General features: G+C 67.8%; 52 protein-coding genes (2 of these 52 running past the window's edge). 19 read left to right on the plus strand and 33 right to left on the minus strand.

The features are described from left to right. Positions 1 to 1,756: the 5' portion of a type VI secretion system baseplate subunit TssF gene (tssF, locus tag M2282_RS07260; RefSeq protein ID WP_280808097.1), read on the minus strand. 125 nt of this gene lie to the left of the window's left edge; the window shows 1,756 of its 1,881 coding nt (coding positions 1–1,756); the start codon lies at positions 1,754 to 1,756; its stop codon lies beyond the left edge, outside the window. 44 nt (positions 1,757 to 1,800) lie between these two features. Next, entirely contained in the window at positions 1,801 to 2,388 is a 588-nt protein-coding gene (gene tssE / locus M2282_RS07265; protein ID WP_280808098.1) for a type VI secretion system baseplate subunit TssE, read from the minus strand. A 458-nt stretch (positions 2,389 to 2,846) separates the two neighbouring features. On the opposite strand from tssE, the gene M2282_RS07270 reads away from it, so the two are divergent. From M2282_RS07270 to M2282_RS07280, 3 genes are all read left to right on the plus strand, one after another. Next, positions 2,847 to 4,241 (plus strand): DUF2868 domain-containing protein, encoded by a 1,395-nt coding sequence (locus M2282_RS07270; protein ID WP_280808099.1) that lies wholly within the window; start codon positions 2,847 to 2,849, stop codon positions 4,239 to 4,241. Continuing rightward, positions 4,238 to 5,647 carry a GTPase/DUF3482 domain-containing protein gene (locus M2282_RS07275; protein WP_280808100.1) on the plus strand — a complete coding sequence of 470 codons (1,410 nt, stop codon included), beginning with the start codon at positions 4,238 to 4,240 and terminating at the stop codon, positions 5,645 to 5,647. The genes M2282_RS07270 and M2282_RS07275 overlap by 4 nt, the downstream gene beginning before the upstream one ends. Positions 5,648 to 5,753: 106 nt before the next feature. Next, positions 5,754 to 6,110: a hypothetical protein gene (locus tag M2282_RS07280; RefSeq protein ID WP_280808101.1), complete on the plus strand. Its 357-nt coding sequence runs from the start codon at positions 5,754 to 5,756 to the stop codon at positions 6,108 to 6,110. 15 nt (positions 6,111 to 6,125) lie between these two features. Here M2282_RS07280 and M2282_RS07285 read toward each other — a convergent pair whose 3' ends face one another. Next, positions 6,126 to 7,127 carry a sialic acid TRAP transporter substrate-binding protein SiaP gene (locus M2282_RS07285; RefSeq protein WP_280808102.1) on the minus strand — a complete coding sequence of 334 codons (1,002 nt, stop codon included), beginning with the start codon at positions 7,125 to 7,127 and terminating at the stop codon, positions 6,126 to 6,128. Positions 7,128 to 7,319: 192 nt separating this feature from the next. On the opposite strand from M2282_RS07285, the gene M2282_RS07290 reads away from it, so the two are divergent. Then, on the plus strand, positions 7,320 to 9,074 hold the full coding sequence (locus tag M2282_RS07290) for an IlvD/Edd family dehydratase (protein ID WP_280808103.1): 1,755 nt from the start codon (positions 7,320 to 7,322) through the stop codon (positions 9,072 to 9,074). Positions 9,075 to 9,089: 15 nt separating this feature from the next. Here M2282_RS07290 and M2282_RS07295 read toward each other — a convergent pair whose 3' ends face one another. Then, positions 9,090 to 9,686 carry a DJ-1/PfpI family protein gene (locus M2282_RS07295; protein ID WP_280808104.1) on the minus strand — a complete coding sequence of 199 codons (597 nt, stop codon included), beginning with the start codon at positions 9,684 to 9,686 and terminating at the stop codon, positions 9,090 to 9,092. Positions 9,687 to 9,749: 63 nt separating this feature from the next. Here M2282_RS07295 and M2282_RS07300 point away from each other — a divergent pair, with 63 nt between their 5' ends. Then, positions 9,750 to 11,084, plus strand: coding sequence for a PLP-dependent aminotransferase family protein (locus M2282_RS07300; protein ID WP_280808105.1), 1,335 nt, complete (start codon positions 9,750 to 9,752; stop codon positions 11,082 to 11,084). Between the two features lie 179 nt (positions 11,085 to 11,263). After that, positions 11,264 to 11,887, plus strand: a complete 624-nt coding sequence (trhA, locus tag M2282_RS07305) for a PAQR family membrane homeostasis protein TrhA (protein ID WP_280808106.1) — start codon at positions 11,264 to 11,266, stop codon at positions 11,885 to 11,887. Positions 11,888 to 11,908: 21 nt separating this feature from the next. Here the strand turns inward: trhA and M2282_RS07310 are convergent, their stop codons facing one another. The 5 genes from M2282_RS07310 to bla all read right to left on the minus strand — a co-directional run bounded on the left by M2282_RS07310 (position 11,909) and on the right by bla (position 17,879). Then, on the minus strand, positions 11,909 to 12,898 hold the full coding sequence (locus M2282_RS07310; RefSeq protein WP_280808107.1) for a Bug family tripartite tricarboxylate transporter substrate binding protein: 990 nt from the start codon (positions 12,896 to 12,898) through the stop codon (positions 11,909 to 11,911). 35 nt (positions 12,899 to 12,933) lie between these two features. Next, entirely contained in the window at positions 12,934 to 14,175 is a 1,242-nt protein-coding gene (locus M2282_RS07315; RefSeq protein ID WP_280808108.1) for an acyl-CoA dehydrogenase family protein, read from the minus strand. 25 nt (positions 14,176 to 14,200) lie between these two features. Further along, positions 14,201 to 15,772: an AMP-binding protein gene (locus M2282_RS07320; protein ID WP_280808109.1), complete on the minus strand. Its 1,572-nt coding sequence runs from the start codon at positions 15,770 to 15,772 to the stop codon at positions 14,201 to 14,203. A gap of 136 nt (positions 15,773 to 15,908) precedes the next feature. Next, positions 15,909 to 16,916 (minus strand): LysR family transcriptional regulator, encoded by a 1,008-nt coding sequence (locus M2282_RS07325; RefSeq protein WP_280808110.1) that lies wholly within the window; start codon positions 16,914 to 16,916, stop codon positions 15,909 to 15,911. A gap of 75 nt (positions 16,917 to 16,991) precedes the next feature. Next, positions 16,992 to 17,879, minus strand: a complete 888-nt coding sequence (gene bla, locus M2282_RS07330; RefSeq protein ID WP_280808111.1) for a class A beta-lactamase — start codon at positions 17,877 to 17,879, stop codon at positions 16,992 to 16,994. Positions 17,880 to 18,031: 152 nt separating this feature from the next. Between bla and M2282_RS07335 the strand changes: the two genes are divergently transcribed. From M2282_RS07335 to M2282_RS07360, 6 genes are all read left to right on the plus strand, one after another. Next, positions 18,032 to 18,775, plus strand: coding sequence for a glutamine amidotransferase (locus M2282_RS07335; protein WP_280808112.1), 744 nt, complete (start codon positions 18,032 to 18,034; stop codon positions 18,773 to 18,775). Positions 18,776 to 18,884: 109 nt separating this feature from the next. Next, positions 18,885 to 19,523: a CDP-alcohol phosphatidyltransferase family protein gene (locus M2282_RS07340; protein ID WP_280808113.1), complete on the plus strand. Its 639-nt coding sequence runs from the start codon at positions 18,885 to 18,887 to the stop codon at positions 19,521 to 19,523. A gap of 29 nt (positions 19,524 to 19,552) precedes the next feature. After that, complete coding sequence (locus M2282_RS07345) at positions 19,553 to 20,134, plus strand: glutathione S-transferase family protein (protein ID WP_280808114.1); 582 nt, start codon at positions 19,553 to 19,555, stop codon at positions 20,132 to 20,134. 15 nt (positions 20,135 to 20,149) lie between these two features. Continuing rightward, positions 20,150 to 20,794, plus strand: coding sequence for a histidine phosphatase family protein (locus M2282_RS07350; RefSeq protein WP_280808115.1), 645 nt, complete (start codon positions 20,150 to 20,152; stop codon positions 20,792 to 20,794). 45 nt (positions 20,795 to 20,839) lie between these two features. Further along, on the plus strand, positions 20,840 to 21,802 hold the full coding sequence (locus M2282_RS07355; protein ID WP_280808116.1) for a DnaJ C-terminal domain-containing protein: 963 nt from the start codon (positions 20,840 to 20,842) through the stop codon (positions 21,800 to 21,802). A 2-nt stretch (positions 21,803 to 21,804) separates the two neighbouring features. Continuing rightward, positions 21,805 to 22,122, plus strand: coding sequence for a chaperone modulator CbpM (locus tag M2282_RS07360; protein ID WP_280808117.1), 318 nt, complete (start codon positions 21,805 to 21,807; stop codon positions 22,120 to 22,122). 24 nt (positions 22,123 to 22,146) lie between these two features. Here M2282_RS07360 and M2282_RS07365 read toward each other — a convergent pair whose 3' ends face one another. Together M2282_RS07365 and M2282_RS07370 are read right to left on the minus strand one after the other, a co-directional pair. Next, a complete protein-coding gene (locus tag M2282_RS07365; protein WP_280808118.1) occupies positions 22,147 to 23,883 on the minus strand; it encodes a dipeptidase in 1,737 nt (578 codons plus the stop codon). A gap of 138 nt (positions 23,884 to 24,021) precedes the next feature. Then, positions 24,022 to 25,761, minus strand: coding sequence for a dipeptidase (locus M2282_RS07370; protein ID WP_280808119.1), 1,740 nt, complete (start codon positions 25,759 to 25,761; stop codon positions 24,022 to 24,024). Positions 25,762 to 25,821: 60 nt separating this feature from the next. On the opposite strand from M2282_RS07370, the gene M2282_RS07375 reads away from it, so the two are divergent. Beyond that, positions 25,822 to 26,403 carry a DNA-3-methyladenine glycosylase I gene (locus tag M2282_RS07375; RefSeq protein ID WP_280808120.1) on the plus strand — a complete coding sequence of 194 codons (582 nt, stop codon included), beginning with the start codon at positions 25,822 to 25,824 and terminating at the stop codon, positions 26,401 to 26,403. 86 nt (positions 26,404 to 26,489) lie between these two features. On the opposite strand, the gene M2282_RS07380 is transcribed toward M2282_RS07375, so the two are convergent. The 5 genes from M2282_RS07380 to M2282_RS07400 form a co-directional block, all read right to left on the minus strand. Further along, entirely contained in the window at positions 26,490 to 26,837 is a 348-nt protein-coding gene (locus tag M2282_RS07380; protein ID WP_280808121.1) for an alpha/beta hydrolase, read from the minus strand. Positions 26,838 to 27,001: 164 nt separating this feature from the next. Then, positions 27,002 to 27,880, minus strand: a complete 879-nt coding sequence (locus M2282_RS07385; protein ID WP_280808122.1) for an isocitrate lyase/PEP mutase family protein — start codon at positions 27,878 to 27,880, stop codon at positions 27,002 to 27,004. A 4-nt stretch (positions 27,881 to 27,884) separates the two neighbouring features. Continuing rightward, positions 27,885 to 29,345, minus strand: a complete 1,461-nt coding sequence (locus M2282_RS07390) for a bifunctional 2-methylcitrate dehydratase/aconitate hydratase (RefSeq protein WP_280808123.1) — start codon at positions 29,343 to 29,345, stop codon at positions 27,885 to 27,887. Positions 29,346 to 29,390: 45 nt separating this feature from the next. Further along, positions 29,391 to 30,557, minus strand: a complete 1,167-nt coding sequence (prpC, locus tag M2282_RS07395; RefSeq protein ID WP_280808124.1) for a bifunctional 2-methylcitrate synthase/citrate synthase — start codon at positions 30,555 to 30,557, stop codon at positions 29,391 to 29,393. Next, complete coding sequence (locus tag M2282_RS07400) at positions 30,554 to 30,970, minus strand: acyl-CoA thioesterase (RefSeq protein WP_280808125.1); 417 nt, start codon at positions 30,968 to 30,970, stop codon at positions 30,554 to 30,556. The genes prpC and M2282_RS07400 overlap by 4 nt, the downstream gene beginning before the upstream one ends. Before the next feature lie 113 nt (positions 30,971 to 31,083). On the opposite strand from M2282_RS07400, the gene M2282_RS07405 reads away from it, so the two are divergent. Next, positions 31,084 to 32,595, plus strand: coding sequence for a short-chain fatty acyl-CoA regulator family protein (locus M2282_RS07405; RefSeq protein WP_280808126.1), 1,512 nt, complete (start codon positions 31,084 to 31,086; stop codon positions 32,593 to 32,595). On the opposite strand, the gene M2282_RS07410 is transcribed toward M2282_RS07405, so the two are convergent. Together M2282_RS07410 and metE are read right to left on the minus strand one after the other, a co-directional pair. Beyond that, positions 32,537 to 33,400, minus strand: coding sequence for a hypothetical protein (locus M2282_RS07410; protein ID WP_280808127.1), 864 nt, complete (start codon positions 33,398 to 33,400; stop codon positions 32,537 to 32,539). The genes M2282_RS07405 and M2282_RS07410 overlap by 59 nt on opposite strands. Positions 33,401 to 33,446: 46 nt before the next feature. Then, the gene (gene metE, locus M2282_RS07415; RefSeq protein ID WP_280808128.1) at positions 33,447 to 35,789 is read right to left on the minus strand and encodes a 5-methyltetrahydropteroyltriglutamate--homocysteine S-methyltransferase; all 2,343 of its coding nucleotides are present in this window, start codon (positions 35,787 to 35,789) and stop codon (positions 33,447 to 33,449) included. 102 nt (positions 35,790 to 35,891) lie between these two features. Between metE and M2282_RS07420 the strand changes: the two genes are divergently transcribed. Next, positions 35,892 to 36,818 (plus strand): LysR family transcriptional regulator, encoded by a 927-nt coding sequence (locus tag M2282_RS07420; protein WP_280808129.1) that lies wholly within the window; start codon positions 35,892 to 35,894, stop codon positions 36,816 to 36,818. A gap of 170 nt (positions 36,819 to 36,988) precedes the next feature. Here the strand turns inward: M2282_RS07420 and M2282_RS07425 are convergent, their stop codons facing one another. Genes M2282_RS07425 through gcvA form a run of 3 tightly spaced genes read right to left on the minus strand, consistent with a single transcriptional unit; the run spans position 36,989 to position 39,411 of the window. Beyond that, positions 36,989 to 37,732, minus strand: a complete 744-nt coding sequence (locus M2282_RS07425) for a hypothetical protein (RefSeq protein ID WP_280808130.1) — start codon at positions 37,730 to 37,732, stop codon at positions 36,989 to 36,991. Between the two features lie 5 nt (positions 37,733 to 37,737). After that, entirely contained in the window at positions 37,738 to 38,406 is a 669-nt protein-coding gene (locus M2282_RS07430; protein WP_280808131.1) for a DUF1345 domain-containing protein, read from the minus strand. 24 nt (positions 38,407 to 38,430) lie between these two features. Continuing rightward, positions 38,431 to 39,411: a transcriptional regulator GcvA gene (gene gcvA / locus M2282_RS07435; RefSeq protein WP_280808132.1), complete on the minus strand. Its 981-nt coding sequence runs from the start codon at positions 39,409 to 39,411 to the stop codon at positions 38,431 to 38,433. A gap of 96 nt (positions 39,412 to 39,507) precedes the next feature. Between gcvA and M2282_RS07440 the strand changes: the two genes are divergently transcribed. Both M2282_RS07440 and M2282_RS07445 read left to right on the plus strand, forming a co-directional pair. Continuing rightward, on the plus strand, positions 39,508 to 40,815 hold the full coding sequence (locus M2282_RS07440; RefSeq protein WP_280808133.1) for an MFS transporter: 1,308 nt from the start codon (positions 39,508 to 39,510) through the stop codon (positions 40,813 to 40,815). After that, positions 40,812 to 40,970, plus strand: coding sequence for a hypothetical protein (locus M2282_RS07445; RefSeq protein WP_280808134.1), 159 nt, complete (start codon positions 40,812 to 40,814; stop codon positions 40,968 to 40,970). Before M2282_RS07440 ends, M2282_RS07445 begins: the two co-directional genes overlap by 4 nt. A 19-nt stretch (positions 40,971 to 40,989) precedes the next feature. On the opposite strand, the gene M2282_RS07450 is transcribed toward M2282_RS07445, so the two are convergent. Genes M2282_RS07450 through M2282_RS07485 form a run of 8 tightly spaced genes read right to left on the minus strand, consistent with a single transcriptional unit; the run spans position 40,990 to position 48,585 of the window. Then, on the minus strand, positions 40,990 to 42,246 hold the full coding sequence (locus M2282_RS07450) for a hypothetical protein (protein ID WP_280808135.1): 1,257 nt from the start codon (positions 42,244 to 42,246) through the stop codon (positions 40,990 to 40,992). Positions 42,247 to 42,280: 34 nt separating this feature from the next. Further along, the gene (locus tag M2282_RS07455) at positions 42,281 to 42,505 is read right to left on the minus strand and encodes an acetyl-CoA carboxylase biotin carboxyl carrier protein subunit (protein ID WP_198784491.1); all 225 of its coding nucleotides are present in this window, start codon (positions 42,503 to 42,505) and stop codon (positions 42,281 to 42,283) included. Beyond that, positions 42,498 to 43,319 (minus strand): LamB/YcsF family protein, encoded by an 822-nt coding sequence (locus M2282_RS07460; RefSeq protein WP_280808136.1) that lies wholly within the window; start codon positions 43,317 to 43,319, stop codon positions 42,498 to 42,500. Before M2282_RS07460 ends, M2282_RS07455 begins: the two co-directional genes overlap by 8 nt. After that, positions 43,316 to 44,323: a biotin-dependent carboxyltransferase family protein gene (locus tag M2282_RS07465; RefSeq protein ID WP_280808137.1), complete on the minus strand. Its 1,008-nt coding sequence runs from the start codon at positions 44,321 to 44,323 to the stop codon at positions 43,316 to 43,318. Before M2282_RS07465 ends, M2282_RS07460 begins: the two co-directional genes overlap by 4 nt. Continuing rightward, on the minus strand, positions 44,320 to 45,036 hold the full coding sequence (gene pxpB, locus M2282_RS07470; protein ID WP_280808138.1) for a 5-oxoprolinase subunit PxpB: 717 nt from the start codon (positions 45,034 to 45,036) through the stop codon (positions 44,320 to 44,322). The genes M2282_RS07465 and pxpB overlap by 4 nt, the downstream gene beginning before the upstream one ends. A 17-nt stretch (positions 45,037 to 45,053) precedes the next feature. Next, the gene (locus M2282_RS07475; protein ID WP_280808139.1) at positions 45,054 to 46,460 is read right to left on the minus strand and encodes an acetyl-CoA carboxylase biotin carboxylase subunit; all 1,407 of its coding nucleotides are present in this window, start codon (positions 46,458 to 46,460) and stop codon (positions 45,054 to 45,056) included. A 4-nt stretch (positions 46,461 to 46,464) separates the two neighbouring features. Further along, positions 46,465 to 47,700: an MFS transporter gene (locus tag M2282_RS07480; protein ID WP_280808140.1), complete on the minus strand. Its 1,236-nt coding sequence runs from the start codon at positions 47,698 to 47,700 to the stop codon at positions 46,465 to 46,467. A gap of 36 nt (positions 47,701 to 47,736) precedes the next feature. Next, complete coding sequence (locus tag M2282_RS07485) at positions 47,737 to 48,585, minus strand: putative hydro-lyase (protein WP_280808141.1); 849 nt, start codon at positions 48,583 to 48,585, stop codon at positions 47,737 to 47,739. A gap of 183 nt (positions 48,586 to 48,768) precedes the next feature. On the opposite strand from M2282_RS07485, the gene M2282_RS07490 reads away from it, so the two are divergent. Beyond that, positions 48,769 to 49,734 (plus strand): LysR family transcriptional regulator, encoded by a 966-nt coding sequence (locus M2282_RS07490; RefSeq protein ID WP_280808142.1) that lies wholly within the window; start codon positions 48,769 to 48,771, stop codon positions 49,732 to 49,734. Here the strand turns inward: M2282_RS07490 and mmsB are convergent, their stop codons facing one another. From mmsB to M2282_RS07510, 4 genes are read right to left on the minus strand one after another with little or no spacing between them, the layout of a single operon-like run. After that, positions 49,735 to 50,631 carry a 3-hydroxyisobutyrate dehydrogenase gene (gene mmsB / locus M2282_RS07495; RefSeq protein WP_280808143.1) on the minus strand — a complete coding sequence of 299 codons (897 nt, stop codon included), beginning with the start codon at positions 50,629 to 50,631 and terminating at the stop codon, positions 49,735 to 49,737. 33 nt (positions 50,632 to 50,664) lie between these two features. Continuing rightward, positions 50,665 to 51,780: an enoyl-CoA hydratase/isomerase family protein gene (locus tag M2282_RS07500; protein ID WP_280808144.1), complete on the minus strand. Its 1,116-nt coding sequence runs from the start codon at positions 51,778 to 51,780 to the stop codon at positions 50,665 to 50,667. A 28-nt stretch (positions 51,781 to 51,808) separates the two neighbouring features. Continuing rightward, the gene (locus M2282_RS07505) at positions 51,809 to 52,963 is read right to left on the minus strand and encodes an acyl-CoA dehydrogenase family protein (protein WP_280808145.1); all 1,155 of its coding nucleotides are present in this window, start codon (positions 52,961 to 52,963) and stop codon (positions 51,809 to 51,811) included. A gap of 12 nt (positions 52,964 to 52,975) precedes the next feature. Continuing rightward, a complete protein-coding gene (locus tag M2282_RS07510; RefSeq protein WP_280808147.1) occupies positions 52,976 to 54,499 on the minus strand; it encodes a CoA-acylating methylmalonate-semialdehyde dehydrogenase in 1,524 nt (507 codons plus the stop codon). A gap of 161 nt (positions 54,500 to 54,660) precedes the next feature. On the opposite strand from M2282_RS07510, the gene M2282_RS07515 reads away from it, so the two are divergent. Further along, on the plus strand, positions 54,661 to 55,201 hold the 5' portion of the coding sequence (locus tag M2282_RS07515) for a LysR family transcriptional regulator (RefSeq protein WP_280808148.1). It continues 419 nt past the right edge of the window; 541 of the gene's 960 nt are visible here — the first part of the coding sequence; the start codon lies at positions 54,661 to 54,663; its stop codon lies beyond the right edge, outside the window.

Genomic DNA, 55,201 nt, shown 5'->3' on the forward strand with positions numbered 1-55,201 from the left:
CCAGGCCCAGCAGATACGGGCTCGTGCCAGAGAAGCCCTCCTCGTCCACGCTCAGCGTGCACTGCACGCCGCGTCCATAGATCAACGGGCCCGAGCCCGGCAGGCGCCGCGTCACGGGCTCGATGCGCGAGCCCACGAGGCTGTCGATCTGCCGGCGCAGCACGTCGCTGTCGGCCGACACGAACAGCCGCAGCATGTCGCGCAAGGCCTGCGCGCCTTCGCGGTGCGGCATGTCGGCCAGCGGCAGGTGGTTGAAGCCGAGCTGGCGAATGAGCCGCCATGCGATCTCGCGCTGCGCGAACGGCGACTTCGGCGTGCTCGGCGGGCGGATCAATCCCACCGCCGACACCGGGATCGAGTCGGACACCGCCAGGTCGGAATGCCCGTTGCGCGGCACCAGGCACGGCAGGTCGCGGTTCGTGAGCATCGCCTTCACCGACAGGTAGCGAAGGCTCTCCGGGTACGGCGCCTCGTGCTGGTCGACCAGCGAGAGAAACACCTCGGTGCCGATGTAAGGCGTGCGTGTGCCGTACTTGCGCGCCGTGTCGGACGCAAGCCGCGGCTCGCGGCGCACCGAAAAATAGCGGCCGTGATTGCCTTCGTCTTCGTTGAGCGTCTGGTAGAGCGGACGGAACTCCAGTTCGGCCGTGGTCTGCGCCTGCTGGCCCGCGATGCGCTGGACCGAATAGACCTCGAAGTCCAGCGGCCGCGAACGGTCGGGCACCAGGTGGAACTCGGGTTGCGCCTCATTGAGCTCGACGCGGTCGGTGCGCCGCTCGAACAGGTTGACCACCGGCGTGCTGAAGAGCGCGAACTGCGCCGCATCGACCAGCGCACCCAGCGAGCCCGGCGGCTTGCCCAGCAGCACCAGGATCTCGACTTCCTTGCCCTGCACGCGCGCAAGCCCCGGCGCGAGTTGGGTCAAGGTGAAGAAGTAGAAGCGCTCCGGGCAGGCGAAGTATTCGTGCAGCAGGTTATGCCCATGAAAGGTGTTCCAGGCGAGCGGCAAGAGCCCCTGGCCCGGCGCCAGCCCTTCGTGCACCAGCGCCCCATCGGTCACGACGTGCGGCCGGTCCATCAGCTTGCCCGGCTCGCCGACGAAGGTGGCGACTGCCGAGGTGTGCAGCAGTTCGAAAAGATGCGAGGCCACATGCTCGTTGCCTCGCAGGTAGATGGGCAGCCGGTCGAGGCCGACCAGCGCGCCGAAGCCCATTTCGCCCACGGTGCGCAGCCGCAGGCGCAATGCACCCGTCACCTGCACATGCGGCGGCAGGTAGCGCTCGAGCGCGGGAATGTCGGGCGGTGCGCCGGTGAGCCTGGCATCGACGATCTCGATGGGCCACAGCGTCACGTCCTGGCTGGAGCGGAACTCGCACGGCGTTTCCTCGCCGGCCGGCACCCGCGCATGGAAGGCCGTGCCGCGCGGCACCGCGAAGCCGCGCGTGAAGTCGCCCTCCTTCACGCTGGGATGCAACTGCGCCACCGCCATCGACGGCGTGGGGCTCAGGTAGTTGGGGTACAGCACTTCGAGCAGCCGCTGGGTGAAGCGCGGAAATTCGGCGTCCAGCTTGATCTGCATGCGCGCCGAGAGAAAGCTGAACGACTCGATCAGCCGTTCCACGTACGGGTCGGCGACTTCGATGCCGTGCATGCCCAGGCGCCGCGCGATCTTGGGGTGCGAGGCAGCGAACTCGCTCGCGGCCTCGCGCATGTAGACCAGTTCCTTGTTGTAGTAGTCGAGAAGTTGCGGATCCATGGCGAGGTGTTTCCCTGAAAAATGAAGTCGTCGTGTCGGAGGATTCAGCGCGCGGAAGAGATCACGCGCATGCGGTTGGTTTCCAGATCGACCGCGCTCTGCACGGTGAAGTCCAGCGGATAGGGCCGCAGGTGGATCAGCGCGCGGATCTCGAACAGCAGCACGTTGTATTCACCGGCCGCACCGCCTTCTTTCATGAGCGGCACCACCGTCACCGTTTCGGGAATCAGCCGGGGCTCGTAGTCCTGGATGGCGCGGCGGATGATGCGTTCGATGTCCGCCCACTTGCGTTCCGACAGGTAGCTGCCCGCGAGCGGCGGCATGCCGTAGTTGATCGTCGAAGAGGCCGCGTCGGGGTGGCGCTCGCGATCGATCAGGTCTTCGGCGTTGGTGGTGTTGAGCAGGTACGCGAGGTCGCGCTGCACGATGCCGCGCATCTGCGCAGGCGTGACGGCGTATTCGGAAGGCAGTTCGCTGTCGCGGCTCGGCGCCTCGTCGCGCAGGCGGTCGAACAATGTGGGGAGCAGTTGCGCATGGGGCTGGGCTATCGGCCCATCGGCAGGCCGATGCGAACGGGCGCCTGGATGCGCGGGATGAGCGCCGGTGAAGGAAGACTGCTCGGCAGGTCGCATGGCTGGGCCTTTCTGGAAGGGCCCGAGTCTTGCGTGGATGCGGATGACGCATTGCAAACAATGGTCACATCCGCCAGCACCTGCTGACAAAGCCGCGCAAACCGGGGATTTGTCATGAGCGCAGCGCCAAGGGTGCACCGATAGCGCTTCGCAAGTCCTACAGCATGGGCCGCTCCCCGCCGACATCGCCCGCCCCGGCAAAGCCTGATCCTTGGTTCATCGCAATCAACGAGGAGTCCTCGCGTGAATTCCATCATCTACATCGTCGGTCTGGTCGTGGTCGTTGTCGCAGTGCTTTCGTTCTTCGGCCTTCGCTGAGACCGCACCGCGCTTTCGATCCGTCAACCCTTCGAGAACGGGGCCGCTCGCGGCCCCGTTTCTCATGGGCGCTCGCAAGGCGCCGGGCATAATTCCCGCGCCCCGGCGCTGTGCGGGAGGCCACTTCCGAAGGGACCCTGTTGATCAACACCGCGCTGCGCGAACCTGCCTTTACGGATGCGGTGATCACCGAGGCGATCCGATGGACCGAGCAGACCGGTCCGCTCGACGACGCACAGGCCCTGCGCACCGCCGCCTCGCGCGCGGCCGATGGCCCCAACCGCATCATCGAACGCGCCCTTCAGCTGGGCGAACGCATCGGCCTTCAATCCGAATTGACACGCGCCCGGCAGTGGGCGCCCTGGGTGCTGCTCGCGTTGGTGGCGCTGATCGTCGTGGCCGGGCTGGGCCTCGCCGGCAATGTGGTGGGCGGCGGCGAGCGCCACATCAACGTGATCGTCGCGCTCGTCAGCCTGCTGGGCCTGCATGCGCTCACGCTGCTGCTGTGGCTGGCCGGCCTGTGGCTGCCGACGGGTTCCTTCAGCACGGCATCGCTCGGCTGGATCTGGCTGTCGCTCACCGCGCGGGTGGCCGGCGGCAAGCGCGGGCAGGCGCCGGTGCTGGTGCGCGCGGCCACGGGGCTGTTGAACCGCGCAAAGTTGCTGCCATGGTTCTTCGGTCTTGTGAGCCATGGCATCTGGTCGCTGTCGTTCGCCGTGGTGCTGGCCGCGATGCTGTTCGCGCTGGCCTTCCGCAGCTACACACTGAGCTGGGAGACCACCATCCTCGACCCGGCCTTCTTCGTGCGCGCCGTGCAGGCGTTGGGCTGGGCGCCCTCGCAACTGGGCTTTCCGGTGCCCGACGCGGCCACCGTGCTCGCCGCCTCGCCCGGGGCGGCAGGCCAGCGGACGTGGGCGATGTGGCTGACCGGCTGCATCGTCGTCTACGGCCTGCTGCCGCGATTCGCGCTGGTGCTGCTGAGCGCCGCCATCTGGCGCAGCCGCCGCAAGGCGCTGCAGCCCGACTGGAGCGAACCCTACTACCGCAAGCTGCTGGCCCGCTTCACGGCGCTCGCGCCGGCCGCCATCGTCGATGCCGACCCGGGCCGCACCCGCGGCGTCGCGCCCGCCGGATTGCCGCCCTCCGAACTGCAGGACGCGCTCTTCGTCATCGGCTTCGAACTGCCGCCCGACATGCACTGGCCGCCCACCGGACTGCCCGCCGATGCCGCGCAGGTGCTGCGCATCGACGGCAGCGCACCGGCCCGCCGCATGCTGCTCGACCAGCTGGCGCAGGCCCGTCCGCGCGCCGTGCTGCTGGTGTGCCACGCCGCATCCAGCCCCGACCGCGGCACCGAGCGCTTCCTGCGCGAAGTGCTGGCGCATTGCGGTGAATGCCGCCTGTGGCTGGCCGATGCAACCGGCGTCGGCGCGGCCGCCCGCTGGATCGACTGGCTGCAGGGCACCGGCCTCGAGCGCATCGCCGCCAGCGACCGGCTCACTATCGCACTGCAAGGACTGGCCGCCACACCATGACGCAGGAAGCCATCCGCATCGCCGTCGTCGGCCACACCAACGCGGGCAAGACCTCGCTGCTTCGCACGCTCACGCGGCGCATCGACTTCGGCGAGGTGTCGCAGCGTCCGGGCACCACGCGCCATGTCGAATCGGCCGACCTCGACGTGAATGGCGAGGCCGCCGTGCGCTTCTTCGACACCCCGGGCCTCGAAGATGCGGTGGCACTGCGCGAGCACCTCGCGGGCTTCGATGCCCAGGCCACGCCGCCCGAGCGCATCCGCGAGTTCCTGAAAGGCCCCGAAGCCCACGGCGTGTTCGAGCAGGAGGCCAAGGTGCTGCGCACCATGCTCGACATCGATGCGGCCTTTCTCGTCATCGACGTGCGCGAGCCGGTGCTGCCGAAGTTCCGCGACGAGATCGAACTGCTCAACGCCTGCGCGCGCCCCGTGCTGCCGGTGCTGAACTTCGTGCGCGATGCCGCCAGCCGCGAGCCCGCGTGGAAAGAGCTGCTCTCGGCCTATGGCCTGCATGTGCAGGTGCGCTTCGATGCGGCCGCCCCCTTCGTCGGTGCCGAGCGCGACCTGTACAGCGACCTCGCCACGCTGCTGCGCGACCGGCGCGAGCAACTGCGTGGCGTGGCCGACGCCCTCGACACCGAAGCCGCAGGGCGCCGCCAGTCCGCCTGCACGCGTATCGCGGGATTGCTGGTCGATGCGGCCGCGGTACGCCGCACCGTCTCGGCCACCGAGTTCGCCGACGCGGCCCGGCGGCAGGCGCTGGTCGCGGCCCTGCAGAAAGACGTGTTCGACAAGGCCCAGCGCTGCACCGACGACCTGCTCGCGCTCTACGGCTTTCGCCAGGGCGATGCCGACGAGGCGCCGCTCCCGATGATCGAAGGCCGCTGGACGCTCGATTTCTTCAGCCCCGATGCCATGAAGGATGCGGGCCTGCGCCTGGGCAAGGGCGCCGTCATCGGCGCGGCCGTGGGCGTGGTGGCCGACCTTGCGCTGGCCGGCATTTCGCTCGGCGCGGGCGCGGCCTTGGGCGGCGCCATCGGCGGCGCGGTGTCGCAAGGCTGGGGGCCGCTGGGCCGCAAGCTCGCCAACAAGCTGCGCGACGTGCACGAGGTCACGGTGGAAGACGGCGTGCTGTTCACGCTGGTCGCGTGGCAACTCAAGCTCGCGCAGGCGCTGGAGCTGCGCGGCCATGCGGCAACGCAGCGCATCGCCGCCGACACGCCACAGGACGGCGACGCGCCCACGCGCGCCGCTGCGGCGGCGGTGCGTGGCGCGCAACCCGCGCGCAACCACCCCGAGTGGGAATCGACCGGCATCGCGACGCGCAGCTTCTGGCGTCCTTCGCCGCAGCGCGAAGCGCTGGTCGCCGACATTTCGCGCATGCTGCTGCCTGCCTTCGACGCCTGAGCCAAGGCTTGGCTTGCAGCCAAAGCTGGCGGGTTCCTACGCAGCGGCCGCCACAAACGGTCCAGCTTTCCAACGATGTTCACCGGCACATCGAAAGGAGCACCTCATGGCCGTCGAATGCAAGCTCTTGTCCACCCCGCTGATCGGGCGCATCTGGGAAGGCCGCACCCCCATCGCGCGGGCGGACGAGTACCTCCGTTACAGCGTCGAGCACGGCATTGCGGAAATCGCGAAGAAGCCCGACTGCCTCGGCGTGCAGTATTTCCGCAAGCTCAATGGCAACGTGGCGGAGTTCCGCACCGTGTCGTTCTGGCGCTCGGTCGAGGAAATGCAGGCGATGCACGCCAGCCGCGGCGATCCTCGGCGCGTGGCGCCGCTCGCCCGGGACCCGGAGTTCCTGCTGGAACTCCCCGCGTTCGTGGACCTCGTCGAGGTGCACGTGAATTCGTTCGGGAACCGCTGAGACGGCAAGGGCCGGTCAGTTCGCGCCGCCGCCCAGCGCCTGCAGCTTCGCGTAGTCGCCCGGCCGCGCGCCGAACTGCTCGGGCGTGGCGCGCCTGGCGATGCGCTCGAGGAACGCCTGCCGGTTGACCGGCGAGACGGTCATGCCCTTGCCGCGCAGGAACTGCTCGTCCTCCAGTTCGCCGGCGATCACGCCGACGTTGGTCCACTTGGCGGTTTCGACCAGCGTCTTCTCGACCATCGCCTGCTGCTGCGGCGTGAGCTTCGCCCATGCGGCCTTGCCGATCACGATGCCCAGGGTGTCGTAGATGTGCCCGGTCAGCTGCACGTATTTCTGCACTTCGTAGAGGCGCTTGTCCTTCACCGTGCCCAGCGGGTTCTCTTGCGCTTCCACCTCGCCCTTCTTGAGCGAGCCGTAGAGGCTCATGAAGGGAAGCGTGATCGGCTTGGCATCCAGCGCGGTGGCGAACAGCTGGTAGGCCGACGCATCGGGCACGTACAGGCGCAGGTCGCGAAAGTCTTCGGGCTTGAGCAGCGGCTTGCTCGAAGTGACCTGCCGCGCGCCGAAGTACACCGGGGCGACCATGTGGTTGCCGCTCTTCTCGTCGTAGCCCTTCATCAACTCCGCGAGCAGCGGGCTCGCGAGGTACTTGCGCATGTGGGCGAGGTCCTTGAAGGCGAAGGGGTAGCTGCCAAGGCGCAGCGGCGGATAGCCTTCGGCCAGCGTCGCCTGCCCGACGTAGGCGATCTGCATCGAATCGTTCGCCAGCATCAGGGCGAAGTCGCCCTCCTGCCCCAGCTTGGACGAGGGCACCACCTCGATCTTGATCTTGCCCTCGGACTGCTCGCCGATCTTGCGCGCCGCCAGCTCCGCCTGCTGATGAAAGATGCTGCCGGGCTCGAAGACGTGGCCCCACTTGAACTGCAGCACCTGGGCCTGGGCAGCGGCGCTCGCGACCACGCCACCCAACGCCATCAGCAGGACGCCCGCCCGGCGCCACGGCAAGAAGCTTTTCATGAACTCTCCCTCTGGTTGAGAAGGTCAACACAGTGCAAATTGCGCGCCAGAGCACCAGGTGACCACCGGAAAAACCGGCAAAGGCGATCGTAAGGATTTGAAACAAAAGTGGTAACCGGGTTTGCCCGACTGCGGGCATACGATGGCGTGCTCCTTCCGCGACGCCTTCTTCTACAACGACGCATTCCCACCATGCCCGACTCCCCCTTCGAACCCGACGACAACGCCGACACCCCCAGCGCCGGCATGCGCAAGGGCCTGACCAGCTACGGCGACCGCGGCTTCTCGCTCTTCCTGCGCAAGGCCTTCATCAAGGGCGCGGGCTACACCGATGCGGCGCTCGACCGCCCCGTGGTCGGCATCGCCAACACCGGCAGCGCCTACAACCCCTGCCACGGCAATGCGCCGCAGCTCATCGAGGCGGTCAAGCGCGGCGTGATGCTCGCGGGCGGCCTGCCGATGGACTTTCCGACGATCTCGGTGCACGAGAGCTTTGCAGCGCCCACCAGCATGTACCTGCGCAACCTGATGTCGATGGACACCGAGGAGATGGTCCGCGCGCAGCCCATGGACGCGGTGGTGCTCATCGGCGGCTGCGACAAGACCGTGCCCGCGCAGCTGATGGGCGCGGCCTCGGCCGGGCTGCCGTCGATCCAGCTCATCACAGGCTCGATGCTCACCGGCAGTCACCGCGGCGAGCGCGTGGGCGCCTGCACCGACTGCCGCCGCTACTGGGGCAAGTACCGCGCGGGCGAGATCGACATCGAGGAAACCGCCGACGTCAACAACCAGCTCGTGGCCAGCGTAGGCACCTGTTCGGTGATGGGCACGGCCAGCACCATGGCCTGCATCGCCGAGGCGCTGGGCATGACGATGCCGGGCGGCGCATCGCCCCCGGCTGTGACGGCCGACCGCATCCGCATCGCCGAAGAGACCGGCGCGCAGGCGGTGCAGATCGCGCGCGACCGGCTCACCATCGACAAGGTGCTGACACCCGCCGCATTCGAGAACGCGATGCGCGTGCTGCTGGCCATCGGCGGCTCGACCAACGGCATCGTGCACCTGGCGGCCATCGCGGGACGCATGGGCCTGGACATCGACCTGCATGCCCTCGACCGCATGGGCCGCGAAACGCCGGTGCTGCTCGACCTGAAGCCCTCGGGCCAGCACTACATGGAAGACTTCCACGCCGCGGGCGGCATGGCGACGCTGCTGCGCGAACTCAGGCCGCTGCTGCACCTCGATGCGCTCACGGTCACCGGCCGCACGCTGGGCGAAGAAATCGAACGCGCCGGGCCGGGGTTCAAACAGGACGTGGTGCGGCCCGCGAGCCAGCCGATCTATCCGCAGGGCGGCATCGCGGTGCTGTGGGGCAACCTGGCGCCGGGCGGCGCGATCATCAAGCAGTCGGCCGCCGATGCGAAGCTCATGGAACACGAAGGCCGTGCCGTGGTCTTCGAGAATGCCGAAGACCTGGTGACGCGCATCGACAGCGACGCGCTCGACGTCACGGCCGATGACATCCTGGTGCTCAAGAACATCGGCCCCAAGGGCGCACCGGGCATGCCCGAGGCCGGCTACATCCCCATTCCGCGCAAGCTCGCGCGGGCGGGCGTGAAGGACATTGTGCGCATCTCCGACGGCCGCATGAGCGGCACCGCCTTCGGCACCATCGTGCTGCACGTCACGCCGGAGTCGGCCATCGGCGGGCCGCTGGCCTATGTGCAGAGCGGCGACCGCATCCGCCTGAGCGTGGCGAACCGCGAAATCTCGCTGTTGGTATCGGACGAAGAACTCGCACGCCGTGCGAAGGAAACGGTGGTGGTCGAACCGACGGCCGACCGGGGCTACAAGAAGCTCTTCCTGCAGACGGTGATGCAGGCCGACAAGGGCGTGGACTTCGACTTCCTGCGGGCGCCGAACACGGTCGGCAAGGTGCCCCGTTGAAGCGGACGGGCCCGGCTACAGGAAAGGCGTGACGTTGCGCATCGCGCGCTCGACGTAGTCTTCCTTTTCGCCAACGGGTGCCACGTAGTGCATCGCGCTGCGGGCCTCTTCCGCACCCACCAGCCGGGCGATCACCCACGCCGCGAGGTACTGCGAGGCCAGGCAGCCGCCCGCCGTCGCCACGTTGCCGTTCGCAACGAAGGGCTGGTTCAGCACCTCGACACCGGCGGCCTCGACCCACGGCTTCGTCGTCAGGTCCGTGCACGCCGGAACGCCCTGCAGCAGCCCGAGCTTCGCCAGGACCAGCGCACCCGAACACTGCGCGCCCAGCAGCTGCCGTGAAGGGTCGAACTGCAGCTGCGCCATCAAGCCCGCATCGGCGACCACTTCGCGCGTCTGCATGCCGCTGCCGACGATGACCGCATCGGCCTCGCCCGCTTCGCGCAGCGACGCCTGCGCCTCGAGCACCACGCCGTTCATCGACCACACGCGCGCGGTCGGGCTCGCGATCGACACCCGCCAGCCCGGCGTCTTGATGCGGTTGAGGATGCCGAGCGCGATGAGCGAGTCGAGCTCGTTGAAGCCTTCGAAGGTGAGGATGGCGATGTGCATGGTGCCGGATGGTAGGCACGACGATCAATACAATCAAAAAAATTGTCATGGATACATTGCAGCATGGCCCCAGCCCGGTACAAGCAGTTGGTCGATGCCTTCGCCGCACAGATTCGAGAGGGCAGCCTGCCGCCGGGCACGCGCCTGCCGACGCTGCGCAAGCTCGCGGCTCAACAGGGCCTGGCGCTGGTCACCGCCAGTCGCGTCTATGCGGAACTGCAGGCCATGGGGCTGGTCAGCGGCGAAACCGGGCGCGGCACCTTCGTGCGGGAGAGCCTGCTCCCCCGGGGCCTGGGCATCGACCAGCATGCCGCGGCGTCGGGCATGGTGGACCTGAACTTCAACTATCCGTCGCTGCCGGGTCAGACCGAGATGCTGCGCGCGGGCCTGCGCCAGCTCGCCGCCTCCGGTGACCTGGAGGCGCTGCTGCGCTACCAGCCGCACGGCGGCCGTCCGCATGAGCGCGCGATCGTGGCCGGTCATCTCGCATCGCGCGGCCTGGCCGTGAACGCGGACCAGGTGATGCTCGTGAGCGGCGCCCAGCACGGGCTGGCGACGACCGTCATGGCGCTGCTGCAACCGGGCGACGTGGTCGCGACCGATGCGCTGACCTATCCGGGCTTCAAGGTGCTGGCCGAAGCGCACCGCCTGGAACTGGCGCCGATTCCCGCGGCCGGGCACGGCCCCGACCTCGATGCGCTGGAGCGACTGTGCAAGAGCCGGCGGGTGCGCGCCATCTATGCGATGCCCACGCTGCACAACCCGCTCGGCTGGGTGATGAGCGCGAGCCGGCGGCGGCAACTGGTGGCGATTGCCCGGCGGCACGGGCTGCTCATCATCGAAGACGCGGCCTACGCCTTCCTCGCCGAGGACGCGCCCGCACCGCTGGCCGCGATGGCGCCGGAGTCGACGGTCTATGTCTCGGGAATTTCCAAGAGCATCGCGACCGGGCTGCGCGTCGGCTTCGTCGCCGCGCCCGCCGAATGGGTGCCCCGGATCGAGCGGGCAATCCGCGCCACCACCTGGAACACGCCCAGCGTGATGACGGCCATCGCCTGCGGCTGGCTCGAAGACGGCACCGTCACCCGCCTCGAAGCGGAGAAGCGCCGGGACGCGGCCGCGCGGCAGGCGATGGCCGCGGGCGTCTTCGCGGGCATGCGGTGCATTCGCCATCCCTCGTCCTATTTCGTCTGGCTGCCGCTGGCGGAAGAGGTTCGTGCCGACCAGGTGGCCCAGGCGCTCATGCAGGACCGCATTTCGGTATCGACGGCCGAACCCTTTGCGACATCCGCCCAGGTGCCGCATGCGATTCGCCTGGCACTGGGATCGGTCGGGCCGGACATGCTGCGCGATGCGCTGGTGCGGGTCAGGCGGACGATCGACGCGTACACTTTTTGAGGCGGTCACAGTTGCGTCACCGGGCAGCACTAGCATCCGCCGGGTTTTCGTCGCTTCCAAACCATCGATCACCACCATGACCACCAACGCGCCTTCCCGTCAGCTGCGCGCGGCTGACGTCACCTTCGATGGTCGTCAGAAGGAAACCGGCCGCTGAGCCGGGGCCGCAGGGGGCACGCATGTACCCGGGCGAACGACTCAACGGATACAGCCACCTGCTCGGGCTGGTGCTCGCGCTGCCCGCGGCCGCGCTGCTGCTCGCCAAGACCGTGCCCACCGGCGACCCCGCGCGCATCGCGGGGGCGCTGGTGTTCTCGCTCTCGGCCGTGGCGCTGTATGCGGCATCGACCTTGTTCCACAGCACCCGCGGCCGCCTCAAGCGCGTGTGGGAGCAGGCCGACCACTGCGCTATCTACCTGTTGATCGCCGGCACCTACACACCCTTTGCGCTCGTCACGCTGCAGGGCTTCTGGGGCTGGCTGCTGCTGGCCACGATCTGGGGCGCGGCGTTCTACGGCATCTGGCGCGAGCTGCAGCCGCCCAAATCCGATGCACCGCAGAAACCGCCGCTCGCGCTCTACATCGGCATGGGCTGGCTCGGCGTGCTGGCCGCCGTGCCGCTGGCAGCGCGGCTCGAAAGCGGCGGGCTCGCGTGGCTGCTGATCGGCGGCGTGCTGTACACCGCCGGCACCGTGTTCTATCGCAACCGCTTCGGCCTGCGGCATGCGCACGGGGCATGGCACCTGTTCGTGCTGGCGGGGACGGCGAGCCACTATGTGGCTGTGGGGTGGTTCGTGCTGTAACGGTTGACGCCGAGCGCAACCTCAGAGCGGAACGATCTTCGCGCTCTTCATCATCCGCTCCGTGAGTTCGATCTCGCTCGAAAAAGCCTGCACATAGGCCTCGGGCGTCGAGGGGCTGACCTCGCTGCCCAGTTCCGTCAAGGCCGCGATCACAGAGGGCTGCTTCACCACGCGGCCGAACACCTCGTAGATGCGCGCGGCGATCGCATCCGGCGTGCCGGCGGGCAGCGACAACCCACCCCACGAAGTGAGTTCCACGCCGCGCAACCCCTGTTCGGCCAGGGTCGGCAGCTGGGGCAGCATGGCATTGCGCCTCGAACCTGCGACGCCCAGCGCCTTGAGCTTGGAAGCCTGCACGTGCGGGTAGGCCACGGAGAAGATCGGCATGCCGAAGCTCACCTGCTGCCCGAGCAACGCATTCACCAGCTCCGAGGCGCCCTTGTAGGGCACATGCGTGGCCTGGATGCCCGCGGCATTCAGGAACAGCTCCACGCCCAGGTGCGAGGGCGTGCCCACACCGCCCGATGCGTAGTCCAGTTTCCCGGGCTGGGCCCGGGCGCGCGCGATGAGGTCCTGCAGGCTGCCGATGCCCGACGCGCTGTTGACCACCAGCAGCACGTCGGAATTGGTCAAACGCATGACGTGGCGGAAGTCCTTCAGCGCGTCGTACCCTGGGGTCTGGTACATGCGCATGTTGGCGGCCATCGGCGCGGCCGAATAGATCCAGGTGTAGCCGTCGGGCGCGGCGCGCGCGACCTGGCGTGCGCCGATGTTGCCCGCGGCGCCGCCCCGGTTCTCGATGATGATCGGCTGCCCCAGCAAGGGCCCCGCCGCCTCCGCGAAGATGCGCGCGCCGTTGTCCGGCCCCGTGCCGGGCAGGTAGGGCACGACCCACTTGATGGGACGTGTCGGCCGCCAGGCATCGGCGGCCCTGACGCTCCCGAGCGCGGGCAGCAGCGCCGAGGCTGCGATGGCGCGGCACAGTGCGCGTCGGTTCTGACTGGGGTTCATCGGTTGTCTCCTGATTCTTTTTGGTGAGGCAGCCGCTACTGCGCGGCTTCGCCGATCAACTCGCGCGCGATGATGTTCTTCTGGATCTCGCTGGTGCCCGTGAGCACCCGGTACATGCGCAGCATGCGAAACAGGAACTCCACGCGCCGCCCCTGCACGATGCCTTCGCCGCCATGGATCTGCACCGCCGAGTCGGCCACGCGAAAGGCCGCCTCGGAGCAGAACAGCTTGGCCATCGCCGCTTCGGCGCGCGGATCGCCGCCGGCATCGATCTGGCGGGCGGTGCAGATCATCAGCGCCCGTGCCGCCGCCAGCTGCGTCGCCATGTCCGCGAGCATGTGCTGGATGGCCTGGAATGCCGCGATCGGCCGGCCGAACTGCCGGCGGCTGCGGGCATGGTCGCGCGCATCCCTGAGCGCCACCGTGGCCAGCCCCACCATGGCGGGGCAATGCAGCAGGCGGTTGACCGTGATGCGGCCCAGCGCCAGCGCCAGGCCCTTGCCGCGCTCGCCGATCATGTTCGCGGCCGGCACGCGGCAGTCGCTCAGCACGATGTCGCCGGTGGTGGACTGGCCGGCCATGGTCTTGTAGCCGGTCTGGACTTCCACGCCCGGCTGGTCCAGCTCGACGAAGAAGGCCGTCACCTCGCGCCGGTCCGGATCCTCCGAGGTGGAGGCCATGAGCACCGCCATGTCGGCGAAGGGCGAACCCGAGATGAAGCGCTTGCGCCCGTTCAGCACGTAGTGGTCGCCGTCCAGGCGCGCCCGGGTCTGCACGGCTCCGGCGTCGGAGCCGGCCTCGGCCTCGGTGAGCGCGAAGCAGATCGCCTTCTCGGCCTGCGCCACGGGCTGGATGAACTGCCGCATCTGCATCGGCGTGGCAACGCGCGCCAGCGCACCCACGCGCGGCGGGCCGCTCAGCTCGCCGAACACGTGTGGCGCGAGCGGCGAGCCGCTGGCATAGATCGACTCCTTGACCAGCACATGATCGAGCAGCGACAGCCCCAGTCCGCCCATCTGCACGGGCAGCGTCATGCCGTAGAAGCCGAGCGCGTGCGAGCGCTGCCAGACGTGGCGCAGCGTCTGCCGGTCGGGGCCGTTCTCATGATCGAGTCCCTTGTCTCGCACCAGCGCGGCCAGCTCGCCGTGCAGGAAATCGCCGATGCGCGCGATGAGCTCGGCGGCGCGCTCCGAGCCTTCGAATGGCCCGCCGAAGAGCGGTGCCTGCCGGTCGGAAGGCGGCGTCGCCGCGATGCCGGGGTGAGTGGGTGTGTCCATGGTCTCTGTGTCCTTCTTCGTGCTGTCAGTTGACGCGGCGGGCATGCCCGGCCCAGTACGGCGTCTGGATCGCCTTGCGCGCGATCTTTCCGTTGGCGTTCTTCTGCAGCGCCGCGACGAACTCGATGCGGCGCGGCCGCTTGAACCCCGCGAGCCGCGCGGCGCAGAACTCATCGAGCGCTGCCAGGTCGGGCGCAACGCCGGGCTTGAGCACGATGTGCGCGGCCACGGCCTCGCCCCATTTCTCGTCGGGCACGCTGAAGACGCAGGCCTCGTCCACGGCCGCATGCTGGTACAGCACCGCCTCGACCTCAGAGGGGTAGACGTTGAAGCCGCCGCTGATGACCATGTCCTTCTTGCGGTCGACGATGTAGATGTAGCCCTCGTCGTCGGCGCGCGCGAGGTCGCCGGTGTGATAGCGGCCGTTCTTCAGGACCTCGGCCGTGAGCTCGGGTGCGCGCCAGTAGCCGGCGAACACGTCGGGGCCGCTGACCACGATCTCGCCGATCTCGCCCGGCGCGACGGCCTGGCCCTCGTCGTCGACGATCTCGACCAGCGACTCCAGGAATGGCCGGCCGCAGGATGCCAGGCGCTCCGGCATGGCGGCGCGCGCGAAGAGGTGGTCCTCGACGCTGAGGCCGCAGACGCCCGAGGTGGTCTCGCCCGCGCCGTAGCCCTGCGACAGCACGGGGCCGAACACGTCCATGGCCTGCATGATGCGGGCCGGCGCCATCGGCGCCGCGCCGTAGCCGAGCCGTTGCAGGTCGGGCAGCGGGCGGTAGCGGCCCTGCAACTCGGCCAGCAGCATGTTGATCATGGTGGGCACCATGAAGGTGTGGGTCACGCGTTCCGTCTTCATCTCCTGCAGGAAACGCGCGGGCTCGAAGCCGGCGAACAGGCGGACCGTCGCGCCGCTGCACAGCGCCGGCACGAGCTGCATGCCGGATGCATGCGTGATCGGGCCGACCAGCCCCAGCAGGTCGCCCGGACGCAGGCCGTCGCTGCGCATGAGGAACTTGCGCAGCTGCGCCAGCCGGTTGCCGAAGGTCTGCATGGCGGCCTTCAGGACGCCGCTCGAGCCCGAGGTGTAGTGCAGCACCGCCAGTTCGTCGGCATGCACACGCGCAGCCACGAAACTGTCGCTCGCTCGCGCCAGCTGGCCTTCGTAGGAAGCGGGTGCGCCCTCGGGTGCGTCCAGCAGCAAGAGGCGCGGCGCCTGGCCCTTCAGCAGCGGCAGGAAGACCTCCGCGCGGGCGGCGGTGGTGACGATCAGCGAGGCTTCGCTGTTGGCGATGACCTCTGCCACCTCGACCGGCGCCAGCCGCGCATTGATCGGCGCCTTCACCAGCGCCGCCTTGTAGCAGGCCAGCTCCAGTTCGACGATCTCGATGCTGTTGGGCAGGTACACGCCGACGCGGTCGCCGCGCGCGAGCCCCAGCCCGCACAGCACGTTGGCCAGGCGGCTGGAACGCTGGTCCAGCTGCGCGTAGGTGATGGAACGCGAGGGGCTCGCGATGGCGATGCGCCCGGCATGGAAGCGGGCCGCACGGGATACGAGGCCGCCGACGTTGGCGACCTCCGAAGGTGCTTGGGGCAAGTTGTCTCCTTTGCGCTCGTGCCGATGCACGGCTGGGGAGAACTGTCGCAGGCGACGGCGCCGGACAACAAATACCGATTAGTGATGCACGGCCATCAAAAATGATGATGGCCGTGCCGGCCGATCGTGCCCGGCGCTATGCCCCGGCACCCTTGCCGGTGCCGTGCAGGAACTCCGCCTCCCATCGGCCGGCTTCGATCATTCCGCGCGCCTCTTCGACCAGCGCTTCCATCACGACCCGGGTGGCCGGGTCGGGCTCGGCGGCCGACGGCGTTGCGAGGGAATAGGTCCGCATCATCTCGGGCTGCACGATCCGTGCGACCAGCCATGGGGGGCCGCTGAGCGGCCCGTCGGACAGCGCGCAGGCCGGTGAAAAAGTGAACCCGGCGCCCGCGAGATAGAGCGAGCGGATCACGCGCGCGGAGTCGTGCTCATGCGCGATGTTCAGCTCCACGCCGAGCTCGGCCGCCGCCGTCTCCACATGCTGGCGGATGCTGAAGCGCCGCGACTGCAGCACCAGCGGCAGCCGGGCGGCGCTGGCGAACGGAAGTTGCAGCCGCCCGGAGCCGGCCGACTTGCGCCGGCCCTTCCCGGAGGTCGCCTGGGCCAGCGCGGTCACCTCGCCCGTCGCGTCATGGCCGCAGATGAACATCGCCTCGCGCGCGAAACGGCGCACCTCGAAGCCGTCGAGGCTCGGTGTGTCCACGAGGATGCCGATGTCCGCGCGGCGATCGACCATCGCCTTGCGCACCATCAGGCTCAGCTCGTCGATGACGAAGACGCGAATCCGCGGATGCGAATGCTTCAGGCGCGCGAGAACCGGCCCCAGAAGCAGCGAGGCCAGCAGGAAGGGCACGGCCACGGTGACCGATCCTTCGGGCCCCTGCGGCCCGCGCTGCAGCCGCTCGCGCATGGCGGCCGCATCGGACAAGAGCCGGCGTGCGTCCTGGTACAGCTGCAGCCCGGCGGCCGTCGGGGTGACGCCGGCGTGGGAGCGCTCCAGGAGCTGCGTGCCCAGCTCGGCTTCGAGCTTCTTGACCTGGGCCGTCAGCGCGGGCTGGGCGACATACAGCGAGACCGCCGCGCGGGACAGGCTGCCGGCTTCCAGCACCGCGATGAAGTAGCGAAGTGATCTCAGATCCATGGAGGGCGGGCCGCGCGGGCCCCTCGAAGTCGGGGCGGCTATTGTGAGGTGCGATGAGCGGTGCGGTGAGCGGACTCAGCCCGCCAGCGCCGCGACCGCGATGCGCGTCGCCGACGCCACGACATCGTTGCGCCCCTTCGCCTCTTTCTCCGGAAACGTCAGGTAGACGGCCAGCACCAGCGGCGCACCGGCCGGCGGCCACAGCACGCCGACGTCGTTCGTGCTGCCGTAGGAACCGGAGCCGGTCTTGTCGCCCACCTTCCAGCCCGCAGGCACGCCGGCCAGGAAGCGTTCGGTGCTGGTGGTGTTGCCCAGCAGCCAGGTCTTGAGCTGCTCCCGCTGCGAGGTGCCCAGCGCGTTGCCCAGCACCAGCCGTTCGACGCTGGCCGCCATCGCCGCGGGCGTGGTGGTGTCGCGCAGGTCGCCGGGGATGGCGGTGTTGAGTTCGGTCTCCCAGCGGTCGAGCCGGAAGACATCGTCGCCGGAAGAACGCGCGAAGGCCGTCACCGCGGGCGGGCCGCCCAGGATCCTGATCAGCAGGTTGGCCGCGCCGTTGTCGCTGTACTGGACGGTGGCGGCGCACAGTTCGGCCACTGTCATGCCCGTCGCGATGTTCTTCTCGGCGATGGGCGAATAGGAGACCAGGTCGCCCTTGCTGTAGGTGATGCGCCGCGCGAGCAGGTCGCCCTCCTTCGCGCTGCGCTCGAGGACGGCCGCGGCCAGCATGAGCTTGAAGGTGCTGCAGAACGGAAAGCGCTCGTCCGCGCGATGCTGAACGCGCGCACCGGTGGCCGTGTTGAAGCCGACGACGCCGAGCCGGCCGCCCGATGCGCTTTCGAGGGCGGCGAGCTGCGCCGACGCATCCTGCTGCGCGCCCTTGGCGGGCCACGCGGTGCAGGCGCTCGCAAGCGGGAGGATGGAAACGGCGAGCAACAGGGTGCGGCGATGGACGAGAGGATTCATGGGTTGTCAGGCGAGTGGTGGATGGAACGAGCCCTGATCGTAGGAGCGCCATCGTGCAGGCCCAAGCGCGCGACGGCCCGTCGGCGTCTCGCCTGTATCGGGTGTAACGGCAGTGCACTGCGACGCCCTCTTGCCTGCGGCATGATCCCGACATGGAGAACACCCGCCCTCACCCCCTCGTCATCGTCAAGCTCGGAGACACCCATGCGGTGCTGCGCGAGCGCCGTGGCGATTTCGAGAACTGGATCGCCGCCGGCCTCGATTCGCAGACCCTGCCGATCGTCGTGATCGATCCGCGCCGCGGCGACATGCTGCCCGCGCCTGACAGCATCGCGGGCGCGGTGCTCACCGGCTCGCACGCGATGGTCTCGCACCGCGAACCCTGGAGCGAGCGCACCGCCGAATGGCTTGCGCAACTCGTGGCGCACAACACGCCGGTGCTGGGCATCTGCTACGGGCACCAACTGCTGGCGCATGCGCTCGGCGGCGAGGCGGGCGACCATCCGCAAGGCATCGAGATCGGCACGGTGACCGTCGCGCTCGACGAAGCCGCCGCCACCGACCCGCTGCTGCGCGACCTGCCACCAGAATTCCCGGCCCATGTGGTGCACCTGCAAAGCGCGCTGCGCCTGCCCGAAGGCGCGGTGCGGCTGGCGGGCAATGCGCACGAACCCGTGCAGGCCTTCCGCGTCGGCGAGAGCGCCTGGGGCGTGCAGTTCCACCCCGAATTCGATGCCGAGACGATGCGCGGCTACATCCACATGCTGGCCGACAACCTGAAGGCCGGTGGCGCCGACCCCGCCGCGCTGCGCGAAAGCGTCGGCGACACCGACACGGCTGCCGCGCTGCTCGGGCGCTTTGCCCGGATCGCGGAGGCACGGCAAGTGCCGGCCTGACTCCCAAAGGCGCCGCGCGGGCGCCTGCACGGAGTCGGAGCGCGACTACAAAGCGCGGCCCGCGCTTGGGTTAAGGTGCGTTCCATTCGTCGATTTCGAAGCGCCCTTCATGACCACCCCCTCCCCCGCACCGGCCCGCAAGCATTTCTCGATGATCCGCGGCTTCCACCTGGCCGACGTGTTCACGCTCGGCAACGCGGCCTGCGGCGTCGGCGGGGTGTTTCTCGCGATGGCCTACATGGCGAGCCACTCGCTCGCGCAGTTTCTCTGGGCGGCGGCGCTCGCGCCGGCGGCTTTCATCTTCGACGTGTTCGACGGCCGCATTGCGCGCTGGCGCCAGACGCATTCGGCGCTCGGGCGCGAACTTGACTCGCTGGCCGACGTGATCTCGTTCGGCGTCGCCCCCGCCGCACTGGCCTTCGCGGCCGGCCTGGACGGCGGATGGGACTGCCTCATCCTCATCTACTTCGTGTGCTGCGGCGTGAGCCGGCTCGCGCGCTACAACGTCACGGCCGAGGCGCTGTCCGAAGGCGCGGACAAGGTGAAGTATTTCGAAGGCACGCCGATCCCGACCAGCGTGGTGCTGGTGGGCGTGCTGGCCTGGGCCGCATGGCAGGGCCGCATCGGCGAGGCCGTCTGGGGCGGAGCCTGGACCATCGGCCCGTGGATGCTGCATCCGCTCGCGCTGCTGTTCGCACTCTCGGGCACGCTGATGGTCAGCAAGACCCTGCGCATTCCCAAGTTCTGACCCCCGTCAAGGCACAAGGAGACACGCCCATGGCCATGAAGCTGTATTTCGACCCGCAAAGCCGCTCGCAGGTCGCCAAGTGGATGCTCGACGAAGCCGGCGCCGACTACGAGATCGTGCCCACCCTCACCAAGGACAAGGCGCACAAGCGCCCGGAGTACCTGAAGATCAACCCGGCCGGCAAGCTGCCCGCATTGGTCGACGGCCGCACGCGCATCTTCGAGAACGCGGCCATCTGCATGTACATCGCCGAGAAGTTTCCCGGCAAGCGGCTCGCGCCTCATATCGGCACGCCCGAGCGTGGCCGCTACCTGTCGCTGATGGTCTATTCGACCGCGCAGCTCGAGCCCTCGATGGGCGACAGCCTGATGAAGGTCCGCAGCAACAACAGCGCGCGCGGCTGGACCAATTTCGAAGAGGCCAAGGACGCGGTCGAACGCGAACTCGGCTACGGCCCGCACCTCTTTGGCAAGCAGTTCACCGCGGCCGACGTGATGATCGGCTCATGCCTCATCTGGCACCGCGCCTTCGGCGGCAAGCTGAACCGCCCGAAGCTGGACGCCTACATCGACCGCCTGCAGGCGCGCCCCAAGGGCATGAAGTTCGGCTGAAGCAGGCATCGACCCATGTCACAAGCCACCTCTTCCCCGCACACGGCCGCCGGAGGCCTGGACCAGCTGGTGCGCATGGCCGCAACGCAGCCGCTCGCGCCGGATTGCGACCACTTCTATTTCCTGCGCCATGGCCAGACCGGGCGCAATGCGCTGCGCATCTTCCAGGCGGTCGATGAACCATTGAGCGAGCTCGGCCTGCAGCAGGCCGCGCATGCGGCCGAGCTGCTGGCGGGCGAGCCGATCCGCACCATCGTCTGCAGCGACGCACGCCGCGCCTTCGACACCGCCCACACGGTCGGTGCCGCGCTGCGCCTGGTGCCCACGGCGCAGGCCGAACTGCGCGAGCGCAACTTCGGCGCGCTGATCGGCACCTCGTCCGCCAACATCGACTGGGCCTGCGAGCCCGAGGGCGGCGAGACGCTCACGCAGTTCGTCGCCCGCAAGCGCGCCGCGCTCGATGCGGCCCTGAAGCAGCCCGCGCCGGTGCTGGTGGTGGCGCACGGCGGCACGCTGTACGCGCTGGCCGCGCTGCTGGGCGTGCCCATCGACGTCACCGTGCTCGGCAACGCGCAGCCATTGCGTTTTTCGCGCAGCGGCCCCACATGGGCCGTGACGCCGCTGTTGCGGCATGCAGGCGGCGAGGCAGCCCTGGCATAGCCGGGCCGCCCGGTACGCCGTCCAACGAAACCACCCACCGACACCATGGAATTCAAGGACTACTACAGCGCACTGGGCATCGAACGCACCGCGTCCGACGACGAGGTGCGCAAGGCCTACCGCAAGCTCGCCCGCAAATACCACCCCGACGTCAGCAAGGAGCCCGACGCCGAGAAGCGCATGCGCGAGATCAACGAGGCCAAGGACGTGCTGGGCGACAAGGAAAAGCGCGCGTCCTACGACGCGCTGGCGGATCGCGTCGCGCGCGGCGGCAGCCCCGAGGGCGACTTCCAGCCGCCGCCGGGATGGGACTCGGGCTTCGAGTTCCACCGCGGCCCGCGCCAGGGCCCGGCCGACCATGCGGACTTCAGCGAGTTCTTCTCGTCGATGTTCGGCGAGGCCGAGCGGCGCGGGGCCGCGCGGCAGAACTACCGCGCGCGCGGCGAAGACCATCACGCGGCCATCGAGATTGCCATCGAAGACGCGCTCAACGGCGCCGAGCGCGAGATCACGCTGCGCGCGCAGACCGTCGATGCGCAAGGCCACCCACAGTGGGAGAACCGCACGCTCAGCGTGAAGATCCCGCCGGGCGTGCACCCGGGCCAGTTCATCCGCCTCGCGGGGCAAGGCATGCCCGGCCATGGCGGCGAGCCGGCCGGCGACCTGTACCTCGAAGTGCGCATCGCACCGCACAAGCTCTACCGCGTGGAAGAGCGCGACATCTACATGACGCTGCCCGTCACGCCCACCGAGGCCGCGCTGGGCGCGCAGGTGCAGGTGCCTACACCGGGCGGCGGCGTGGTCGAGGTCACGGTGCCGCGCAATGCGCGCGGCGGCATGAAGCTGCGACTGAAGGGCCGCGGCCTCAAGGGCAAGACGCCCGGCGACCTGTACCTGCTGATCGAGATCGCGCTGCCGCCGGCCGACAGCGACGCCGTGCGCGCCGCCTACGAGCAGCTCGCGCAGGCGGCTTCTTCGTTCAACCCGCGCCAGCACCTGGGAGTCTGAGCATGGCGACTGTTTCCGTCACAACCGCAACCGCGATCAGCGCCTCGCAACCGCTCGCGCTGAACGAACTGGCCCACGCCGTGGGCGCCGACGCCGCCTGGGTGGTGCAACTGGTCGAGGTCGGCATCGTGCAGGTCACCACGGCCGACGCGCCGCCCGAGCGCTGGCAGTTCTCCAGCACCGACCTGCAGTGCGCGCTGGAGGCCCGCCGGCTCGAACGCGACTTCGGCGTGGGCCTCGATGCCGCCGCGCTGATCCTCGACCTGCAGCACGAGGTACGGCGGCTCAAGGCCGTGCTGCAGGCGCACGGCGTGCGCTGAGCGCAGGCTCCCGGAGCGCCCCGCTTATTGCATCTGCTGCAGGTTGCCGATGCGCACCAGCATCTCGGTGAACATCTGCAGGTCGGCCTCGAGGTCGGGCACTTCCTTGTATTCCTTGGCGTTGTGCCCCGTGTATTTCTTGCCGGGCATGCCGGGGCCGAAGCTGATCGCGTTGGGCATCTGCTTGGCCGTGGTGGCGCCCGCCGCGGACACGGGCTTGGCCTCGAGCCCGGTGGTGTCGCCGTAGATGTTGAGCAATGTCGAGAGCCACTGGCCCGAGGGGTCGCGCGCCATCCAGTTGCCCTGGTCGTACTTGATCTCGACCTTGGCCTTGTTCGCCGCGGCCCATTCGTTGATCTTCGCTTCCACCTGCGCCTTCAGCTCGTCGGGCGTGCGGCCGCGCGGCATGCGCGTGTTGACCGCCATGACCAGCCGGCCATCGGCGCCGGTGCGGATCAGGTTGGGCGAAAACGTCAACGGGCCCATGAAGTCGTCCTTGTAGCCCACGCCCATCTTCTCGCCGAGATAGCCGGTGCCGTAGAGCGCATCGATGTACTTGATGGCCTTCAGGAACTGGTTGTCGGCCAGCGCGATGCCCGACTCCTGCAGGAACAGGCCCAGGCGCGGCAGCGGGTTCACGCCGTTCTGGGGTTCCGAGCCGTGGGCCGAAGTGCCGGTGACCTTGATGTCGACGCTGTCCGCGCCGCGCGTGACGGCGATCGCGAACTTGCCCTGCGGCTCGTACTTCTGCAGGAAGGCGGGCTTCGCGGCTTCGAGCTTCGCGAGCGCGGCCGCGAGGTCGCCGCCCTTGAGCGTGGCGGTGGCAGTCTGCGAGATCGCATTGACCGCGGCGGCCGCGCCCATGTCGGTAATCGCGGTCACGGTGCCATCGGTTTTTTCCGCGGGGAAGAACACGCTCAGCGAGCCCGCGCCCTTCTCGGCCACGACCGCCGGGTAGCCGCTGTCGAGCACGATGTTGTATTCGGGCAGCTTGGTCTTGCCGCGGTAGTACTCCATGGCATCGCCGCCGGTTTCCTCGGTGGTCTCGATCATCAGGCGCATGGTGCGCTGGATCGGGAGGCCGCTTTCCTTCACTGTTTTCATGGCGTAGAGCACGGCCGCGATGGAGCCCTTGTCGTCGATGGTGCCGCGGCCGTAGAGGCGGTCGCCCACGCGCTTGAGCGTGAAAGGATCGAGCTTCGTGCCATCGTCGAGCACCCATTCGGAGAGCACCGCGGGCACCACGTCCGAATGCGTGAGGATGCCGAACTCCTCGCTGCCCTTGCCCTTCAGGCTCACCTCGAAGATGCGGTTGTCGACGTTGCGGTAAGCCAGGCCGAAATCCTTCGCCATCTTCTCGACCAGCTTGCCGAAATCGATGATCGTCGGGTTCTCGTGCGGCGGAATCTGCACGTTGCGCGCCGTCGGCAGCGCCACCATGGTGCCCAGGCTCGCGATCACCGCCTTCTGGTTGTGCAGGCGGTTGTAGAGGCCAAGCAGCCGCGCGATGTTGGTGAGGTCGTCGCCGGCCAGCGGCGCCTTCTTGCGGTAGGCGGCCACGGCGGGCTTCAACTCGGGATTGGCCTTCTCGGCCTGGGCGAGAAAGGCATTGAAACTGGCGGCGGGCTTGCCGCCTTGCCAGGCCGCGGCCAACTGGTCGAGCGCGGGTTTCTTGAGCGTTTCTGCAAAGGCCGGTGCGGTGAGGCCTGCTGCCATCAAGCCCATGGTAAGGACCGACAACGAGACGCGAAATTGCTGCATGAAGGTGACTCCCTGTTCACGAAAAATGGAGCCTTCGACGATAACCCGGGCCATGCTTGCGGCATGCCGCATCGCGCTACGAAGAAACGTAGCGGATGAGGCGCAAGGTGCAGCTTTAGGTTTGCAGACCGTGTGCCATCACTGCATCTGCTGCAGGTTGCCGATGCGCACCAGCATCTCGGTGAACATCTGCATGTCGGCATCGAGGTCCGGCACTTCCTTGTATTCCTTGGCGTTGTGCGCGGTGTATTTCTTGCCCGGCATCGCGGGGCCGAAGTTGATCGCGTTGGGCATCAGCTTGGCGGTCGTGCTGCCGGCCGTGGGCACGGGCTTGGCTTCGAGGCCGGTGGTGCTGCCGTAGATGTCGAGCAAGGTCGAAAGCCATGCGCCCTTGGGGTCGCGGGCCATCCAGTTGCCCTGGTCGTAATTCACTTCGAGCTTGACCTGGTTCGCTGCAGCCCATGCGTCGACCTTGGCTGTCACCTGCGATTTCAGCTCATCGGGCGTGCGGCCGCGCGGCATGCGCACATTGGTCGTCATCTCGAGCTTGCCGTCGGTGCCCATGCGGATCAGGTTGGGCGAGAGAGTCAGCGGGCCCATGAAGTCATCCTTGTAGCCCAGGCCCATCTTCTCGCCGAGGTAACCGGTGCCGTACAGGCCGTCGATGTACTTCACGGCCTTCAGGTAGTGATTGGCGGCGAGCGGCACGCCCGACTCCTGCAGGAAGAGCGCAAGGCGCGGCAATGGGTTCACGCCCTCTTCCGGACGAGAGCCGTGCGCCGAAGTGCCGGTGACCTTGATCTCGATGCTGTCGGCGCCGCGCGCAATGTCGATCGTGAACTTGCCGCCTTGCGATTCGTACTTCTGCAAGAAAGCGGACTTGGCGGCCTCGAGCTTCGCGGCCACTGCGGCGAGATCGCCGCCCTTGAGCGTCGCGGCCGCTGTTTGCGAGATCGCATTGGCGGATGCGGCACCGCTCATCGCCGTGATCGCGGTCGATGCAGCGTCCGTGGTCTCCGCGGGGAAGAACACCTTGAGCGCCCCCGATCCCTTCTCCGCCACGACCGCGGGGTACTTGCTGTCGAGCACGATGTTGTAGGCCGGCAGCTGCGTCTTCGTGCGGTAGTACACCATCGCATCGCCGCCGGTTTCCTCGGTCGTCTCGATCATCAGGCGGATGCTGCGGTCGATGGGCAGGCCGCTGTCCTTCACGGCCTTCATGGCGTAGAGCACGGCGGCGATGGAGCCCTTGTCGTCGATGGTGCCGCGGCCGTAGAGGTAGTCGCCCACGCGGGTCATCGTGAAGGGGTCGAGCTTCGTGCCGTCGTCCAGCACCCATTCGGAGAGCACCGCGGGCACCACGTCCGAATGCGTGAGGATGCCGAACTCTTCGCTGCCCCTGCCCTTCAGGCTCACCTCGAAGATGCGGTTGTCGACATTGCGCCAGGCCAGGCCGAAGTCCTTTGCCATCTTCTCGACCAGCCTGCCGAAATCGATGATCTGCGGGCTTTCGTGAGGCGGCACCTGCACATTGCGCACCGTGGGAATCGCGACCATGGTGCCGATGCTCGCGATCACGGCCTGCTGGTTCTGCAGGCGGTTGTAGAGGCCGAGCAGCCGCGCGATGTTGACGAGGTCGTCGCCAGCCAGCGTTGCCTTGCTGCGGTAGGCGGCAACGGCGGGCTGCAGCGCGGCATTTGCCTTGGCAGCCTGCGCGAGGAAGGCATCGAAATCGACGGGCGCCTTGCCGCCGCTTTTCCACGCAGCGGCCAACTGGTCGAGCGCCGGTTTCTGGAGCGTTTCGGCAAATGCCGGTGCACCAAGCCCGAGCGCGATGCCCAGCGAAAGGGCCGACAATGAAAATCGAAAACGTTGCATCAGGGTGACTCCCTCATTCTGAAAACATCTCCCGACGATAGCCGAGCGACACATCGAACAATGAACAGCACCGCCGCCGCCACCAACGCCATCCGCTGCGCATGGGCCCAGACCGACCCGTTGCTGGCCGACTACCACGACGCCGAATGGGGCGTGCCCGAATACGACAGCCGCGCCTTATGGGAAAAGCTGATGCTCGACGGCTTCCAGGCCGGGCTCGCGTGGATCACCATCCTGCGCAAGCGCGATGCGTTCCGCAAGGCCTTCCAGGGCTTCGTTCCCGAGAAGGTCGCCAGATTCACCGCCGGCGATGTCGAGCGGCTGATGCAGGACGCGGGCATCGTGCGCGCCCGGGCCAAGATCGAAGCCACCATCGGCAACGCCCGCGCCTACCTGGCCATGCAGGCGGCTGGCGAGGATTTTTCAGAATTCATCTGGGGCATGGCGGGCGGCAAGCCCATCGTCAACAAGACCGGCAAGGTGCCGACGCAGACGCCGCTGTCGGAAGAGATTTCGAAGGCGCTCAAGAAGCGCGGCTTCAAGTTCGTGGGCCCGGTGATCGTCTATGCGTGGATGCAGGCCACGGGCATCGTGGACGACCATGCACCGGACTGCCACCGGCACGGATCGAAGAAGAAATAAACGCCCAACAAAAAACCGGACCGCGCTCTCGCACGGTCCGGTTTCTTGTTTGGCTTGCGACCTGAAGCGGCTTGCGCCGCGACGGATTACAGACCGGCTTGACGCGTGAAGGTCAGGCTCTTCGCTTGCGAGGGGATCACGCTGGCGGCGAACGATTCACGACGCAGGTTCTGGCCCGGTGCGTGCGCAGCGGCAACGGCTTCGCTGCGAACGGTGGCGCGGTCGGTCGAAGCGGTCAGCGCGGGAGCCACGTTGGCCGAAGCGGCGTCGCTGTATTCGTTGCCGGCACGGGCAGCGGCGGCAGCCTGGGGCGCCACGTCGGCGCGGCTGTAGCCGGAGGTCAGGGGTTGCACGCCTTCGTAGGTTTCTGCATGGGCGCCAGCGGCGGCGAGCAGGGAGAGAGCGGCGGCGGCGAGGATGTTCGAGGTCTTCATTTCAATTTCCTTCTTGATTGGGCTTTGGATGCCCTGAAGTTTGCACCACGATTCCAAGGGAAAACCCTACACAATCGAATCGCAGTGTTCATGAAACTGAAACAATGACGCGGAACTTTCTGACCAGGCTAAGTCAAGTGCCCATTCCGCCGCCAAAAACCGGGCTAGTTTGCGTACTTTCTCTCTAGCTCGTCAAGCAATGGCTTGCCGACAAGGCGCTGCCGCTCCGCAAATGGCGCGACCAGCGCCGGGTCTTCATCGAGGCGTCGCGTGTCGCGCAGCACAGTCAATGCACGTTGCATGCCAGCCACCGCGCCCTGCAATGCGGCATTGGCGTAGAGCACGAAGCCGTAGCCCAGTTGGCCCAGCTCCTCGGCGCCAAAGGTGGGCGTCTTGCCGCCGATCACCATGTTCATGAGCTGCGGCTTGCCCAGGCGCCGGGGCAACGCGCGCACTTCATCGGCCAGCGCGACGGCCTCGACGAAGAGGATGTCCGCACCGGCCTCGCCGAACTTCTGCGCGCGCTCGATGGCCGCCTCGAAGCCATGCACGGCCGCCGCATCGGTGCGGGCCATGATGAGCAGGTCGCCGTCCTGCCGCGCATCGACGGCGGCCTTGATCTTGCCGAGCATCTCGCCGGTGTCGATCACCGCCTTGCCCGCGAAGTGGCCGCAGCGCTTGGGGCTCACCTGGTCTTCGAGCTGGATGCAGTCGGCGCCTGCGCGCTCGAGCACGCGCACCGTGTGCCGCACGTTGAGCGCATTGCCAAAGCCCGTGTCTGCATCGACCAAGAGCGGCAGGCTCACCGCATCGCGGATGCGGGCGGTGTGCTCGGCGATCTCGTGCAGCCCCATGAAGGCCTGGTCGGGCAGCCCGAGGTACATGTTGGTCACGCCCGCACCGGTGATGTAGATCGCCTCGAAGCCGAGGTCTTCGACGATGCGGGCCGACATCGCATTGAATGCGCCCGGCAACAGCACACCGCGGCGCGCCTCGGCCAGCCGGCGCAGTGCCTTCTTCGGCGACTCGTTGTTCACGCGCATGGCATCAGGCCGCGTAGAGATCGACGTACTCGTTCACCGGCATGGCCTCGAGCTTCTTGGCATCCAGCGACACATCCAGGATCGCCTGCTGCTGCTTCTGCGCGAAGCGGCGCGCGAGGTTGGTCCGGAACTTGGCCTCGAGCAAGGGAATGCCGTCCGCGCGGCGGCGCTTGTGGCCGATCGGGTACTCGACAACGATCTCCGAAAAGCTGGTGCCGTCCTTGAACTCGACGGTCAGCGCATTGGCGATGCTGCGCTTCTCGGGGTCGTGGTAGTCGGCGGTGAACCTGGGGTCTTCCACGCAGACGATCTTGTCGCGCAGCGCGTCGATGCGCGGGTCGTTCGCCACGCTGTCTTCGTAGTCGCCGGCCGTCAGGCGCCCGAAGATCATCGGCACCGCCACCATGTACTGGATGCAGTGGTCGCGGTCCGCCGGATTGTTCAGCGGCCCCTTCTTGTCGATGATGCGGATGCAGGCCTCGTGCGTGCGGATCGTCACTCGGCGGATGTCGTCCACCGTCTTGCCGGACTTCTGCAGTTGCGCATGCAGCGCCATGCCCGCCTCCACCGCCGTCTGGCTGTGGAACTCGGCCGGGAAGCTGATCTTGAACAGCACGTTCTCCATCACGTAGCTACCGTAGGGCCGCTGGAACTTGAAAGGCTGCCCCTTGAACAGCACGTCGTAGAAGCCCCAGGTCCTGGCGGTGAGCACGCTCGGGTAGCCCATCTCGCCGGTCTTGGCGATCAGCGCCAGGCGCACGGCGCGGCTCGTCGCATCGCCCGCGGCCCAGCTCTTGCGGCTGCCGGTGTTGGGCGCATGGCGGTAGGTGCGAAGACTCTGGCCATCGACCCACGCGAGCGACACCGCATTGACGATCTCATCGCGCGAGAGGCCCATGAGACGCGCCACCACGGCGGTCGATGCGACCTTCACCAGCACGACGTGATCGAGCCCGACCTTGTTGAACGAGTTCTCCAGCGCGAGGCAGCCCTGGATCTCGTGCGCCTGGATCAGCCCGGTGAGCACGTCGCGCATCGTGAGCGGTGCACGCCCCGCGGCCACCGCATTGCGGCTCAGCCAGTCGGCCGTCGCGAGGATGCCGCCCAGGTTGTCGCTCGGATGTCCCCACTCCGCCGCGAGCCAGGTGTCGTTGAAATCGAGCCAGCGGATCATCGTGCCAATGTTGAAGGCGGCCTGGATCGGGTCGAGCTGATACGGCGTCCCCGGCACCTTCGCGCCATGGGGCACCACCGTGCCGGGCACGACCGGGCCGAGCAGCTTGGTGCAGGCCGGGTACTCGAGCGCCTCCAGGCCGCAGCCGAGCGTATCGATCAGGCAGTGCCGCGCGGTTTCATAGGCGAGCGCGCTGGTGATCTGCTGGTGCGCGAGCACGTAGTCGACGATGTCGACCAGCACCTGGTCGGGTTCGGGGCGGACGTTGCTGATGGGAGCGGAAGCGGACATGGTTCTTCTCTGTTGCGGTAAACGGTACGAAGCGGTGCGGAGGCCTCAACGGCGGTCCGAGATGGGCACGAAGATCAGGTCTTCGGGCCCGGTGTAGTTCGCGCTGGGCCGGATGATCTTGTTGTCCTGCCGCTGCTCGATGATGTGCGCCGCCCAGCCGCTGGTGCGCGCGATCACGAAGAGCGGCGTGAACATCGCGGTCGGCACGCCCAGCATGTGATAGCTCACGGCGCTGAACCAGTCGAGGTTGGGGAACATCTTCTTCGCGTCCCACATGACGGCTTCGAGCCGTTCGGCAATGTCGTACATGCGGGTGGAGCCGGCCTCGTCCGAGAGCTTCTTCGCCACGCGCTTGATGACCACGTTGCGCGGGTCCGAGACGGTGTAGACCGGATGGCCGAAGCCGATCACGACCTCCCTGGCCTCCACGCGGCGGCGGATGTCGGCCTCGGCCTCGTCGGGCGTGTCGTAGCGCTTCTGGATCTCGAAAGCCACCTCGTTGGCCCCTCCATGCTTGGGCCCGCGCAGCGCACCGATGGCGCCGGTGATGGCCGAGTACACATCGGACCCCGTGCCCGCCACCACGCGCGCGGTGAAGGTCGAGGCGTTGAATTCGTGCTCGGCATAGAGGTTGAGCGAGGTATGCATCGCGCGCTCCCAGCTCGCCGAGGGCGCGCGGCCATGCAAGAGGTGCAGGAAGTGCGCGCCTATCGATTCATCGTCGGTCTCCACCTCGATGCGCCGGCCCTGCGTGGACCAGTGGTACCAGTACAGCAGCATCGAGCCGAGCGATGCCATCAGGCGGTCGGCGATGTCGCGCGCGCCCGGCAGCGAATGGTCGTCCTTTTCGGGCAGCACGCAGCCGAGCGCGGAGACGCCGGTGCGCATCACGTCCATCGGATGCGCACTCGCGGGAAGGCGCTCCAGCGCCTCCTTCACGCTTGCGGGCAGGCCGCGCATCGCCTTCAGGCGGCCCTTGTAGGCGCGCAGTTCGGGAGCGGTCGGCAGCTTGCCGTGCACCAGCAGGTGCGCGATTTCCTCGAACTCGCAGACATCGGCGATGTCCAGGATGTCGTAGCCGCGGTAGTGCAGGTCGTTGCCCGTGCGGCCGACGGTGCACAGCGCGGTGTTGCCCGCGGTCACGCCCGAGAGCGCGACGGATTTCTTGGGCTTGAAGCCACTGGCTTGCGCGCTGTCTGTGGTCAGGGTCATACGGTCTCCTCGAATGTCTTTTTTTCATGAAGGCGCGGCGTGTTCGCCAACCGCACCGGGCGTCCGGCGGCGTCCACGGCCACCATCTCGAACTCGCCGTCGAGCACGCGTGTGAGCGCTTCGGTGGCGACGTCCTGCACGCTACCCGCCACGCGCACGGTGAGCGAGCTGCGGCCCACGCGCGAGACGTGCGCTTCAAGCACCAGCGTGCTGCCCAGCGGCACCGGCGAATGGAACAGCACCTCGCCGCAGCGCGCCATGACCACGTCGCCGCGCACGAAGCCTCGGCCGCTGAGGAACGCCGCCTTCGACAGCAACTGCAGCGCTTGCCCACCGAACAGCGTGCCGTAGTGGTTGGTGTGTTCCGGGAACACCACCTCGATCAACCGGACCGTGCCTCGAGCGTTTTGCATGATTCGCAATTTACGCAAGATCGTCACCATAATGAAGGACTGAATTGGCGAATGATTGCGAAGACCACGCACCATATTTGCGAATCTTGCGAACATCAAAAATGGAGCTAACGATGAAGAAGACCTTCATGGGCGTGCGGCTGCGAAGCCTGCGCGAAGAGCGCGGCCTGAGCCAGCTCGCGCTCGCCCAACAGCTCGGCCTGTCGCCCAGCTACCTCAACCAGATCGAGCAGAACCAGCGGCCGCTCACCGTGCCGGTGCTGCTGCGCCTGCACGCCACATTGGGCGTCGACATCCAGGCCTTTTCCGAAGACGAAGAAGCACGCCTCGTCGCGAGCCTGCGCGAGGCGCTGGCCGACAACCCGGGCGGCGACACGGTCGCGCTCGCCGAACTGCGCGAAGTCGCCACGCAGATGCCTGCGGTGGGCCGCGCACTGGTCGCGCTGCACCAGCGGCACCGCGATGCGATGGAGCGCCTCGAAGCACTGGCCAGTGAACTCGGCGATGGCCGCGGCGACCTCGCGCGCATGCCGCAGGCACGGCCGATGCCCTTCGAGGAAGTGCGCGACTTCTTCTTCGCGCACCAGAACCACATCGCCCAGCTCGACGACACCGCCGAGGCTTTCTCCGCCGAGTGGCGGCTGCGCGAAGGCAACCCCGGCGACCGGCTTGCACAGCGCCTGCTCGAAGCACACGGCGTACAGGTGATTCCCGCCGAAGACGACGAAGGCGGCGCGCAACGCCGCTTCGATCCGGCCACGCGCGTGCTCCGGCTCTCGCGCTACCTGGAGCCGGGCCAGCACGCCTTCCAGCTGGCAACGCAGCTCGCCTTTCTCGAACTCGGCGACACGATCGACACGCTGGTTGCCGAGGCACCGCTGTCGAGCGACACCGCGCGGTCGCTCGCACGCATCGGCCTCGCGAACTACTTTGCCGCCGCGCTGCTGCTGCCCTACGGCGTGTTCCTCGAAGCGGCCGAGCAACTGCGCTACGACATCGACCAGCTCGCGCGCCGCTTCGGCGTGGGCTTCGAGACCATCTGCCACCGCCTGAGTTCGCTGCAGCGGCCGGAGGCGCGCGGCGTGCCCTTCTTCCTCATCCGCGTCGACCGTGCCGGCAACATCTCCAAGCGCCAGTCGGCCACGCACTTCCACTTTTCGAAAACCGGCGGCACCTGCCCGCTATGGAACGTGTACGAGGCCTTCGCGCAACCGGGCCGTGTGCTGACGCAGCTCGCGCGCATGCCCGACGGCCGCGCCTATCTCTGGATCGCGCGCACCGTGTCGCACGGCTACCGCGGCTTCGGCTCGCCCAACAAGACCTTCTCGATCGGCCTGGGCTGCGACATCAGCCACGCGACGCGGCTCGTCTATTCCAAGGGCATGGACCTGCGCGACCCCGAGGTGCCGACGCCCATCGGTGCGGGTTGCAAGGTGTGCGAGCGCGAGGCCTGCCCGCAGCGGGCGTTTCCGTTCGTGGGCCGGCCACTCGACGTGGACGAGAACCAGAGCCGCTTCATGCCCTATGCCGCGGCGCCCGACAGGTACGGTGCGGCGCGCACCGCGCTCAAGAGCGGGGCCAGCCGCGCACCAGCGTCCGGATCGCCACGGCGCCGCTCCCCTTGACCTCGGCGCGATAGGCGCCCACCAGCGCTTCGCGCTCGGCCGCGGCCTGCGGGTCATTGCGCCAGGCGAGCAAGGCGGCGACGTCTGCGTCCGGCAACGCCGCGAGCAGCGCTTGCGTGACCTGCTTTTCGAACTCGCGCGCGACAGTCAGCAGGTTGCGCGGACGCGGCGAAGTGATGCCGCGCGACCACAGCGTGTCGACGGCCATGTCGAGCGTGCGATCGGGCAGCGAGGTGAACTGGCCGGCGTTGCCGCGGGCGAGTTGCTTGACGACGGAACTCAGCAATAACTGGCTCGAGAAATCGACTTCGCGAACGTCGGCCACGGCCATGCGTTCGAGCAATTCGATGCGTGCCGGATCGGCCGGCTTCGCGCGCTCGCGGTTGAAGAACTCGATCTTTCCGGCGTCGTCCATCGCAGCGTAGTCGGCACGCAGCTTGGCGAAGCGGGCCACGGCCTCCTGCACCTGAGCGCTCGGCGCGGCACCACCCTTCCCGGCAGCGGCCACCTCCTGCTGGATCGCAGCCACCGAGGCCTTCACGTCGAAGGACCGCGCGGCTGCGGTGTCCAGCGCCGCGAGCGCCTTGTCGGCGATGGCCTGGTCCGGCGGGTCCAGCAGTTGCCGCGCATCGCGCGACACGGCGCCCGGCGCATACGCGGCCTGGTAGCGCACCTGCACGCCTTCGAATTGCATCAGGGCCTGCGCGCGATCCTGCGCCCCGGCCAAGGCCGGTGCGAGCAGCAGCGACAACAGGAGAAAAGGGGCAAGGGAGAAACGTTTCGCAATGTGGAGAGAGACAGTCATGGCGCCATTATTGGCGCTCGCCACCACCACCCTCCTTCCCTCCGATTCAGGCCGCGGCCAGTTCCTTGCGCAGCAGCTTCGCGGCCGTGACCATGTTCGACAGCGCCGCCTCGGTCTCGGGCCAGCCGCGGGTCTTCAGGCCGCAATCGGGGTTGATCCAGAGGTTCTCATGCGGCACCACGCCCGCGGCCTTGCGCATCAGGCGCACGATCTCCTCCACCGAGGGTACGCGCGGCGAGTGGATGTCGTACACGCCCGGGCCGATCTCGTTCGGATAGCGAAAGCCCCCGGAATTGTTCTCGCCGCCGAAGCCGCGCAGCAGTTCCATGTCGGAGCGGCTGGTCTCGATGGTGATCACGTCGGCGTCCATCGCCGCGATCTCCGGCAGGATGTCGTTGAACTCCGAATAGCACATGTGCGTGTGGATCTGCGTTTCGTCGCGCACGCCCGAGGCGCTGATGCGGAAGGCGCGCGTGGCCGACTTCAGGTACGCGGGCCAGCCCGCGCGGCGCAGCGGCAGGCCTTCGCGGATCGCGGGCTCGTCGATCTGGATGATGCCGATGCCCGCGCCCTCGAGGTCCACCACCTCGTCGCGGATCGCCCAGGCGATCTGCTCGCAGGTGGTCGCGCGCGGCTGGTCGTCGCGCACGAAGGACCACTGCAGGATCGTGACCGGGCCGGTCAGCATGCCCTTCATCGGCAGCCTGGTGAGGCTCTGCGCGTAGGCGGTCCATTCGACCGTCATCGCGGCCGGGCGCGCCACGTCGCCGAAGATCACCGGCGGCTTCACGCAGCGCGAGCCGTACGACTGCACCCAGCCGTTGGCGGTGAAGGCAAAGCCGTCGAGTTGTTCGCCGAAGTACTCGACCATGTCGTTGCGCTCGGCCTCGCCGTGCACCAGCACGTCGATGCCGAGTTCTTCCTGCTTGCGCACAGCGAGCGCGATCTCGGCGCGCATCTTCTCGCGGTAGCCGGCCGCATCGAGCTCGCCGCGCTTGAAGGCGGCGCGCGCGGCGCGGATATCGGAGGTCTGCGGGAACGAGCCGATGGTGGTGGTCGGCAATGCGGGCAACGCAAAGCGTGTGCGCTGCACGGATTGGCGTTGCGCAAAGACCGAGGTGCGGGCGTCGTCGCCAGCCACGCTGCGGGCGAGTCGCAGCGCCACGTCGGCACGGTGGACGCGCGGGCTGCTGCGGCGAGCGGCGACGGCTGCACGTGCGGTCTTGAGTTCGTTTGCGACGGACAATTCGCCGCCATCGAGCACAGCGCGCAGCACGCGCAGTTCATCGAGCTTTTCGACGGCGAAGGCGAGCCACGACTTGAGCTCGGCATCGAGCCTGGTCTCGGCCGCCAGGCTGAACGGCACGTGCAGCAGCGAGCACGAGGGTGCGATCCACAGCTCGCCGCGATTCTTGTCGACCACCGGGCGCAGCGTGGCGAGCGCGGCATCGGGGTCGGTGCGCCAGATGTTGCGGCCATCGACGATGCCCACCGACAGCACCTTGTGCGCCGGGAGCCAGTCGGCCACGCCGGTCAGCTCCTGCGGCGCGCGCACCGCATCCACATGCAGGCCGGCGACCGGCAGCTGGCAGGCCAGGCGCAGGTTGTCGGAGAGCGGCGAGAAGTACGTGGCCAGCAGCAGCTTGGGCGCGCTGCGCGCGAGCTGCCAGTAGGCGCGCTCGAAAGCGTTGCGCCATGCCTCGGGCAGGTCGAGGCCGAGGATGGGCTCGTCGATCTGCACCCACTCCACGCCCTGCTGCTTCAGGCGCGTGAGCACCTGCTCGTACACGGGCAGCAGCGCATCGAGCAGCGAGAAGCGGTCGAAGCCGGCCTGCTTTTCCTTGCCCAGGTACAGGAAGCTCAGTGGGCCCAGCAGCACGGCCTTGACCGCGTGCCCGGCCTGCTGCGCTTGCGCCACTTCGTCGAAGAGCCGCGCGGAGGCCAGCTTGAACTGGGTGGCCGCGTTGAACTCGGGCACCAGGTAGTGGTAGTTGGTGTCGAACCACTTGGTCATCTCCAGTGCGAAGGTGCCTTCGGTGCCGTGCTTGCAGCTGTCGTCGTGCACATGGCCCGCTCCTTCCACTCCCCGGGCCATCTTGAAGTAGCGCGAGAGTTCGGGCTCGTCGCCCTTGAAGCCGAAGCGCGCCGGCTCGCAGCCGAGCAACTGGATGTGGTTCGCTACCTGGTCGTAGTAGGCGAAGTCGCCAACGGTCACGAAGTCGAGCCCCGCATCGCGTTGGGCCTGCCAGTGGCGGGCGCGCAGTTCTTCGCCGACGGCCTCGAGCGCGGCGCGGTCGATCTCGCCGCGCCAGTGCTTTTCGAGGGCGAACTTCAGTTCGCGGTTGGCGCCCATGCGCGGAAAGCCAAGGGTGTGGGTACGGGTGGTCATTGCAGGTAATCCGGTCGCTTGAATCTTGAGAATCCGCAATGGTCGGCGTTTGGGGTCTATGATTCAAACGAAACCTTTTGCCCATTCGCTTGAAATTCATTCATGTTGCAGTCGATCCTCGAAGTACGCCACCTGCGCACGCTCATCGCGTTGCGCGATACGGGCAGCCTGGTGCGCGCCGCGCAGTTGCTCAACCTCACGCAGTCGGCGCTGTCGCACCAGATCAAGCTGCTCGAAGACCGCTACGGCGCGCAGCTCTTCGAGCGTAAGTCGGTGCCGCCGCAGTTCAGCACCACGGGCCTGCGGCTGCTGCAACTGGCGGACGCGGCATTGCCGTTGATCGAAGAAGCCGAGCGCGATGTGGCGCGGCTCGCGCTTGGGCGCAGCGGCCAGTTGCGCATCGTGGTCGAGTGCCACACCTGCTTCGACTGGCTGATGCCCGCGATGGACGCCTTCCGCCAGCGCTGGCCCGAAATCGAACTGGACATCGTCTCGGGCTTCCACCCCGACCCGATCGCGCTGGTGATGCAGAACCGCGCCGAGGTGGCCATCGTGTCCGAAGAGGACCCCGATGAAACGGTGGACTACCACGCGCTCTTCCGCTTCGAGATCGTCGCGCTGCTCGCCAACGACCACGCGCTCACAGCCAAGGCACATCTCACGGCCAGGCATTTTGCCGACCAGACGCTGATCACCTACCCCGTGCCCGACGAGATGCTCGACATCGTGCGGCAGGTGCTGGCCCCCGCCGGCGTGGAGCCCGCGCGCCGGCGCACCACCGAGCTCACGGTGGCGATGCTGCAACTGGTGGCGAGCGGGCGCGGCGTGGCGACGCTGCCGCTGTGGGCGGTGCAGAACTACCTGGACCGCGGCTATGTCACGGCGCGCCGCGTGGGCAGCAAGGGACTGACCGGACGGCTCTACATGGCCTGCACGCAGAGCACATCCGACCAGCCATGGCTCGCAGACTTCGTGCGCATCACGCGCGAGAGCTGCTTCAAGAGCCTGCCGGGGATCGAGCTGCTGTAGCGCTTCCGTTCGGTCTTGCTCCTTCCCCTTCCGGGGGAAGGCTGGGATGGGGCAGGCGGCCTTTGATCGGCCGCTGATGCCTGATACGCCGCGAGCCCCCACCCCAACCCTCCCCCGGAAGGGGAGGGAGCAAGACAGGGGCGCGAGCACTCGACGCGGTCGGGGTTCGACTAGAACCGCGTCCCCACCGACAACCGCACCATGTTCTGCGCCGTGAAGTTCACCTTCGGGTCATAGGCCGCGCGAACGAACCAGCGCGGCCAGTCGTAGGTGACGGTCAGGCCGGCGCGGCGGATGAATTGGCCGTCCACCGTGCCCTGCTTGGCCAGCATGTCCACGGTCAGGCGCTGCCGTTCGGGCAGCGGCAGCCGGTAGACGAGGTGCACGTCCTGCTGGTCGGGGTTCAGCCGGTTGTCGCGGATCAGCGAGAGCGACAGCGCCGTGCCGTCCGGCCACTTGTAGCCGCCGTACACGGTGTACGAATCGTTGGGGTCGAAATTCAGGTTGGCGTAGTTGCGAAGGTTGGTGCGGCCCAGGCCCGTGCCGACGAACCAGCTGTCGCCCGTCTCCACTGCCAGGCTGCCGCCCACGAACCCGCCCGAGGCCGCCTGCAGCGAAGGCAGCACGCGCACCGGGCCCAGCGTGAAGGTGTGGTCCCACCCCACGCGGGGCTGCGCGAAATCGAGCACCGGCGAACGGAACCAGCCGATCCAGACATTGCCGTCGCCATAGGTGTAGCGCAGGTTCATGTCCAGCCCCGGCCCCGCAGGCAAGCCACCGCCGGACACGCGGTACGCGCCCACGGTGAGCTTGAACGGAAGCTCGGCCGCGCCATCGTCTGCCCGGGCCGCCGAGGACAGGCACAGCACCGCGAGGGCCGCGAGAAAAGAGGTCGATCGACGACGGAATGCCATGGCGTTCAGAACAAGCTCGCGCCGATGTTGATGAGCAACGCGAGCACCGTCGTGTTGAACAGGTACGCCAGGATGCAATGCACCGAGCCGATGCGGCGCATGGGCCTGGAGACGAAGGCCACGTCCGCGGTCTGCCCGGAGGTGCCGATCACGGCGGCAAAGTAGAAGAAGTCGCCGTAGCCCGGCGGCTCGTCGTCCGGGAACTGGATGCCGGCCTTCTGCCCGCGGCATGTCGCGGCGTAGTAATCGTGCGCATAGTGGAGCGTGAACATGACCTGGGTGAAGGCCCACGACGACACCACCGTGAGGCCGGCCAGCGCGATGTGCGCGAGCTTCTCCACGCCGTGCATGTCCTTCACCACCGCCAGCTCGCCGCCGATGGCCGCCAGGCTCGCGACGGCCGACACCACCACCAGCACGAGGATCACCATCTGCCCGTCGTCCTGCAGTTGCGCGCGGTAGCGCATGTGCTTCTGCGACGACCGGTTCATCATGACCGCCGCCAGCAGCACATAGAGGCACGCCCCGGTGTTCCAGGCGATCAGGAGGCGCGTGACGAGGTGCGCATCCACGGACGGGAGCAGGAATCCCGTGGCAATGGCGATGGCCGCGGCAATGAAGAGCCGCGGCCGTGCGGCCATCTGGCGGAGGAATCGGTGTCGGGGAAGTTTCATGGGGCTTCGGACGAGCCCCTGCCGTCAGGATGACGGCGAAGAGGCCAAGCCTTCGAATGTCGGCGAAGCTCTCTTGCGGGCACCTGACGAACGTCGCTTTCCTGCACCGGTGCCGGGTGCGCCCTGCGCCGCCTCGAGCAGCCAGGCGCGAAAGGCCGCGACCTTGGGACGGTCGTGGCTGTTTTCCGGATACACGAGGTAATAGGCGAAGTCCTCGAGCCAGGTCGCGTCCCAAAGCTGCACCAGCCGGCCTTGCGCCAGGTCGTCGGCCACCACCGCGGTGGGCAGCAAGGCCGCGCCCTGCCCCGCGAGCACCGCCTTCAGCAGCAGGCCCGAATCGTCGAAGGACGGCCCGCGCGCCGGGCCCGCGTGCGCGATGCCCTGCGCCTCGAACCACCGCGCCCAGGCCTTGCGCTGGGCATCGTTCACACGCGGCCAACGCGTCAGATCGGCCGCTGCCGCCGGCATGCGGAGCTGCTTGACCAACGCGGGCGCCGCAACGGGCGCGATCTCCACCGTCAGCACACGCTGGCTGTTCAAGCCCGCATAGCGCCCCAGGCCGTGGCGGATGGCCACGTCCACGCCATCGCGCGAGAAGTCGGCCAGCGCGCTGCTGCTCACCACCTGCAGGTCGATGCCGGGATGTGCATCCTGGAAGCCCTTGAGGCGCGGCACCAGCCATGCGGAAGCAAAGAACGGCGTGGCGCTCACGGTGAGTAGGCCCGTGTCTTCGGGCACGGCGATGCGGCGCGTGGCATCGCTGATCTGCCGGAAGGCATTGCGCACCGGCGGCAGGTAAGCCTGGCCCGCGTCGGTGAGGAAGATGCCGCGGTTCACGCGGCGAAAGAGCGGAATGCCCAGGTGCAGCTCCAGCGTCTTGATCAGCTGGCTCACCGCACCAGGGGTCACGCACAACTCGTCCGCCGCGTTCTTGACCGAGAGATGGCGGGCGGTGGCCTCGAAGGCGCGCAGCGCATTGAGGGGCGGGAGTTGATGCTCGGTCATTTAGTTAATCTGATTTGAAAGCTTCAGAAAATCTGGTTTGCAGGACTGCGCTCGAGGAGGGATTATTGGCGCAAACAAGCCGAGATGAAAACGATCATGCCGCATTCCCCCAAAACCCCTGACCTTAGATATTCTGATTGTTCCAGCACCACCGCGAAGATCTTCCGCGGTTGGCTTGTCGTTGCAGGCGCCTTCGCCGTGACCCTCGTGGGCTTCGGCAGCGCCTACACCTTCAGCGCCTTTCTCGAATCGCTGCAACGGGACTTCGGTGCCTCGCGCGGCTCGGTCTCTTTGGTGTTCTCGCTCGCGGGCTTTCTCTACTTCGGGCTGGGCGTCATCAGCGGCCCGCTGGCGGACCGATGGGGTTCGCGGCGGCTCGCCGTCGCGGGCATGGTGCTGGTCGGGTTGGGGCTGGCGGCAGCGGGGCGGGCGCAAAGCCTCACGCAGATCTACCTCGCGTACGGGCTCGGTGTCGGGCTCGGCGTCGGCGCGTCCTACGTGCCGGTGCTCGGCGCGGTGCAGCGCTGGTTCGTCAGGCGCCGCGGGTTCGCCTCGGGGCTGGCCGTGAGTGGCATCGGCGTGGGCACGCTGGTGATGCCGCCGCTGGCGTCGTTCCTCATCGAAGGCATCGGATGGCGCAACGCCTACCTGGCGCTCGGCGCGCTTGCCGCGGTGGTGGGCGTGGGCATGGCGCTCCTGATCGAGAACGACCCGCGCGAGCGCGGGCTGGGGCCCGACGGCGACCCACCGCAGCCGCAGGCCGCATCGGCCACGCCTGCGGGCGCCACGGTGCGGGAGGCGATCACGTCGCGGCGCTTTGCCGGCCTGTACGCGGCATGCCTCGTCAGCTCGTTCGGCCTGTTCGTGCCCTTCGTCCACCTCGTGCCTTATGCGCTCGACCACGGCGTGCCGTCGACCTCCGCGGTGCTGCTGCTGGGTGCCATCGGCGTCGGCAGCACGGCCGGCCGCTTCTTCCTCGGCGGGTTGGCCGACCGCATTGGCCGCCAGCTTGCTCTGCCGCTGATGTCCGCGGGCATGGCACTGTCGCTGGTCGTGTGGGCGGTGTCCGGCGGGTTCTGGGGATTGGCCGTGTTCGCGTTCGCCTACGGCGTGTTCTACGGCGGCTTCGTCGCGCTGCTGCCGGCGCTGGTGATGGACCGATTCGGCGGACGCAACATCAGCGCAATCATCGGCGTGCTCTACACCAGCGTGGCCGTGGGCACCCTGGTGGGGCCGAGCGCAGCGGGCTTTGCCTTCGACATCAGCCGCAGCTACCTGCTGCCGATCGTGGCCAGCATCGGCGCGAACCTCGTTGCGGCCGGCATCCTGCTGGCGATGGCCCGGCGGGATGCTTCGGTAAAACCGGCATGGGCCGGCGCGGGGCGGGGGTACAGTCGGGAATGAACCCACAACCGCCTGCCGCCCCCAGTCCGCCTCCATTGGCAGCCCCCGCCTCCCTCACAGAGGCCCAGGCGTTCACCCGAGCCTGGATGCTCTTCGTCGTGCTCGTCGCCGTCGTGCTGGGCGTCCTGTGGGCCGTCAAGGCCTACTTCGTCTGAAGGCCAGGAGCCCAAGGGGCTAGCGGGCGCTCAGGTCCCACACGTCGTCCGCGGCATGCGCTGCCTCCCAGGCGCGCACTTTCTTCTTCGCACCGTCGAACAGCTTCACGTAGTTGCCCACGCGCACCTTCTGGCTGATCTGCGGGCCCACCTTCTCGAACAACGGCGACGTGATCTTCGGCACGGCCATGTACTGGTCGAAGGTCATGCGCTTGCCCATCGAGGTCGGCACGCCCTTGGCATCGACCACGTTGCGGCTGTAGATCACGGTGTCCGAACCCCATAGCACGCGGTCCTGGTAGCGGGTGACGAACTGCGCCCACTCGTCGGTGGTCGGCATGCCGGGCTCGGGCTTGATGAAGCGCTCCTGCACGATGTCCCATGAAATGTCGACGCTCCATCCGGGGCATGCATCGAGAACGCGCGACACCATCTGCAGGTGATCGCGCGTGGGCTTCACGAAGCGGCCGAGGCCCGTGTGCGCCCAGATCACGCTGGCACCCGGCGCCTGCACGCACAGTTGCTTCAGGCCCGCCTCGTAGTTGTTCTGCGGGCGCAGCGCCTCCACCGTGCCGTCGTAGCTCACGTCGGCCGGATAGATGTCGTTGTGCAGCGTGGCGACCAGGCCGGTCTCGGCGACCGTCTTCAAAATGTCCACCAGCGCGGGGCTGTAGAGCGAGAGCTTGCCGTCCTTCTCCGTCGTGTCCGGCGGCTGCTTGCCGCCCGCGGCGGTGTAGCTGATCGGGTCGCCGGCGATCTTGCGCGACACCAGTTCCTTGTGCACCGTGAATTCGCCGATGCCGGCGAAGGCGCCCGGGAAGGTCAGCAGCGCGCGCTTGATGTGCTGCGCCGCGTAGCGGTCCATCGGGTTGAAGCCGGTGATCATCAGGTCGAGACGGCTCTGCTCGGCCGGCGTCAGCGTGAGGTATTCCTTCGCGTACATGGCATCGGCGAAGGCGTAGTAGTACAGCTCGGCCTTCGGTCCCAGGTAGTAGGTGGGTGCGACCTTGTCGCCGGCGTACTGCTCGAAGCCATCCCACTTCTGCTGCAGCGGCAGAGGCATGACGGTGGAGCGCACCATGTCGTCCTTCATGTAGTCGCGCAGTAGCTGCTTGAGCGACGCGCCCTGGTAGGCGTAGTTGGCGATGTGGAAGTGCGCGTCGGCAAACTTGCCGGCGCCTTCGGTGGCCGACGGCGGCGGCAGGGTCGAGCAACCCGCGACGAGTGCGGCGCAGGCGGCCACGGCGGAGATGCGGCGAAGAGATGAAATGGGCATGGTGCAGCCTTGATGTGTTGCGGGGGAAATGTCTTTACGCAGATGCCAGCACGACCAGCACCTGCTCGTCGGTCACCATGTCGCCTTCGGCGGCCAGGATGCGCAGCACCGTGCCCGCGGCCGGCGCCTCCACCGGGATTTCCATCTTCATCGACTCCACGATCAGCAGCGTGGCGCCCTCCTCGACCTGCTGGCCTTCGGCGACCTCGAGTTTCCAGATGCGGCCGCTGACATCGGCCACTACGTTGTGTTCAGGCATGGGGATTTCCTCCGGTTGAATTCGATGGGGTCGCTGACGGGAATTCAGGTGCGGCCACGCGCACGCCGATGGCATCGAGCGCGCCGCGGATGCGACGCACGAACGCGAGCGCACCGGGCTGGTCGCCGTGGATGCACAGCGTGTCGGCGCGCAGTGCGACTTCATTGCCGCTGGCCGCACGCACCATGCCGTGCTGCACCATCTGCAGCACCTGTGCGGTGGCCACGTCGGCGTCTTCGATCAGGGCACCGGGCTGGCCGCGCGGCGACAGCGAGCCGTCGTCCTGGTAGCTGCGATCGGCGAACACCTCGGCGGCCACCGGCAGGCCCAGGGCCTCGGCGGCGCGGATCATCTCGCTGCCCGCCAGGCCGAACAGCACCAGCCGCGCGTCGACCTCGTGCACGGCGCGCGCAATGGCATCGGCCAGCGCGCGGTCCTTCGCGGCCATGTTGTAGAGCGCGCCGTGCGCCTTCACATGGCTCAGCACGCCGCCGGCCGCATGCGCAAAGGCCGCGAGCGCGCCGACCTGGTAGACCACCATGGCGTAGACCTCGGCCGGCGACACCTGCATCACGCGCCGTCCGAAGCCCTGCAGATCGGGCAAGCCAGGATGGGCGCCGACGCGCACGCCGCGCTCCAGCGCCGCGGCAACCACGCGGCGCATGGTCAACGGATCGCCCGCATGAAAGCCGCAGGCGATGTTGGCCGAGCTCACATGGTCGAGCAGCTCGATGTCGTTGCCCATGGCCCAGGCGCCGAAGCCCTCGCCCATGTCGCAGTTGATGTCGATGCGCAGCGCTTGTTGCTGTGTCATTGCGCCTCCCCGGCCGCGCGCACCAGGCCGCGCAGCCGCGCCAGCGCACGCTCTCGCTCCAGGTACAGCGCCTGCGCCGCTTCCAACGAAATCAGCTCGAAGCGCAGCGCCTGCTGCGGCGCCAGTTGCGCGACCATCGGCAGGTCGACGCTGGCCACGCAGGCGATCTTGGGATAGCCGCCGGTGGTCTGCCGGTCGGCCATCAGCACGATGGGCTGGCCGTCGGGCGGCACCTGCACCGTGCCGAAGGCCACGCCCTCGGAGATCATCTCCATCGCATGCCGGCGTTCGAGCGCCGGGCCTTCGAGCCTGAAGCCCATGCGGTCGGATTGCGGGCTGATGCGGAAGTCGGCCTGCGTGAAAGCCTGCTGCGCCTCGTCAGTGAACAGCGCCCATTGCTGGCCCGCGATCACGCGCACCGGTGCCGGGCCCGAGGCCTGCGAAGCAAGGGCAGTCGCGTGGACTTGGGGCTTATGAAGCTCGACGAAATCCTTGTCGCCCAACCGGGCGACCGACGCAGCAGAAACCGGCTCTACCCCACCGACATCGAGCACGTCGCCCTTCTTCAGCGCCCGCCCCTGCAAACCGCCGAACGCGCCGCGCACATAGGTGCTGCGGCTGTCCATCACGCTCGGCACTGCAAAGCCGCCGCGCACCGCCAGGTAGCTGCGCATGCCGTCGATACGCTTGCCGAAATCCAGCCGCGCACCGGCGCGCACCAGCAGGGCGCGGTTCATCGGGAGTTCTGTCTCGCCGATGCGCGCCGACAGGTTCGCACCGCACAGCGCGATCGTCTGCGCTTCGCGAAACAGCAGGCTGGGGCCCATCAGCGTGATTTCTAGCGTGGCCTCGTCTTCCTCGTTGCCGAGCAGCGCGTTGGCGCAGCGGTGCGACCACTCGTCCATCGCGCCGCCGACCACCACGCCCAGGTGCTGGTAGCCATGGCGCCCAAGGTCCTGAAGCAGCGACAGCGCGCCGGGCTTGATGACTTCGATGCCGTTCATGGCGCGACCTCCACGCTGCCGAAGATGTCGGCCGATGCCGGCACGAAGCGGATGCGGTCGCCCGGGCGCAGCAGGCATGGCGATTCGGCCGTGGCGTCGAAAAGCTTCAGCGGCGTGCGGCCGATCAGGTTCCACCCGCCCGGTGTCTCCAGCGAATAGATCGAGGTCTGGTCGCGCGCGATCGCCACGCTGCCCGCGGGAATACGGGTGCGCGGCGTGCCGCGGCGCGGAACGGCGAGCGACGCATCGAGCCCGCCGATGTAGGGAAAGCCGGGCGCGAAGCCGAGCATGTAGACGATGTGCTGCGATGCGATGTGGCGCTCGATCACCTCTTCGGGCTCCAGGCCGCAGGCGGTGGCGACCTCTTCGAGATCGGGGCCGAACTCGCCGCCGTAGCAAACCGGAATATCGACCGTGCGCGCGTCCTCATCGTGGTGGCGGATGCCACGCGCGAGCAAGGCGTCCAGCCGCCGGCGCAGGACGTCATACGGCGCGCCGCCCTCGGCGAAGAACTCGGGGCGGTAGTGCACCGCCACGGTGGTGAAGGCCGGCACCACGTCGACGATGCCGGCGATGGGTTCGTCCAGCAGCTCGCGCGCGAAACCGCGCACAGTGGCATTGATGGCCGGCTCCACGGCCTGGCCGAACTCCACGATCAGGCTGCGGTCGCCCACCGGTGCGATGTGCCAGGGGAACGTAATGGGAGAAGTCATGGTCCGCCCCGTCAGATTCAGAGCGCCGCGGGCAAGGCGGCAGTGGCCATTGCTTCCAGCAGCCGTGCGCGGTCGCGCTCGACCAGCCCGGTGTCGAGCCGACCGGCCGCGAAGTCCTCATGACGGATCACCGCCTTGAGAAAGGCGAGGTTGTTCTTCACGCCCTCGATGCGGCTGGCTTCCAGCGCGGCCACCATCGCAGCAAGCGCCGCGTCGCGGGTCTCGCCCCAGACGATCATCTTGGCGATCATCGGGTCGTAGAAAGGCGTGATCACGTCGCCTTGCCGAACGCCGGTGTCCACGCGCAGGTGCGGTGCGGCCGGTGGCAGCGCGAACACATCGAGCGGGCCCGGCGAGGGGAAGAAGTTCTTGGCGGGGTTCTCCGCATAGAGGCGGCATTCGATGGCCGCACCGTGCATCGCGATGTCTTCCTGCGCGATCTTCTCGAAGCCCGCCAGCGATGGTCCTGCCGCCGCCAGCTTGATCTGCTGCTGCACCAGGTCCCAGCCCGTCACCATTTCGGTGACCGGGTGCTCGACCTGGATGCGGGTGTTCATCTCGAGGAAGAAGAATTCGAGCGAGTCCGCGTCCACGATGAACTCCACCGTACCCGGGCCGCGATAGCGCTGGTGCGCGGCCAGCGCCGCGGCCGCCTTGGCCATGCGCGCACGCAACTCGGCCGGCAGGCCCGGTGCGGGGCTCTCTTCGATGATCTTCTGGAAGCGCCGCTGGATCGAGCACTCGCGCTCGAACAGATGCACCGCGCTGCCGTCGCCATAGCCGAACACCTGGATCTCGACGTGCCGCGCCCTGGGCACATAGCGCTCCAGGTAGATCGTGCCGTCCTTGAACGATTTGGCCGCGAGCTGCTGCGTGGCCGACACCGAAGCGAGCAGCTTCTCGGGCGCATCCACCAAGCGCATGCCGATGCCGCCGCCACCGCCCGTGGCCTTGACGAGCAGCGGATAGCCCACGGCCATGGCCGCTTCCTCGATGCCAGCCAACTCATCGAGCGCAAAGCGCCGGCTGCCCGGCAGCGTCGGCACGCCGGCGGCCTTGGCGATTTCGCGGGCGCGCTCCTTGTCGCCCATCTCCTCGATGCTCTGTGGCGTGGGGCCGATCCATACGACACCCGCCGCTTCGGCGGCGCGCGCGAAGGCCGTGTTCTCCGACAGGAAGCCGTAGCCCGGGTGCACGCCTTCTGCGCCTTGCGCAACGGCTGCCGCCAGGATGCGTTCATGGTTCAGGTAGCTCTCGGCCGGCAATGCGGGACCGATGGCGACCGCACGGTCGGCCATCTCCACGTGCAGCGACTTCGCATCGGCTTCGGAATACACGGCGACCGTCTCGATGCCGAGTGCCTTGCAAGCCCGGATGACGCGGCAAGCGATCTCGCCCCGGTTGGCGATCAGGATGCGCTTCATGGCTTCAGTCCTCCGAGGAGAGCTCGAGCCCGCTCGTCTCTGGCAAAAGCAACGACGCAATGATCACCAGCAGATAGCCGCCCGCAGCCATGTAGCCGATGGCAATGCCAAGCGGCATCGTCGTGCTCATGTAGCCGATGAGCGCGGGGCAGATCGAGCCGACGGCGCGGCCGAAGTTGTAGCAAAAGCCCTGTCCCGAACCGCGCACGCGACTGGGGAACAGCTCGCTCAGGTAGGCCCCCATGCCAGAGAAGATGCCCGAGAGAAAGAAGCCGAGCGGAAAGCCCAGCACCAGCATCATCGCGTCGGTGATCGGGATCTGCGTGTACGCGATCACCAGCAGGCCGGCGCACAGCGCGAACAGCATGAAGCAGCGGCGGCGGCCCAGCTTGTCCGACAGCCATGCGCTGGTGAGGTAGCCCACGAAGGAGCCCAGGATCAGCACCAGCAGGTAGCCGCTGGTGCCGAAGACCGACAGGTTGCGCTCCATCTTCAGGTAGGTCGGCAGCCAGGTGGTCACCGCGTAGTAGGCGCCCTGCATGCCGGTGGCCAGCAGGCTCGCGAGGATCGTGGTCTTGAGCAGCTTGGGCGAGAAGATCTCCAGGAAGTTGCCCTTGTCGCCCTCGGCCTTCATGCGCGCACGCGTCTGGTGATAGACCTCGGGGTCGCTGATGTTGCGGCGGATGTAGAGGATCAACAGCGCCGGCAGCACGCCGATCCAGAACAGCACGCGCCAGGCGAGTGCAGGCTCCAGCAGGGCATACACCGCCCAGAACGCGATGGCCGAGATGCCCCAGCCTACTGCCCAGCTGCTCTGCACCAGCCCCACGGCCTTGCCGCGGTGGCGCGCCTGGATCATCTCGGCGATCAGCACCGAGCCCACCGACCATTCACCGCCGAAGCCCAGCCCTTGCAGGGCTCGCGTGATGAACAGTTGCTCGGGCGATTGCGTGAAGCCGCTCAAAAAGGTGAAGAAGCTGAACCACAGCACCGTGAGCTGCAGGATGCGCACGCGGCCGTACTTGTCGGCCAGGATGCCCGCGAGCCAGCCGCCGATGGCCGAGGTGACCAGCGCGCCGGTCGCGATGTAGCCGGCCTCGGTCTTCGTCATGCCCCACACCACGATCAGCGTGGGGATCATGAAGGTGTAGATCATGTAGTCGAACGCATCGACGCCGTAGCCGGCGAAGGCGGCGACAAGCGTCCGGCGCTCCTGGGGTTTGGTTTCCTGCAGCCACATGGTGCGAGTCCTTTGGGTGAATGAAAAGGGAGGCGATCAGGCGAACGGAAGATCGCGGTTGAGCATGTCGGTGACCAGCATGTACCCCGGCGAGTGCGTGATGCACAGCGCCGGCTTCGCAGCCATCACCACCGCCTGTGGCGTCACGCCGCAGGCCCAGAACACGGGCAGCTCGTCCGGTGCGATGCGCACCGCATCGCCGAAGTCGGGCTTCGCGATGTCGGCGATGCCGATCAGCGACGGGTCGCCGATGTGCACCGGCGCGCCATGCACCTTGGGCACGCGCGCAGTGATCTGCACGGCGCGAATCGCGTCCGCCGCCTTCATCGGCCGCATCGACACCACCATCGGCCCGTGGAAGGGGCCGGCCGGCACGGTCTGGATGTTCGTCCTGTACATGGCCACGTTCTTGCCCTCGTCCACATGGCGCAGCGGAATGCCCGCATCAATGAGGCCGTGCTCGAACGAGAACGAGCAGCCCAGCACGAAGGCCACGAGGTTGTCCTGCCACAGGGCGTTCAGGTCGGGGACTTCGTCGACCAGCACGCCCTCGCGGTAGACGCGGTAGGCGGGCACGTCGGTGCGGATGTCGATGTCGCGGCCCAGCGTGGGCAGTTGCGGGTTGCCGGGCTGGCCGACCGCCAGCAGCGGGCACGGCTTGGGGTTGCTCTGGCAGAAGCGCATGAAGTCCGAGGCCAGGGCCAGCGGCAGGATCGCGAGGTTGCCCTGCACATGCGCCGGTGCGAGGCCGCTCGTGTGGCGCCGCCAGCGGCCGGCGCGGATGGCCTGCCGCGCCTCCCAGGCGTTTGCGAACTCGTCCGGTGCCTGCACGGCACGTGTTTCGTCGGCTGCCTGCACGGCACTGCCCGTATCCACCAATTCCATTGCGTACCTCTTGATGTCATGCTTTTGCGCTGGTGCAGGACTTGCATGCCCGTGAACCTGCATACCTGCACCTTCAATGGGGGGCGATGAAATCACGGCACGCCGATGACGTCGACTCAGAAATTGTTCGTACCCCCGATAAGTTTTTTTAAAAGCACCTCTTCGCACTGCACCGACAGACCGATGAACACACGCTTTCTGGAGACGCTGGTCGTCCTTTCCCGCCTGAAGAGCTTCCGCGAGACGGCGCAGGTGCTGCACACCACGCAGGCGGCCGCATCGCAGCGCATTGCAGCCCTGGAAGACGAACTAGGGGTTTTCCTTGTTGACCGCTCGAATCGCACCTTGACCCTCACGCCCGTCGGCGAGCAGGTGGTACGGCAGGCCGAGCGCATGCTGGCGCTCGAACGCGAGCTCAAGCTGTCGACGCAGCCCGATGCGCCGCCCGCCGGGCGCGTGCGCATCGGCGTGATCGAGACCGTGGTCCACACCTGGCTCACGCCGCTGATCCACGGCATCACGCGGCGCTTTCCGGCGGTGGACCCCGACATCACCGTCGAGCCCGCGCGCAACCTCAGGGAGCAGTTCCGCCAGCACAAGCTCGACCTGCTGATCCAGAACGATCCGGTCGAGGAAGCGGCCGGCAACATGGAGCTCGAGGTCACGCCGCTGTCGCGCTTTCCGATCCGCTGGATCGCCCGGCCCGATGTGTGGCCCACGCGGGACGTGCTGACGCTCGAAGACCTGGAACGCATTCCGGTGCTGACCTATGTGCGCACCTCCAGCCCGCATGCGCACATCCGGGCGTTGTTCGCGGGACGCGAGGCGGAACCGCGCATCTGCAGCTTTCCGTCGGTGCAGTCGATCGTGCAACTGGTGAAGGAAGGCTTCGGGGTGGCGGCGATACCGCCGATCTTCGTGCAGCGCGAGATCGAGGCCGGGGATCTGAAGCTCTGCGAGGGGCCGGCGCTGCCGCCGCTGGTCGTCACGGTGACGCGGCCCAGGGAATCGTCGGCCGCCGTGGCGGCGGTCGACACGATCATCCGGGAGGTGGTGGCGAGCTATTGCAAGGCGGCCGGGCGGCCGTGGGCCATCGACCTGCAGGAGGAGCTCGATGCCCCTCCCGCCGCGCCCCTTACCGGCAACTGATCAGGAAGCCTTCTGCACCAGCTTCAGCACGCTGGAGAAGTCCAGCGCGCCATGGCCCGCGAGGCTGTGCGCCGCGTACAGGCTGCGCGCGAGGCCGCCCAGGGGCGTGGCGGCACGCACGGCCGACGCGTTCTCCTGCGCCAGGCCCAGGTCCTTGAGCATCAGGTCGGTGCCGAAGCCGCCCGCGTAGTTCTTCGAGGCGGGCGAGGTTTCCATCACGCCCGGCATCGGGTTGTACTTTTCGAGCGCCCAGTTGCCGCCCGAGCTGCGGCGCATGATTTCGGAGAGCACCTTGGGGTCTAGCCCATTGGCCACGCCGAGCGCCAGCGCCTCGGAGGTTCCGATCATCAGGATGCCGAGCAGCATGTTGTTGCAGATCTTCGCGGTCTGGCCCGCGCCCACCGCACCGGCATGGAAGATGTTGGCGCCCATCTTCTCGAGCACCGGGCGCGCGCGCTCCAGGTCGCCGGCCTCGCCGCCGACCATGAAGGTCAGTGTGCCCGCGATCGCACCACCGGTGCCGCCCGAGACGGGCGCATCGATCATCGCGATGCCCTTGGCCTCCGCCGCTTCGGCCACCTTGCGCGACGTGGCGGCTGCGATGGTGCTGCTGTCGATCACGAGGGTGCCGGCGCGGATGCTGTCGAGCAGCCCGGGCTTGCCCACGCCGCCGAGGTACAGGCCCTCGACGTGCGCGCTGGCCGGCAGCATGCTGATGACGACTTCAGCGTCGGACACGGTTTCCGCGGCCGAATTCGCGATCGGCAGCCCCTCGGCGCCGAACTTCTTGCAGGCGTCGGCCGAGAGGTCGAAGGCGCTGAGCGAGTGGCCGGCCTTGAGCAGGTTCAGGGCCATCGGGCCACCCATGTTGCCCAGGCCGATGAATGCGATCTTCATGTGTTTGTCTCCGTTGTCTTTATGAACGCGGTGTCAGACCAGCGAGGCGAGTTCGGCCGGCATCTCGCCGCGCGGACGCAGGTGGTCTTCGATGAATGCGGGCGTGATCTCTTCGAGGGTCGCGGGGTTCCAGCGCGGATTGCGATCCTTGTCGATCAGCACCGCGCGGATGCCCTCGGCGAAGTCCTTGTGCGCGCAGAAGCCCAGTGACGCCCAGTATTCGAGCCGGAACACCTCGGCCAGCGACATGCGGTGCACGCGCTGCCAGAGCTCGAAGCTCAGCGCGGCGGAACTCGGTGCGCCCTTCACGAAGGTCTTGGAGGCGGACTGCAGCCAGGGGTCGTCGCTCTGCAGGTTGCGCAGGCGGTTGGCGATGTCCAGCAGGTCGTCGCCGGCCATCAGTGCGTTGATGGTGTCGTAGTGCTCGCGCACCTTCGACGCCGGCATCTCGGCGCCCTCGCCCGCCTTCGCGAGGATGCGCGAAAGCGTGGCGCGGTCTGCCTTGCTCTCGCCCGCCCATGCAGCCGCAGCAATGGCTTCGAGCACCTGGCTCTTGCGCTCCTGCGGCACCAGCACGTCGGCAAGGCCGCAGAAGATGGCGTCGGCCGCATTGAGGTTCGCGGCCGTCAGCGCCAGGAACAAGCCTGTGCGGCCGGGCGTGCGGCGCAGGAACCAGCTGCCGCCCACATCGGGGTACAGGCCGATGGCGATCTCGGGCATCGCGATGCGGCTCTGCGTCGTCACCACGCGGTGCGAGCAGCCCGACATCAGGCCCACGCCGCCGCCCATCACGATGCCGTGGCCCCAGCAGAGAAAGGGCTTGGGGAAGGTGTGGATCAGGTGGTCGAGCTCGTACTCTTCGCGGAAGAAGTCTTCGGCGTAGGTGTTGCGAGCGGGGCCGCATTCGAGCAGCGTCTGGTAAAGCTGGCGCAGGTCGCCGCCCGCGCAGAAGGCTTTTTCGCCAGCGGCCTGCATCAGCACGCCGACGATGCCATCGTCTGCCGCCCATTCGCGCAGCTTGGGCGTGAGCAGGCGCACCATGTCCACCGAGAGTGCGTTGAGAGAGGCTGGTGCGTTGAGCGTGGCAACGCCGAAGCGCTTGCCATTGGCGGTCTTGATTTCGTCGAAGAGAACTACGGAGTCGGTCATTGTCTTGGGGGGTTCTGGGTGCGGGGCGTCAGCGGATATCGCTGTCCCCTTCCAGCAATTTTCGCGCAACGATCACGCGCATGATCTCGTTGGTGCCTTCGAGGATCTGGTGCACGCGGGTGTCGCGCACCAGCCGCTCCAGCGGGAACTCGCTGAGGTAGCCGTAGCCGCCGTGCAGCTGCAGCGCGTCGTTGCAGACGTTGAAACCCGCATCGGTCGCGAAGCGCTTGGCCATCGCGCAGTAGGTGCTGGCGTCGGCGTGGCCGGCATCGAGCTTCGATGCGGCAAGCCGCACCATCTGCCGCGCCGCGACCAGCTCGGTCGCCATGTCGGCCAGCTTGAACTGCAGCGCCTGGAAGCTTGCGATCGGCTTGCCGAACTGCTGGCGTTCGTGCAGGTAGCGGCGCGCCGCATCGAGCGCGCCTTGCGCCGCGCCCACCGAGCAGGTCGCGATGTTGATGCGCCCGCCGTCCAGCCCCTTCATGGCGATGCGAAAGCCCTCGCCTTCCTTGCCCAGCAGATGGTCGGCCGGGATGCGCACGTTGTCGAAGTTGATGGTGCGCGTGGGCTGGCTGTTCCAGCCCATCTTGTGTTCCTTCTTGCCGTAGCTCACGCCGGGCGCGTCGGCCGGCACGGCGAAGGCCGAAATGCCGCCCGCGCCGCCGCCGCCCGTTCGCGCCATCAGCACCAGCACGTCGGTCGCGCCCGCGCCCGAGATGAAGGCCTTGCCGCCGTTGATGACGTACTCGCCGTCCTTCAACTCTGCGCGCGTCTTGAGCGAGCCCGCGTCCGAACCGGCGCCCGGTTCGGTGAGGCAGTACGACGCGAGCTTGCGCCCGCTCGTCAAGTCTTCGCCCCACTGCGCGGCCACCGCGTCGGTGGCCCACGTACCCAGCATCCACGTCGCCATGTTGTGGATCGTGATGAAGGCCGTGGTCGACGGGTCGACGGCTGCCATCTCCTCGAACACCAGCGCTGAATCGAGCCGCGGCAGCCCGAGGCCGCCGATGCGCTCGGGCGCATAGAGCCCGCAGAAGCCCAGCTCACCGGCCTTGGCGATGGCCTCCTTCGGAAAGATCGCCTCCGCATCCCACTGCGCCGCATGCGGCGCGAACTCGGCCTGCGCAAAGTCGCGCGCGCTCTGCGCGAAGGCGCGCTGCTCTTCGGAAAGTTCGAAGTCCATCCGGCGGACTTCTTACTTGAGACTGATCGTGGTGTTGACGCCGTGCGAGACGGTGCTGTCGTCGAACCAGCGTGCCGTCACGGTCTTGGTCTGCGTGTAGAACATGATGACCTGCTTGCCGTAAGGGCCGAGGTCGCCGAGCTTCGAGGCGCGCGAACCGGTGAACGAGAACATCGGAACCGGCACCGGAATCGGCACGTTGATGCCGACCTGCCCCACGTCGATGTCTTCCTGGAAGCGGCGTGCCGCGGCGCCCGACTGCGTGAAGATCGCCGTGCCGTTGCCGTTCGGGTTGCTGTTGATCAGCTCGATGGCTTCGTCGATGGTCTCGGCATCAGCAATGCACAGCACGGGGCCGAACACTTCCTGGTCATAGATCGTCATGCCGGGCTTCACGCCGGTGAAGATCGTCGGGCCGACGAAGTTGCCCTTCTCGTAGCCGAGCACAGCAGGCTTGCGGCCGTCGAGCACGAGCTTGGCGCCGTCGGCTTCACCGCGTTCGATGAGGCTGTTGACGCGGTCGTAGGCGGCGCACGAAACCAGCGGCCCCACGTCCACGCCCTTTTCAGTACCGGCGCCGATCTTCAGCGTCTTCGCCTTGGCAATGAGTTCAGGCACCCAGTTGCGGGCCTCGCCCACCAGCACTGCCACCGACACCGCCATGCAGCGCTGGCCGGCTGCGCCGAAGCTCGCGCCTGCCAGGGCATTGAGCGTCTGCTCCTTGTTCGCGTCGGGCATCACGATGGCGTGGTTCTTCGCGCCCATCATGCATTGCGCGCGCTTGCCATTCAGCGTGGCGCGGTTGTAGACGTGGGTGCCGACCTTGGTCGAGCCGACGAAGCTGATCGCCTTGATGTCCTTGTGGTCGCAGATGCCGTTGACGATGGCCTCGCCGCCATGCACCACGTTCAGCACGCCGGGCGGAATGCCGGCTTCGAGCGCCAGTTCGCACAGGCGCATGGTGACCATCGGGTCCTGTTCGGACGGCTTCAGCACGAAGGTGTTGCCGGTGACGATGGCCATCGGGAACATCCACAGCGGAATCATCGCGGGGAAGTTGAACGGCGTGATGCCGGCGCACACGCCCAGCGGCTGCAGCAGCGTGTAGGTATCAACGCCGTTGGCCACGTTGTTGGCGAGTTCGCCCAGTTGCAGGTTGCCGATGTTGGAGGCGTGCTCCACCACTTCGAGGCCGCGGAACACATCGCCTTCTGCATCCGGCAGCGTCTTGCCCTGTTCGGCCGTAAGGATCGCGGCCAACTCGCCCATGTTCTCGCGGATGAGCTGCTGCAGCTTCAGGAAGATGCGGGCGCGCGCGCCGATGGGCGTCTTGCGCCAGGTCTTGAAGGCTTCCTTGGCGGAGGCCACGGCCGCGTCCAGCTCGTCCTGTGTCGCGAACGGCACGCGAGCCAGCACCTGCTGCGTGGCCGGGTTGACGATGTCGCGCCATTCGGTGGTCTTGGATTCGACGAGCTTGCCGCCGATCAAGAGCTTGACGGTGGCGACTTGGGTCGAGGGGGTGGTGGTGGCGTCCATGGGGTTTGTCTCCTGTGAATCTCGGGGAAGCGATGCCGGGCCAGGCCGGTGCAGCCCGCATCCTAGCTTTGCAGATTTGCTATGACAATAGACAAATATGCGCCACGGCTTTGCAAAAATGCAGAGACCGGGCACGAGCGAACATGAGGAGACGCACGCACATGGACTGGGACAACCTGCGCTACTTCCTGGAGCTGGCCCGCTCGGGCACGCTGATGAGCGCGGCGCGCCGGCTCGAGGTGGACCACACCACGGTAGCGCGGCGCATCCAGTCGCTCGAAAAGGAAGTCGGCGCCCCGCTCTTCTCGCGCGAATCGGGCGGCCACCGGCTCACCGAAGCGGGCCGCCGCCTGCAGCCGCAGGTCGAGGCGATGGAGAGCGCCTTCCAGGCCGTGGAGAGCACCGCGCCGGCTTCGCAGGAGGGCCTGTCGGGGCTGGTGCGCATCGGCGCGACCGAGGGCTTCGGCACGGTGGTGCTGGCGCCGCAGCTCGCGCTCTTCGCGGCGCAGCACCCCAAGCTCACCATCGACCTGCTCGCGATGCCGCGTCTCGTGCACCTGTCGCGGCGCGAAGCCGACATCGTGATCTCGCTGGAGCGGCCGGCGCGCGGGCCGGTGGTGGTGACCAAGCTCACCGACTATACGCTGCGGCTCTATGCATCGAAGCAGTACCTGGCCGCGCACAAGCCGATCAAGACGCGCG

The organism is Variovorax boronicumulans (assembly GCF_029892485.1).
Classification (GTDB): domain Bacteria; phylum Pseudomonadota; class Gammaproteobacteria; order Burkholderiales; family Burkholderiaceae_C; genus Variovorax; species Variovorax boronicumulans_B.

Bases quoted from the DNA above. Each gene is read 5' to 3' on its own strand.
- tssE (WP_280808098.1), bottom strand. From the start codon at position 2,388: ATGCGACCTGCCGAGCAGTCTTCCTTCACCGGCGCTCATCCCGCGCAT.
- M2282_RS07275 (WP_280808100.1), top strand. From the start codon at position 4,238: ATGACGCAGGAAGCCATCCGCATCGCCGTCGTCGGCCACACCAACGCG.
- M2282_RS07280 (WP_280808101.1), top strand. From the start codon at position 5,754: ATGGCCGTCGAATGCAAGCTCTTGTCCACCCCGCTGATCGGGCGCATC.
- M2282_RS07285 (WP_280808102.1), bottom strand. From the start codon at position 7,127: ATGAAAAGCTTCTTGCCGTGGCGCCGGGCGGGCGTCCTGCTGATGGCG.
- M2282_RS07290 (WP_280808103.1), top strand. From the start codon at position 7,320: ATGCCCGACTCCCCCTTCGAACCCGACGACAACGCCGACACCCCCAGC.
- M2282_RS07295 (WP_280808104.1), bottom strand. From the start codon at position 9,686: ATGCACATCGCCATCCTCACCTTCGAAGGCTTCAACGAGCTCGACTCG.
- M2282_RS07300 (WP_280808105.1), top strand. From the start codon at position 9,750: ATGGCCCCAGCCCGGTACAAGCAGTTGGTCGATGCCTTCGCCGCACAG.
- trhA (WP_280808106.1), top strand. From the start codon at position 11,264: ATGTACCCGGGCGAACGACTCAACGGATACAGCCACCTGCTCGGGCTG.
- M2282_RS07310 (WP_280808107.1), bottom strand. From the start codon at position 12,898: ATGAACCCCAGTCAGAACCGACGCGCACTGTGCCGCGCCATCGCAGCC.
- M2282_RS07315 (WP_280808108.1), bottom strand. From the start codon at position 14,175: ATGGACACACCCACTCACCCCGGCATCGCGGCGACGCCGCCTTCCGAC.
- M2282_RS07325 (WP_280808110.1), bottom strand. From the start codon at position 16,916: ATGGATCTGAGATCACTTCGCTACTTCATCGCGGTGCTGGAAGCCGGC.
- bla (WP_280808111.1), bottom strand. From the start codon at position 17,879: ATGAATCCTCTCGTCCATCGCCGCACCCTGTTGCTCGCCGTTTCCATC.
- M2282_RS07335 (WP_280808112.1), top strand. From the start codon at position 18,032: ATGGAGAACACCCGCCCTCACCCCCTCGTCATCGTCAAGCTCGGAGAC.
- M2282_RS07340 (WP_280808113.1), top strand. From the start codon at position 18,885: ATGACCACCCCCTCCCCCGCACCGGCCCGCAAGCATTTCTCGATGATC.
- M2282_RS07345 (WP_280808114.1), top strand. From the start codon at position 19,553: ATGGCCATGAAGCTGTATTTCGACCCGCAAAGCCGCTCGCAGGTCGCC.
- M2282_RS07350 (WP_280808115.1), top strand. From the start codon at position 20,150: ATGTCACAAGCCACCTCTTCCCCGCACACGGCCGCCGGAGGCCTGGAC.
- M2282_RS07355 (WP_280808116.1), top strand. From the start codon at position 20,840: ATGGAATTCAAGGACTACTACAGCGCACTGGGCATCGAACGCACCGCG.
- M2282_RS07360 (WP_280808117.1), top strand. From the start codon at position 21,805: ATGGCGACTGTTTCCGTCACAACCGCAACCGCGATCAGCGCCTCGCAA.
- M2282_RS07365 (WP_280808118.1), bottom strand. From the start codon at position 23,883: ATGCAGCAATTTCGCGTCTCGTTGTCGGTCCTTACCATGGGCTTGATG.
- M2282_RS07370 (WP_280808119.1), bottom strand. From the start codon at position 25,761: ATGCAACGTTTTCGATTTTCATTGTCGGCCCTTTCGCTGGGCATCGCG.
- M2282_RS07375 (WP_280808120.1), top strand. From the start codon at position 25,822: ATGAACAGCACCGCCGCCGCCACCAACGCCATCCGCTGCGCATGGGCC.
- M2282_RS07380 (WP_280808121.1), bottom strand. From the start codon at position 26,837: ATGAAGACCTCGAACATCCTCGCCGCCGCCGCTCTCTCCCTGCTCGCC.
- M2282_RS07385 (WP_280808122.1), bottom strand. From the start codon at position 27,880: ATGCGCGTGAACAACGAGTCGCCGAAGAAGGCACTGCGCCGGCTGGCC.
- M2282_RS07390 (WP_280808123.1), bottom strand. From the start codon at position 29,345: ATGTCCGCTTCCGCTCCCATCAGCAACGTCCGCCCCGAACCCGACCAG.
- prpC (WP_280808124.1), bottom strand. From the start codon at position 30,557: ATGACCCTGACCACAGACAGCGCGCAAGCCAGTGGCTTCAAGCCCAAG.
- M2282_RS07400 (WP_280808125.1), bottom strand. From the start codon at position 30,970: ATGCAAAACGCTCGAGGCACGGTCCGGTTGATCGAGGTGGTGTTCCCG.
- M2282_RS07405 (WP_280808126.1), top strand. From the start codon at position 31,084: ATGAAGAAGACCTTCATGGGCGTGCGGCTGCGAAGCCTGCGCGAAGAG.
- M2282_RS07410 (WP_280808127.1), bottom strand. From the start codon at position 33,400: ATGACTGTCTCTCTCCACATTGCGAAACGTTTCTCCCTTGCCCCTTTT.
- metE (WP_280808128.1), bottom strand. From the start codon at position 35,789: ATGACCACCCGTACCCACACCCTTGGCTTTCCGCGCATGGGCGCCAAC.
- M2282_RS07420 (WP_280808129.1), top strand. From the start codon at position 35,892: ATGTTGCAGTCGATCCTCGAAGTACGCCACCTGCGCACGCTCATCGCG.
- M2282_RS07425 (WP_280808130.1), bottom strand. From the start codon at position 37,732: ATGGCATTCCGTCGTCGATCGACCTCTTTTCTCGCGGCCCTCGCGGTG.
- M2282_RS07430 (WP_280808131.1), bottom strand. From the start codon at position 38,406: ATGAAACTTCCCCGACACCGATTCCTCCGCCAGATGGCCGCACGGCCG.
- gcvA (WP_280808132.1), bottom strand. From the start codon at position 39,411: ATGACCGAGCATCAACTCCCGCCCCTCAATGCGCTGCGCGCCTTCGAG.
- M2282_RS07440 (WP_280808133.1), top strand. From the start codon at position 39,508: ATGCCGCATTCCCCCAAAACCCCTGACCTTAGATATTCTGATTGTTCC.
- M2282_RS07445 (WP_280808134.1), top strand. From the start codon at position 40,812: ATGAACCCACAACCGCCTGCCGCCCCCAGTCCGCCTCCATTGGCAGCC.
- M2282_RS07450 (WP_280808135.1), bottom strand. From the start codon at position 42,246: ATGCCCATTTCATCTCTTCGCCGCATCTCCGCCGTGGCCGCCTGCGCC.
- M2282_RS07455 (WP_198784491.1), bottom strand. From the start codon at position 42,505: ATGCCTGAACACAACGTAGTGGCCGATGTCAGCGGCCGCATCTGGAAA.
- M2282_RS07460 (WP_280808136.1), bottom strand. From the start codon at position 43,319: ATGACACAGCAACAAGCGCTGCGCATCGACATCAACTGCGACATGGGC.
- M2282_RS07465 (WP_280808137.1), bottom strand. From the start codon at position 44,323: ATGAACGGCATCGAAGTCATCAAGCCCGGCGCGCTGTCGCTGCTTCAG.
- pxpB (WP_280808138.1), bottom strand. From the start codon at position 45,036: ATGACTTCTCCCATTACGTTCCCCTGGCACATCGCACCGGTGGGCGAC.
- M2282_RS07475 (WP_280808139.1), bottom strand. From the start codon at position 46,460: ATGAAGCGCATCCTGATCGCCAACCGGGGCGAGATCGCTTGCCGCGTC.
- M2282_RS07480 (WP_280808140.1), bottom strand. From the start codon at position 47,700: ATGTGGCTGCAGGAAACCAAACCCCAGGAGCGCCGGACGCTTGTCGCC.
- M2282_RS07485 (WP_280808141.1), bottom strand. From the start codon at position 48,585: ATGGAATTGGTGGATACGGGCAGTGCCGTGCAGGCAGCCGACGAAACA.
- M2282_RS07490 (WP_280808142.1), top strand. From the start codon at position 48,769: ATGAACACACGCTTTCTGGAGACGCTGGTCGTCCTTTCCCGCCTGAAG.
- mmsB (WP_280808143.1), bottom strand. From the start codon at position 50,631: ATGAAGATCGCATTCATCGGCCTGGGCAACATGGGTGGCCCGATGGCC.
- M2282_RS07500 (WP_280808144.1), bottom strand. From the start codon at position 51,780: ATGACCGACTCCGTAGTTCTCTTCGACGAAATCAAGACCGCCAATGGC.
- M2282_RS07505 (WP_280808145.1), bottom strand. From the start codon at position 52,963: ATGGACTTCGAACTTTCCGAAGAGCAGCGCGCCTTCGCGCAGAGCGCG.
- M2282_RS07510 (WP_280808147.1), bottom strand. From the start codon at position 54,499: ATGGACGCCACCACCACCCCCTCGACCCAAGTCGCCACCGTCAAGCTC.